The following is a 49,347-nucleotide window of genomic DNA, read 5'->3' as shown; positions in this document are numbered from 1 at the left end:
AAGCTCCGCTGCAGCACCACCCGCATCACCGACCTGGTCAAGGCCGTACTCGCCCTTCACCTGGCCACGTCAAGCTGAGGTTGGAAAAGCCTCAATGTGCGGCTGTGCTGCTGCACTGCCGGGGCGGGCGCTTCGGTTGCGGCGATCGGCAACCAGGAGCAGCCCAAGACCGAGGGCGACCCAAGCGGCGAGGATGAGGGCCGGGCCTGTTGCGTCGGCTCCGTCGAAGAAGGCATTGGCGCGCAGCAGGCTGCCGGAGGCGCCCGGCGGTAGGAGCTGGCCGAGAGTGGACCAGCCGGAGGGGAGCCAGTAGGGGCCAGTGCTGAGGCCGGACAGGGGGTTGCCCAGGAGCAGCATAACTGCGGCTCCGGCGCCAAGCCCGGTGAAACCCATGAGTGCTTCCAACCCCATGAATGTCATGGACAGGGCGGCCATACCGAGGCTCAGCCCGAGGGCGGTGAGCCAATAGTCACCGGCCAGTGATCCAGTCCCGTACTGCAGAGTCTCGGTGACGGCCGCTCCGGCGAGCAGAGAGAAGAGTGTGACGCCGGCTACGCGTGTGCGCATGCCGGCGCGGCCGGGGAAGAGGCGGGTGAGGATAACGGCGGGGAAGATCCCGCTGAAGATCAGCGGCAGACCAGCGGTAGCGAACCCAGCTCCGCGGGGGTCGTCCTCGGGGTAGGGCACAAGGTCGTGGACGGTGGCCGACATCTGATGCTGGGCGGCGGCAGCGTTGCCCAGAGCCGTCAGGGCATTGGTGGCTATCGGTGCTCCGGCGGTGGCCGTGTAGATGTCGATGCCGTCGGCGCCGAGAGCCAGACCGCCTACGACCTGTCGCTCCTTGACTGCGGAAGTGAGAGCGGCGGTGTCGTGGTAGACGGTGACGTCCCACTCGGCCCCTTGCAGCTTCTCTTTCAGAGCCTGGGTAGCGGCCTTGGGTCCGGTCGCGCCAACCGGGATGTGGTGGGGTCCGCTGTTGATGCTGGGCAGGGCGAAGGCGCAAAGCATCAGGATGACCACGCCGGTCAGGCCGAGCAGGACGCTCGCCATTTTCCGTGCTGTCCCCGGCTGGGACGCCGAGGAAGTGGGTTGATCAGACATGAAGGGAGGGCTCTCTTTACGGCCTGCCCGCTGCCTGTCTGGCACAGAAAAGCGCGGGCAGGGGGGAGATGGATGTGCGTCTGAAGCCGGCCGAGGCGACGGCCCTGGACTCGACTGCGTGGTACACGATTACAGGTTATACTTATCCGTATGTCAAACCTAGATGGTGTCGCATACCAAGCAGTCCCCGAGGGCGTGGTGCAAGCCGCGCTGCGCGTGTCGCGTAGGCGCGGCGTCCCGGTCGCCGACGTCCCCATCATCGCGGTCGCCGAGGAGGCCGGACTTTCCCGGAGCACCCTGATGCGGCGCCTCGGGGGTTCCCGCCGTGCCCTGGATGAGGCGGTGCGCGCTGCGGGCGTCGATCCCGGAGGACAGAAGTCGGTTCGTGAGCGTGCAGTGGAGGCCGCAGCCGGCCTCATCAGCGAGCACGGGCTCGTCGCAGTCACCTTGGAACGGGTGGCCGACGACGCGCAGTGCTCCGTGCACAGCCTGTATGCGGTGTTCGGCGGCCGGGACGGCCTGCTGCGTGCCGTCTACGAGCGCTACAGCCCGATCCTGGACGTCGAAGCTGTTCTCGCGGTCCCGCGCGAGGCCCTGCCGGAGACGGTCCGGGCGATCTACCGTCTCTTGGTCGACGCTCTGAGCCGCGAACCGCGGGTCCTGCCCGCCATGCTCGCCGACGTCCTGTCCCGCCCCGACGACCCGGCCGTCCAATCCATCTACCAGCACGCCTTCTCCCGCATCATCGAGGGCGTCGGGCAGTGGCTCACCAGCGAGGTCGCCGCCGGCCGCATCCGCGACTTTCACCCATTGCTTCTCGTCCAGCAAATGATCGGCCCCCTACTCGCCTACTTCGTTATGCGACCTGCTGCGGCCCACCTGTCCGGGGCGGCTCTGCCTACGTCCGCGGAGGCGGTCGAGGTCTTCGCGCAGAACTTCCTGAAGGCCGTAGCCCGCTCCTCGGCCTCCGGAACGACCTGATGCGGTCTGTCGTGCCCACGACATCCCGGTAGGTCGGGCACGCATGCACCGTCGGTCCTCGTTGTTCTCGACGGCGTCCAGGCCCGGGTGAGCCGTGCGCAGGTCCCGCCCGCGGGTCGTTTCCGCCGCCGGGCCACGAAGCAACTGACGCCGCAGTCCCGCGACGCAGCAGGCCGGATCACGACGGAGAGCCGCGCCGCGCCCGGTACCTGCCGCGGGGACAGGGAAGAAGATCCGCATGTCGGCGTACAAGTGAACGTGCACCACTTCGTACGGAGGAATGTGCACCGTTTTCGGTGCGGTGATGGGGTGTTGGCCGTGAGTCTGCTGCTGTCGGTTCGGGGTGGCAGGGAGGCGGCTGACGGTGGTCTTGGATCCACATCGGTGGCTGGAGTTGAGGCGGTTTCGTCCGCTGTACGAGTCCGGTGCGATGAGCCTGAGGGAGATCGCGAAGGAGACGGGGCTGAACCGGCGGACGGTCGGCAAGTACCTCAAAGACCCCGCTTCGGTCGCGCCGCCGCAGAGAGAAGCAGCAGGCCAGCGGCCGCGGCGCGTGGTGGACGAGGTCGCGCCGCTGATCGACGCGATGCTCAGGGCCGAGATCCTGCTCAAGGGAAGGGTGATCCATGAGCGCCTGGTCCAGGAGTACGGGGTCGGCATCAACTACCAGCGGGTGAAGCTCTATCTGCAGGAGGCCCGGCCCCGGATCGCGGAGGAACTGGGCATCGGCCCGGGTGAGCTGGCGGGTCTGCACCGGCGGTTCGAGGTCGTTCCGGGTGCTCAGGCCCAGGTGGACTGGGGCGATGAGGGCAAGATCCTCGCCCATGTCGGCATCCCGAAGGTCTACTCGTTCCACATGACGCTGTCGTACTCGCGTGATCCGTTCTGCTGCTTCACCACCAGCCAGGACCTGGCGGCGTTCTTCGACTGCCACCGTCAGGCGTTCGCGCACTTCGGCGGGGTTCCGATGAGCAGCGTCTACGACCGCACCAAGACGGTCGTGCGCCGGCACGTCGCTCCAGGTGAGGCGGTTCCGCTGCACCCGGAGGCGGTCGCCTTCGCCGGGCACTACGACTTCGACATCGACGTGCTGGCCGCCTACCGCCCGCAGGGCAAGGGGCGGGTCGAGCGGCAGGTGAACATCGTCCGCGACCATGTGCTGGCCGGCCGGGCCTTCTCCTCCGTCGAGGAACTGGACGCCGCGTTCATGGCCTGGGTTCCATTGCGGCGGGCGAAGGTCCACGGCACTCATGGCGAAGTCATCGGACACCGGGCCGTGCGTGATCATATGGCCCTCCGCCCGCTGCCTGCGGCCCCCTATGTGGTCGCCCAGCGGCATCTGCGGCACGTCGGCAAGGACTGCCTGGTCGCCTTCGATGCGAACCTCTACTCGGTGCCCGCCCGCAGGGTCCGCCCTCGTCAACTGGTCGAGATCCGGGCCACGAAGTCCCAGATCACGCTGCACTCCACCGTCCCTGACGCCAGCGGGCAGACGCTGCTGGCCGTCCACCCTCGGGCGGTTGGCCGCGGCGCCCGCATCGTGGATGAGAGGCACTGGGACGGCCTTCCCACCGGCGCCGGCCGTCGGGTCACCACCGGCGACGACGCTCTGTCTCCACCTCGACGCAGCAGCCGGCCGGGCCGGCCGGAGACCGGACCGCTGCAGGCTCTGCTGAACCGGTCCGTCGCCGCCCACGTCGAGGTCGGCCGCCGTCCGCTGTCGGTCTATGACCAACTGACCGGCACCCGTCCCTCGGCAGATCGGCTCGACACCGCCGAAGCGGTCCCGGTGCTCGTCGATGAACGCTACGAGCGCGTGTGTGGCCGGTCGAGCTCGGCCGCGAAGAAAGACGCAGCCGCCTTCAGGATCTCGTTGGCGCGCTTCAGCTCGGCGTTCTCCTTCTTCAGCCGCTTCAGCTCGGCCGACTCCTCGCTCGTGGTACCCGGCCGGGTACCGGCGTCGATCTGGTCCTGCCGCACCCACTTGCGCAGCGTCTCGGTCGTGCCGATCCCGAGCTTGGACGCGACCGCTTTCATCGCGGCCCACTCGGTGTCGTAGTCGGGCCGCACCTCGGCGACCATCCGCACCGCACGACGGCGCAGCTCAAGCGGGTACTGGGAAGGACGTGCCATGACTCGATCCTCTCAAATGATCGAGTCCCTACCGAACCCGGAACGGTTCAGGCCCGTCAGCGGGCGAGGAAGGCCCACACCCGTAACGATGACTGAACTCGGGTGCATCAAAAGCCACTTACCTCCGTAGTCGTCAATGTAACGCACCACGTCAGCTCATCTGGCGGTGGCAATAACCCTTTGGCCTGCCGCCCCGGCCTGGGTCGGCACCGGCAGTGGTTTCCGCACTAGCGCCGACTTGCCGGCTATGCGACCAGGACTTGGCCACCACAGCCACGGCCGACTGCATGACCAACATCGGACTGAGCCGCACCCGTATCGTCAGCGCAGGTATACGCTCGTGCTCAGGTATTTCAGGCCCGAGTCAACCAGCAGGGTGGCGACTCTAGCCGTCGGCCCAAGACGCTGCCCAACCCGAATTGCCGCAAGGACATTTGCCCCCGACGACGTTCCCGCGAACAGGCCCTCCTCCCGGGCCAGGCGCCTGGCCATGTCCTCGGCATCCGCGGTCGGTACGGAAACGATCTCGTCCGGGAGCGTAGGGTCCCACATCGGAGGCCTGTAGCCGATACCTATGCCCTCAATGAGGTGAGCGCCCGGTTGTCCACCGGACAGCACCGCGGACTCTGCCGGTTCCACTGCGATGACCCGAAGGCCCGGGTGGTGGCGCTTGAGGGCGCTCGCCGCCCCGCGCAGTGAGGCCGCTGTGCCGATCGACTGGACGAAGGCGTCGACTCGTCCACCCGTCTGCACCCAGATTTCTTCGCCCATCGAGTGGTAGCCGACGATGCTGTCGGTGTTGTTGAGCTGGTCGGTCCAGTAGGTGCCTGGTTGTCGGCTAAACTCTTTCGCCTTCTCAATCATGCCTTCGATGAGGGCCTTCGTGATCAGACCACCCTCGCTCGGGATGAGGGTCAGTTCCGCACCAAACGCTGCCATCTGGATCAGTTTGTCGTTGCTGAACGCGTCCGAGGTGACGATCCGCAGACGGTACCCCTTGGCCGCGCAGACCAAAGCGAGTGACGCACCTGTGCTGCCGCCCGTGTACTCCACAACGGTGCCACCCGGCCGCAGCCGGCCGTCGCCTTCGGCTCTCGCGATCATTGACTGCGCCATGCGGTCCTTCATACTGCCTGTTGGATTATGCCCTTCGACCTTGACGAAGACTTCCGCGCACCCGGATGGGACGACCCGGTGCAATTTCACCAGCGGCGTATGTCCGATTGCCCCCAGTATGCTAAGTTCTGCGCCCATGATCGAGTCGGTCCCCTCGGTGTCTTTGCTCACGCTCTCGATCGTCGGTCGCGGACCCTGAACCACGCTAGTTCAACTCTTGAACCGCGATATCAGTCGCCCCCTGCGTACGATGCACCAGTGAGGGGATACGGGCAGTTCTGCGCGGTGGCACGGGCTCTAGAGGCCGTGGGCGAGCGTTGGACCCTGCTGATCGTCCGGGAACTACTGCTCGGCGCGTCATCCTTCTCCGATATTCGCCGCGGGCTGCCCCGCATCCCACGAGCAACTTTGGCTGCGCGACTACGCGCACTGCGCGCCATCGGCGTCATCGACGATGGCTACCGGCTCACGCAGATCGGCGCCGCGCTGGCCCCGGTGGTGCGAGAGCTGGCCCGGTGGGCTGTTGCCACCGACAGCGCTGCCCTGACTGCGGACGATCTCGACACATCCGCACTGACCTGGGACATTCAGCGTCGGATCGACACGAGTGCGCTACCTGAGCGCTCGGTCGTGCTCGCGCTTGAGTTCAGCGACCGCACCGCGCCCAATCGCAACTTCTGGCTGCATCTGTCACGCACGAACATCAACCTATGCCGCCAAGACACCGGGACACCGGTGGACATCTGGCTCACCGCACCAACCGAGGCGGTTACCAGATGGTGGCTTGGTCACATGTCCTGGGCACAACTGCTGCAGGATCATGAGGTACAAGTGCACGGCGACCGATCCCTCCAGTGCCAGATGCACCGCTGGTTCCAGAGGTACCTCTTTACCCCGGGAAACCTCGGGACGGCAGGATCGCAGCCGACAGACGTACCTTGAGATGACCTCTGGTGACTGCTGTGAAGCCGTCACTCCCGCCGCCACGTCGCTCGCCGCCACCGGTCTGATCGCTACCGCGCCCAGCGCGTCGGCCGCCGACCAGCGCATCAACCATCAGACTGTCACGGTAGCCCCCGGCGACACCAGCGTTGTCACCGCGAGTTGCCCGTACGATGCCCCCTATTCCGTGAAGGTCGGGTCGTCGGCCAGCTCGGCACGCACGACGAGCGTGTTCACGAACAGCCCGATGAGGTTCTCCACCTCAGGCCTGCTCCGGCCCGCCACCGGCGTGCCGATGCCGAAGTCCCGCTGCCCGCTCCACTGCCCCAGCAGCACCTGGAACGCCGCCAGCAGCGTCATGTACAGCGTCGCCCCGTGCTCCCGCCCGAGCCGCTCAAGCCCCGCGACCAGCTCCGGCTCCAGGCTGAACGCGTACGTCGCGCCCGACCACGTGTGAACGGGTCAGCGATTTCCCCCACTTCTGAGGCTTCGTGGTCACGGAATTGGCCAGGGTCGCGGTCACGAGTCCCCAAGGGGAAGTTGACCACGGTGGAGGCCTGGAATGCCTCAGATCAGGTGGTGTGACCTGCGAGTGATCGTTCCATCCGAATCGTTCAGGTTCCCCTTGGGCATCCCCGAGCCGGGTTGAGGGTCCTGACCATCTCGGAGTCGTCACCGTCCCTCGACCGACAGGCCGAGAGGTCGACGGACACTCTGGATGGCAAGAGGAACGTTCACCGTGGTCGATATCGTCGAGATCTACGTCCACTGGTACGCGGGCCGGTCGAAGAACCAGCTCGCGGCCTCGTTGGGGGTGGACCGCAAGACCATCAGGAAGTATCTGGCGCCGGCGGAGGCGTCCGGGATGGCCCCAGGTGGGCCGCCGATGAGCGAGGCGGACTGGGTAAAGCTGATCAAGAGCTGGTTCCCAGAGCTGGCCCGGCGTCGACTGAACCAGGTCACGTGGGCGGAGATCGAGCCGCACCGCGACCTGGTCAAGGGGCTGCTGGAGACGACCACAGTCACCACGATCCATCAACGCCTGAGAGATGAGGGGAAGTTGGCGGTGTCGTTGTCGACGTTCCGCCGGTGGGTGACCGAGAACCTCCCGGACGAGTCGGCCCGGTCGAAGGTGACGGTGCTGCGGGACGACGTCGAGCCAGGCTCGGAGGCCCAGATCGACTACGGCTTCCTGGGGCAGTGGGTCAACCCGTCGACCGGCAAGCGGCACCGGATCTGGGCGTTCGTGATGGTGCTGCCCTGCTCGCGGCACATGTTCGTCCGCCCGGTGGTGCACATGGACCAGAACGCCTGGACTCAGTCCCACGTCGAAGCGTTCCGGTTCTTCGGCGGTGTCCCGCGGCGGTTGGTGCCGGACAATCTGCGCACGGCGGTGGACCGGCCGGACCTCTACGACCCGAAGATCAACACGTCGTATGCCGAGCTCGCGACCTACTACGGCGCCTTGGTCGACCCGGCCCGGGCGGCGAAGCCGAAGGACAAACCGCGGGTCGAGCGGCCGATGCCGTATGTCCGTGACTCGTTCTGGAGCGGGCGGGAGTTCACCTCGGTCGAGCAGATGCAGGCCGAGGCCCTGACGTGGTCGGCCAGCACCGCCGGCCGCAGACAGTGCCGCCCGCTGGGCGGCGTCGGCTGAGTACACCCGCAGCGCCTTCACGTGGCGCGATGGGAAACTGACCCTGGCGAAAATGGCCGAGCTGCTGGACATCCGCTGGTCGCGTCCGCTGCCCGAGGGTGCGGTACCGACCACGGCGACCGTGTCCCGTGACGCGGCGGGACGCTGGTTCGTGTCCCTGCTGTGCGAGGAGAGCGTTGCCCCGGCCCCCGCCACCACGGCGGCGGTCGGCATCGACGCCGGGATCACCTCCCTGGTGGCCCTGTCCACCGGGGAAAAGGTCGCCAACCCGAAGCACGAGCGGCGCGACCGTGCCCGGCTGGCACGCGCGCAGCGGGAGCTGTCGCGGAAGGCGAAGGGCTCGGCGAACCGGGAGAGGGCCCGGCGTCGCGTGGCCAAGGTCCACGCGCGGATCGCCGACCGGCGCCGTGACTTTCTCCACAAGCTGTCGACTCGTCTCGTCCGTGAGAACCAAACGGTCGTGATCGAGGACCTCACCGTCCGCAACCTGCTGAAGAACGGCCAGCTCGCACGCGCCATCAGTGACGCGTCGTGGACGGATCTGCGCTCCGTGCTGGAGTACAAGTGCGCCTGGTACGGGCGCGAACTCGTCGTGATCGACCGCTGGTTCCCCAGCTCGAAGCTGTGCGGGGCGTGCGGCACGGTCCGCGGGAAGCTGCCGCTGAACGTCCGCGAGTGGACGTGTGATTGCGGCACGGTGCATGACCGCGACGTGAACGCGGCACGCAACATCCTGGCCGCCGGGCTGGCGGCGTCCGCCTGCGGAGACGGTGTAAGACCTCAACGGGAGTCCTCCCGGACCGGGCGGTCGTCGATGAAACAGGAACCCCAGCGGGTGACCGCTGGAATCCCCCGCCTTCAGGCGGGGGAAGAAGTCAAGGCCGGTTCTTGACCTTCTGGGCGGAGGACAGGAGGGACGGGGCGACCGGGGCGCCGTGCCCCAGGACGCCGTGATCGTATGCCGTCTCCGCGTGCACCGTAAGGTCCAGGCCGGTGTGCTCCTGCTCCTCGCTCGCGCGGAAGCCCGTGGTGACGTCGATCAGCTTGCCGAGGCCGTACGTGACGCCGAAGGCGTACGCCGCGACGACCGCCACGGCCACCAGTTGCCTGCCGAGCTGGGCGAGCCCGCCGCCGTAGAGCAGGCCCTCGGCGCCGCCGGTCATCGCCTTCTCCGCGAAGACGCCGATGAGCAGGGTGCCGATGACACCGCCGACCAGATGGACACCGACGACGTCCAGGGAGTCGTCGTAGTTCAGCTTGAACTTCCAGCTCACCGCGTACGAGCAGACGGCGCCCGCGGCCAGGCCCACGACCAGCGCGCCGAGCAGCGAGACGGCCCCGCAGGACGGCGTGACGGCGACCAGGCCGGCGACCGCGCCGGACGCCGCGCCCAGCGTCGTCGGGTGGCCGTCGCGCCTCTGCTCGACGAAGAGCCAGCCGAGCAGGCCGGTGCAGCCGGCGGCGAGGGTGTTGAGGAAGGCGGCGGCCGCGAGGCCGTTGGCGCCGAGGGCCGAGCCGGCGTTGAACCCGAACCAGCCGAACCACAGCAGGCCCGCGCCCAGCATGACCATGGGCAGGTTGTGCGGGCGCATGGCGTCCTTCTTGAAGCCCAGCCGCGGACCGAGGACCAGGCACAGGGCCAGCCCGGAGGCGCCGGAGGCGATCTCGACCGGCAGGCCGCCCGCGAAGTCGAGCGCGCCGAGGTCGTGCAGGATCCAGCCGTCGGGGCCCCACACCCAGTGGGCGACCGGAACGTATACCAGCAGCGTCCACACGGGCACGAAGACCAGCCACGCCCCGAACTTCGCCCGGTCCGCGATCGCGCCGCTGATCAGGGCAGCCGTGACGATCGCGAAGGTGAGCTGGAAGGCGGCGAAGAGCAGGGTGGGGACGGTTCCGTGGACGCTGTCCGGCCCGAGGTCCGCCATCCCGGCGTGCCGCAGTCCGCCGATCAGTCCGCCGCCGGCGTCGTCGCCGAAGGCGAGGGAGTATCCGGCGACGAGCCACACCACCGTGACGAGGGCGATCGACACGAAGCTCATCATCAGCATGTTCAGGACGCTCTTCGTGCGGACCATGCCGCCGTAGAAGAGGGCCAGGCCCGGGGTCATCAGCAGCACGAGGGCGGTGGCGGCGAGCAGCCAGGCGGTGTCGCCGGTGTCTGTGTGCGCGGCGGCGAGGGTCACGGTCGTCTCCAACGGTGCGGGGGCTCGTCCGAGGGTCACCGCAGTGCGTTTCCGGATGTGTACGGATGTGTTTCCGTGGCGTTTCGTTGCGTCGGGGTTACCGGGATCTCACGGTGCGGGGGCCGGGCGGGCGGCGGTGCGGCGGGGCGTTGTGGATCAGGGAGAATGGGCCGCATGAGCGTTCGCAGCCAGTCATCCGAGCCGTCGGAAATGCCGGAGGCCGTCCACCGGGCCGGCTTCGCCTGTTTCGTCGGCCGCCCCAACGCGGGCAAGTCCACCCTCACGAACGCTCTGGTCGGGCAGAAGGTGGCGATCACCTCGAACCGGCCGCAGACGACGCGGCACACGGTGCGCGGGATCGTGCACCGGGAGGACGCCCAGCTGATCCTGGTCGACACCCCCGGCCTGCACAAGCCGCGGACGCTGCTGGGCGAGCGCCTGAACGACGTGGTGCGCACCACCTGGGCCGAGGTGGACGTGATCGGCTTCTGCCTGCCGGCCGACCAGAAGATCGGTCCCGGCGACCGGTTCATCGCCAAGGAACTGGCCGGCATCCGCAAGACGCCGAAGGTCGCGATCGTCACCAAGACCGACCTGGTCGACTCCAAGGCCCTCGCCGAGCAGCTGATCGCGATCGACCAGCTCGGCAAGGAGCTGGGGTTCGAGTGGGCGGAGATCGTGCCGGTGTCGGCGGTCGGGGACAAGCAGGTGAGCCTGCTGGCGGACCTGCTGATCCCGCTGCTGCCCGAGGGCCCGGCGCTCTACCCGGAGGGCGACCTCACGGACGAGCCCGAGCAGGTGATGGTGGCGGAGCTGATCCGGGAGGCGGCCCTGGAGGGCGTCCGTGACGAGCTGCCGCACTCCATCGCGGTGGTCGTGGAGGAGATGCTGCCCCGCGAGGACCGCCCCGCCGACAAGCCCCTCCTGGACATCCACGCCAACCTTTTCATCGAACGCCCCAGCCAGAAGGGCATCGTCATCGGCCCCAAGGGCAAGCGCCTGAAAGAGGTCGGCATCAAGAGCCGCAAGCAGATCGAGGCCCTGCTCGGCACCCCGGTCTTCCTGGACCTGCACGTGAAGGTCGCCAAGGACTGGCAGCGCGACCCGAAGCAACTGCGCCGACTGGGTTTCTGAGCCCGGGGACAGCCGGGGGCGAATGGCGGCGTGCCCTGCGCGCCCCCCGCCCGCACGCGTTGCGCGGCCGCGCGGACCCGTGCCGAGCGCTCGTGGTGCGGCCGGCTGGGGTTGTTCGGCCGCGCGGCCGAACGCGCCGAGAGGCTCGCCGCCGAGCCTGGTGGCGGGAGTGGGTGACTGCGCGGTCCCGTTCCGGCCGGCCGGCCGGCCTGTCGGCGTGCGGCGTGCCGCTGCCGGGTGCGTGTTGCGCGGTCGCGTGGGCCCGTGTCGGGCGCTCGTGGTGCGGCCGTCGGTGCGGTCGGCTGGGGGTTGTTCGGTTGCGCGGCCGCGGTGCCTGGAGGCTGGCCGCCGAGCCTGGTGGCGGGAGTGCGTGACCGCGCGGTCCCGTTCCGGCAGGGCCGTCGGCGGCTGCCGGAGCCGCTTCTCGGGCGTGCGGCGTGCCGTCGCCCGGTGCGCGTTGCGCGGACGCAGCGGTCCCTTGCCGAGCGCTCGTGGTGCGGCCGCCGGTGTGGCCGGTTCGGGGTCGTCCGGCCACGCGGCCGCGGTGTGCGGAGGATCGCCGCCGAGTCCGGTGGCCGGAGTGCGGGACCGCGCGGTCCCGCTCCGGCAGGCCTGCCGGCGGGCCCGGGTCCGTGTCGCGCGCTCGTGGTGCGGCTGCCGGGTGCGGTGGCCGGTGTGCGGCGGTCACTCCGCGGCGGTCACTCCACGCCGCGGATCCGGCCTACGAGGACCGCGCCCGCCAGTCCGATTGCCGCCGCCACCAGGTACAGCACCCGGTAGCCGCCGAGGTGTGTCACGATCGGGGCGGCGAGGGCGGGGGCGGCGACCTGGGGGAGGGCGTTGGCGACGTTGATGACGCCGAGGTCCTTGCCGCGGTCAAGGGCGGTCGGCAGCACGTCCGTCATGAGCGCGAAGTCGACGGAGGTGAAGACGCCGAAGCCGACCCCCAGCAGGGCCGCGGCGGCGATCGCGCCCGGCCAGGTCTGCCAGCCCGCCAGCGCGGCCGTCGCCACCGCCATCAGCACGCCGGACCAGACCACGAAGGGCTTGCGCCGGCCCACCCGGTCCGACCAGACCCCGCCGACGACGACCGTGGCGAGCAGCGTCAGGCCGTTCACCGCGGTCAGGATCAGCACGCCCTCGTCCGGATCGGGGCGGTGCAGCCGGTCGCGCAGGTAATACAGCAGGTAGAGCAGGACGAGCGCGTTGCTGAGGTTGATCAGGAAGCGGGTCAGCCAGGCCCAGCCCAGGTCGGGGTGGCGGCGCGGGCTCAGCCAGAAACCGGCCAGGAAGCCGCGCCACGACCACGCCGGCCGGTCGGCCGGCGCCAGCCGCAGGTCCGGGTGGCGCAGGACGTACGGCGCCACGCCCACCAGCGTGAACACCGCGCACGCCGCGTACCCGGCCGCCACGCCCCCGGCGGCCGTCGCGAGCCCCGTGCCGCCGACCACGCCCAGGATCTGCGCCGCGCCCAGCCAGCCGCCCACCGAGCCCCGCTGCCGTCTGGGGACCCGGTCCGGGACCGCCGCGGTCACCGCGGCGAAGGCGGCGTTCAGCGTCAGCTGCACCAGGCACCAGCCCACCGTCATCGTCGCCACGCCGCCCGCGCCCGGGAGCAGCAGCAGCGACAGCGCGCCGCCCGCCGCGCCGGCCACGATCCACGGCGTACGGCGGCCGAAGCGGGCCGTCGTGCGGTCCGACAGCGCGCCGAAGAGCGGGTTGGCGACCAGGGACACCAGCGCGCCGGCTCCCGTCACCCACGCCAGCATCGTCTCCTTGGACATGCCGGAGCCGGGCGCGAAGTCCTTCGCCTGGGAGGCCAGCAGGATCTGCAGCGGGCCGTACCAGCCCACCCAGATCGCGCCGTTGGCGAGCGAGAGCGCCGCGACCCAGCGGCGGCCGACCTTCTCGACGGGTTCGGCCAGCGCCTCCGCGGGCCCGGCGGGCCGCACCGGCCGGGTCCCGGTCATCTCTGCGCCCGCAGCACGTCCCGGAACCAGGCGTAGGAGGCCTTCGGCGTCCGTTCGAGCGTCGCGAAGTCGACGTGCACCAGGCCGAACCGGCGCGCGTACCCCTCCGCCCACTCGAAGTTGTCGAGCAGCGACCACACGAAGTAGCCGCGTACGTCCACCCCCGCCTCCAGCGCCCGGTGCAGCGCGCGGATGTGGCCGTCCAGGTAGGCGATGCGGTCCTGGTCGTCGAGGCCCTCGTAGGAGCAGCCGTTCTCGGTGATCACGACCGGCGGCAGGCGGTCGCCGTAGCGCTCGCGGAAGCCGGTCAGCAGCTCCGTCAGCCCCTCCGGGACCACCGGCCAGCCGAAGTCGGTGACCGGTACCCCTTCGATCTGCCGCACGGAGAAGGGCAGTTCGGCCGGGATCGGCACCCCGCCGAACTCGCCGTCGGCGCCCTGCGGGGCGCCCACCCGGGTCGGCGCGTAGTAGTTGACGCCGTACCAGTCCAGCGGCTCGGAGATGACCTTCAGGTCCGACTCCAGGTCGGCCGACGGCATCAGCTCGCCGATGCCGTCCGGGTAGCGGCCGAGCAGCAGCGGGTCGGCGAACAGGCGGCCCAGCAGCAGGTCGTAGAAGTCCGCCGCCTCCACGTCGGCCGGCTCGGCGGACGCCGGCCAGGTCGGCCCGTGCGAGTTGGCGATCCCGATGTCCCCGGCGCCGGCCGCGCGCAGCGCCCGTACCGCCAGGCCGTGGGCCAGCAGTTGGTGGTGGGCCACCGGGAGGGCGTCGAACAGCAGCCGCTTGCCCGGCGCGTGGACGCCGAGCGCGTGGCCGAGCAGGGTGTGCTCGGCGGGCTCGTTGAGGGTGATCCACTTGTGCACCCGGTCGCCCAGCCGCTCGGCGACCACGGTCACGTACTCGGCGAAGCGCGACGCGGTGTCCCGTTCCAGCCAGTCCAGCGCGGCCGGCAGGTCCCAGTGGAACAGGGTCGGGACCGGCCGTACGCCCGCCGCGCACAGCTCGTCGACGAGACGGTCGTAGAAGTCCAGGCCGCCGGGGGAGTTCACCCGCGGCCAGGAGACGGAGAAGCGGTACGCGTCCACGCCCAGGCCGGCCAGCAGGGCCACGTCCTCGCCGTGGCGGTGGTAGTGGTCGCAGGCGACCGCCGCGGTCGAGCCGTCCTTCACCCGCCCCGGCTCGGCCGTGAACGCGTCCCACACGGACGGTTCGCGCTCGTCGGCCGCGCCCTCGATCTGGTGGGCCGAGGTCGACACGCCCCACAGGAAGCCTGCCGGGAACTGGGGTATCTGGTCCGTCGCCATGCGCGGATCATCGCTACCGCCGGTAACGGAAGTCAACGGGCGAGCGTGAACGACGAGTTACGCACCCTCCTTCAGCACCCGGGAGACCAGCTTGCGCTGCTCGTCGGTCAGCCGCGGGTCGGAGGCGTACACCGTCGTGCCGTCCACCGTGATCTGGTAGTTGAAGCCGTCCGGGACGCCGACCGGAGGCGTGTGCCGGCCGGCCGCGAGCGCCTGTTCGGCCAGCGACTGCCAGTCGCCCGCGTCCGGCCGGCCCGAGGTGTCCACCTCGGCGTACCGCTCGATGCCCGCGAACCCGCCGGTGCGCCTCACCTGAATACGCATGGGTCCCTGTCTAGTACGGAACTACGCGGCGCGCACCCCGACCTGCTCCCAGCTCTTCTGCACCGCCCGCAGTTCCTCGCCCTGCCCGTAGCGCTCCCTGGCCGCCTCGGCGGTGAGCGTGGCGAAGTCCGCGAACAGCGCGTCCTGCTTCAGCTCGCCGCCGGTCAGCACGTCGTACCAGATCTGTCCGGCCCGCTCCCAGGCGTGGCCGCCGAGGGCGGAGGCGACCAGGTAGAAGGCGTGGTTGGGGATGCCGGAGTTGATGTGGACGCCGCCGTTGTCCCGGCCGGTGCGCACGTAGCCGGCCATCGTCGCCGGCTGCGGGTCCTTGCCGAGGACGTCGTCGTCGTACGCGGTGCCCGGCTCCTTCATCGAGCGCAGCGCGCTGCCGGTCACGCGGGGGGCGAGCAGCCCGGCGCCGATGAGCCAGTCGGCCTCGGCGGCGGTCTGGCCCAGCGAGTACTGCTTGATCAGCGAGCCGAAGACGTCCGACAGCGACTCGTTGAGGGCGCCGGGCTGGCCGAAGTAGGTGAGGTTGGCCGTGTGCTGGGTGACGCCGTGGGTGAGCTCGTGGCCGATGACGTCGACCGGGATGGTGAAGTCGAGGAAGACCTCCCCGTCCCCGTCGCCGAACACCATCTGCTCGCCGTTCCAGAAGGCGTTGTCGTAGTCGCGGTCGAAGTGGACCGTCGCGTCGAGCGGGAGTCCGTCGCCGTCGATCGACCGGCGGCCGAACGCCTTCAGGTACATCTCGAAGGTGGCGCCGAGACCCGCGTAGGCGCGGTTGACGGTGGCGTCCGTGCCGGGCTCCTCGCCCTCGCCGCGGACCTTGTGGCCGGGCAGGTCCGTGCCGTGCCGGGCGTCGTAGATCGTGCGGTGCGGCGTGTCCGGCGCGGCCTCGGCGGGCGGGGCGACGGCCGGGGCGCCGATGACGGTGGTCAGCCGACGGTGGGTGCGCTCGTAGGCGTCGCGTTCCAGGGTCCTGCGGGCGGGACGCGCGAGCGCCGGGTCCTCGTGCCGGGCCAGCCGGTCGAGGACGTGCGGCGGTACGACGGTGCAGAAGACGGGCTCGAAGCCCCCGTTGGTCTTCGTCATGCCCGGCACCCTTGCACTCGGTGACCTTGCTGTCACCAGTAGCCACCATGATTGGTGAAATATCGGGACAGTCGGCCGCACGCTCCGTGACAGAGTGGTATAGGGCACTTTTTGTCCCGGTTGTCGCGCGAGTCCCGCATACTGATACGGCGCCCCGCATCCGAAGGGGCTCGGCTAGCATGCGGAGCATCATGCGTTTCGGGCTGCTTCTTCTTAGCTGCCGCGGCGAGGGCCTGTAGTCCAGGTCGACTCCCTCCCCGCGGAGCTTCGCGTTGCGTCGTCGGCCGTCCTTCCGGACATCCTGAGGAGCCCCGCAAACATGGCGAACCGCCAGCAGCCCAGCACCATGCCGATCCACAAGTACGGCCGCTACGAGCAGGTGGACATCCCCGACCGCACCTGGCCCGACCAGCGGATCACCGCAGCCCCCCGCTGGCTCTCCACCGACCTGCGTGACGGCAACCAGGCCCTGATCGACCCGATGTCGCCCGAGCGCAAGCGCCGGATGTTCGACCAGCTGGTCAAGATGGGCTACAAGGAGATCGAGGTCGGCTTCCCCGCCTCCGGCCAGACCGACTTCGACTTCGTGCGCTCGATCATCGAGGAAGAGGGCGCGATCCCCGACGACGTCACCATCTCCGTGCTGACCCAGGCCCGCGAGGACCTGATCGAGCGGACCGTGGAGTCCCTGAAGGGCGCCAAGCACGCCACCGTCCACCTGTACAACGCCACCGCGCCCGTCTTCCGCCGCGTGGTCTTCCGCGGCTCCAAGGACGACATCAAGCAGATCGCCGTCGACGGCACCCGCCTGGTGATGGAGTACGCCGAGAAGCTGCTGGGCCCGGAGACCGACTTCGGCTACCAGTACAGCCCGGAGATCTTCACCGACACCGAGCTGGACTTCGCGCTGGAGGTCTGCGAGGCGGTCATGGACGTCTGGCAGCCCGGCCCGGGCCGCGAGATCATCCTCAACCTGCCCGCCACCGTGGAGCGTTCGACGCCGTCCACGCACGCGGACCGCTTCGAGTGGATGCACCGCAACCTGTCGCGGCGCGAGTACGTCTGCCTGTCCGTCCACCCGCACAACGACCGCGGCACCGCCGTCGCCGCCGCCGAGCTGGCCGTCATGGCCGGCGCCGACCGCGTCGAGGGCTGCCTGTTCGGCCAGGGCGAGCGCACCGGCAACGTCGACCTGGTCACCCTGGGCATGAACCTGTTCTCGCAGGGCGTCGACCCGCAGATCGACTTCTCCGACATCGACGAGATCCGCCGTACGTGGGAGTACTGCAACCAGATGGAGGTCCACCCGCGCCACCCGTACGTGGGCGACCTGGTCTACACGTCCTTCTCCGGCTCCCACCAGGACGCCATCAAGAAGGGCTTCGACGCCATGGAGGCCGACGCGAAGGCCAAGGGCGTCACCGTCGACGACATCGAGTGGGCGGTGCCCTACCTGCCCATCGACCCCAAGGACGTCGGCCGCTCCTACGAGGCCGTCATCCGCGTCAACTCGCAGTCCGGCAAGGGCGGTATCTCCTACGTCCTGAAGAACGACCACAAGCTGGACCTGCCGCGCCGGATGCAGATCGAGTTCTCGAAGATCATCCAGGCGAAGACGGACGCCGAGGGCGGCGAGATCACGCCGAAGGAGATCTGGGCGGTCTTCCAGGACGAGTACCTGCCCAACCCCGACAACCCCTGGGGCCGCATCCAGGTGCGGACCGGCCAGTCGACCACCGACACCGACGGCGTGGACACCCTCACCGTCGAGGCCACCGTCGACGGCCAGGACACCGTCCTGACCGGTTCCGGCAACGGTCCGATCTCCGCCTTCTTCGACGCCCTGCAGTCCATCGGCATCGACGTACGCCTGCTGGACTACCAGGAGCACACGATGAGCGAGGGCGCCTCCGCGCAGGCCGCCTCGTACATCGAGTGCGCGATCGACGACAAGGTGCTGTGGGGCATCGGCATCGACGCGAACACGACGCGTGCGTCGCTGAAGGCGGTCGTCTCCGCCGTCAACCGCGCGGCCCGCTGACCCCCGCTGACCGGGCATTTCGGGGCCCCGGCCGCCGCATACGGCGGCCGGGGCCCCGTCGCGTGTCGGCCATCCGCCCGTGCAGGTCACGGAAAGGTCTCGTCCAAGGTGCTGACTGAGCCTGCCCGATGTGGCTAACATCACGGAGGCGCGGCAATGTTGCCGTGGGGTTACGGAGGTGCGACGTGCTGCCAGGACGGGGACGAAACGGCCGTGCCGCCAGGCCTGCCCGCATCCTGGGCAGCCGTACCGCGTGGACACCCGTGTCGGACGGCGAGTTCTTCTGCCCCGGCTGCGGAGGCGACCGCAACTACCAGCGCCTCACCGGCCGCCGCCGCCTCACCCTGCTCGGCGTCCCGGTCGTGCCGCGCGGCGAGACCGCGCCGGTCGTCGAGTGCGCCGCCTGCCGCCGCCACTTCGGCACCGACGTCCTCGACCACCCCACCACCGTCCGCTTCTCCGCGATGCTCCGCGACGCCGTCCACACCGTCGCCCTGGCGGTGCTGTCCGCGGGCGGCACCTCCTCCCGTACGGCCCTGGAGGCGGCGGCGGGCGCCGTCCGCGCGGCCGGCTTCGACGACTGCACCGAGGAGCAGCTGGCCGCGCTGGTCGAGGCGCTGGCCGCCGACACCGGGCGGGTGCACGGCCCGTCCTGCGGGGCCGGCCTCGCCATAGAACTGCACGAGGCCCTCGACCCGCTCGCCCCGCACCTCGCCCCCGTCGGCCGCGAGTCGGTCCTGCTGCAGGGCGCCCGGATCGCCCTCGCCGACGGCCCCTACACGCCCGCCGAACGCGACGTGCTCGCCACCGTCGGCGCGGCCCTGACCATCTGCGCCGACGACGTCAGCCGCCTGCTGGAAGCGGCCCGCACGCCGTCCTGACACGCGCCCCCGGGTACGACCCGGACGTCGCCGGGGTGCCCCGTCTCGGATCCGTGGGTATCCCGGCCGCATCATGGGCAAGCCGGGGGCGCGGGACCGGGCGCAACTGGTGATCGTGGCGTACGAGTCGGGACTGGTCACCCCGGGGACGACGGGGACGACGTGGCGGACGGCCGGCGGGCGGGGCTCACAGCAGCCCGGCCGCGGCGAGGTGCTCGCCGACCCGTTCCACCTCCCGCGGCGACAGCGGCACCTGGGGTTCCGCCGTCGCCGGGCAGTCGATGATCCCGCGCAGGTGCAGCGCCGCCTTGAACGCGCCCAGCGCCGCCGAACCGGCGCCCATCCGGGCGGGATCCCCGGCCCGTACGATGCCGAACAGGGCGCACAGCCGCTCCTGTTCGAGCCGGGCCCGCTCCCGGTCGCCGGAGCGGCACAGGCGGTCGAGGCGGACGTAGCCGTGCGGGTCGACGTTGGCGAGGCCGGGCACGGCTCCGTCGGCGCCGAGCGCGAGCGCCGAGTCCACGATCAGCTCCGAGCCGGTGAGCACGCTGAAGCCGGCGATCCCGGGATCGCCGCGGACGCCGGTGACGACCTCGCGGAAGGCGGCCAGGTCGCCGCTGGAGTCCTTCAGCCCGGCGAGCGTGCCGTCGGCGGCCAGCTCCAGGACCAGTTCGGCGGGCAGCTTGGTGTGGACGGCGACCGGGATGTCGTAGGCGACGACCGGGACCGGGGACGCGGCGGCGGCCAGGCGGTAGTGACGGGCGATCTCGGCCGGGTGGGTGCGCGCGTAGAAGGGCGCGGTCACGACCACCGCGTCCGCGCCCGCCGCCGTCACCGCCGCGACGTGGTCCAGCACCCTCGGCGTCGTCATGTCGATCGCCCCGGCCAGCACCGGCACCTGCCCGCCCACGTGCGCCACCACCGACGCCACCACCAGGGCGCGCTGCCGGTCGGTCAGGTACGCCGCCTCCGACGACGAGCCCAGCACGAACAGCGCGTGCACGCCGCCCTCCACCAGGTGGTCGACCAGCCTGAGCAGCGAGGGAACGTCCACCTCGCGCTCCGTTGTCAGGGGCGTGCACACGGGCGGGACGACTCCGGTGAGCGGGGCGGGGAAGGTCATGCGCACTCCTTGCTCGCTGTGACGCACGGGGGCCGCGCGTCGGCTGGTCCTGCGTTCCAGCATGACGGCAGCGTGCGGAACCGTACGCTGGCCCGGTGACGGAGACCTGGCAGCCCGCGGACCCCGGTGTGCTGCGGCTGCCGTCGGGACGGCTGGTGCGGGGGCGGGGACTGCGGCGCCCCCTGGTACCGGGGACGCCCACGCCCTCGTACGCCCTCCACCTGCTCGGCCGGCGGCCCGCGTCCGTCCCCTGGGAGTCCCGCTGGGTGCGGTGGCCCGACTTCCGGCTGCCCGCCGACCGCGCGGACGCCCGCGCCGCGCTCACCGAGGCCTGGGAGCGGGCCGCCGGCGAGCGCGTCGAGATCGCCTGCGGCGGGGGCCGCGGCCGCACCGGCACCGCGCTGGCCTGCCTGGCGGTCCTGGACGGCGTACCGGCCGCGGAGGCGGTGGACTTCGTCCGCCGCCACTACGACCGCCGCGCGGTGGAGACGCCGTGGCAGAAGCGGTACGTCCTGCGGTTCGGGGTCGACAGGGCTTAGACGAGGATCTGGGCCAGCACGGTCGCCGTCTCGGCGATCAGCGCGTGGTCCCACTCCGCGTCCCGGTCCGGTTTCGTCAGCTGGACGGCCAGCACCACCGGTGCGCCGTCCGGGGTCCAGGCGATGCCCGCGTCGTTGTCGGCGCCGTAGGAACCCGCGCCGGTCTTGTCGGCGACCGTCCAGGAGGCCGGAAGTCCCGCGCGGAGGCGGTTGCCGCCGGTCGTGTTGTTCAGCAGCCAGTGGGTGAGCAGGGCCCGGTCGGGAGCGTTCAGCGCGTCGCCGAGCACCAGCCGGGCGTAGGTGCGGCCGATCGCGCGCGGGCTGGTGGTGTCGGTGCGGCGCCAGGGCTCCGCCGAGTTCAGCTCCGTCTCCCAGCGGTCGAGGCGGGTCACCGGGTCGCCGAGGGAGCGGGCGAAGCGGGTGATCGCGGTGGGGCCGCCCAGCTCGCGCAGGAGCAGGTTGCCCGCGGTGTTGTCGCTGAACCGGATCGCGGCGTCGGCCAGCTCGGCGACCGTCATGCCCTCGGCCAGGTGCTCCCGGGTCAGGTCGGAGCCGTCCACCAGGTCGGCTTCGGTGTAGTGGATCCGGCGGGCGAGGACCTCGCCGTGGCGGTCCAGGTCGCGCAGGACGGCCGCCGCGGCCAGGGTCTTGAACAGGGAGCAGACGGGGAAGAGCTCGTCGGCGCGGTGGCCGACGGTGCGTCCCGTGCGGACGTTGCGCGCGAACACCCCCAGCCGGGCGCCGTGTCGCCGCTCCAGCTCGCGCAGACGGTCGGTGGCGCTGGTGGTGGCGGCGTGGGCGGGCGCGCCGGCGAGCAGGCCGGCCGCGCCGGCACTACCGGCCGCGAGCAGGGCGCGCCGGGTCATCGGGGAGCGGTGCGAGCTCAAGACCGTGCTTCTCCTTCGCTCGATACGGGTCTGCCGTCTCACCTTGACCGACGCCCGGACACCGTCCCCCGGTTGCTCCGTCACCGGGCCGGACGCGCGCACCGCGTCCGGCCCGGCGTGCTCGTCAGAGCAGCTTCTTGCCCCGCAGCCGCGCCTTGACCGCCTCGCGTCCGTTGCCGAGCACCAGGCGGCGGACGACCGGGTCCGCGTCCGTGGCCGCCCAGCGGACCATGCGCAGCAGCGTCTTGGGGCGCGGGTTGAGGAAGCGGATGTCCCGTTCGGCGAAGCCGAAGTGCTTCGGCACGAAGTCGGCGGCCTGGAGCCGTTCGTAGAGGAAGTCGGCCGCGTCCGGCGCGCTCACCACCCCCGCCTCGACCGCCTCGCACTGCCTGACCATCGCGTCGTACAGGCCGGCGAAACCCTCGTGGTCGGGCCAGTACAGGCCCGGGTGGGGCACGTCCTCCAGGTCCGTGAAGTGGCTGTCGCGGCCGTCCTTGCGGTACGCGGTCAGGGCGGTCTGCATGCGGTAGACGCCCGCGTTGGCGCCCCACGCCCAGATCCGGAAGACGGCGCTCCACAGGTCGTAGTCGCACCAGGAGATGAAGGCCGAGTTGACGAGGGAGTCGTTGTAGTCGAACAGGCCCTGCTGCAGGCGGTCGACCGGGGCGAAGCGCTCGCCGGAGAAGTCGTCGTCCTTCACCGCCTTCAGCAGCCGCCACGCCAGCAGGTTCAGCGCCTCGGTGGTGTTGGACAGGCCCCGGGAGAACAGCGGGTCGATGAAGCCGGCCGCGTGCGAGAGCAGGAACCAGCGGTCACCGGCGGTCTGCTTGGAGGAGTACTGCAGGCGGCCCGTGGACGTCCACTCGCGGACCGGCTTCATGCCCTCGAACTGGCGGACGATGTCCGGGTACGGCGCGGCCAGCCGACGGAAGTCCTCCTCCGGCGTCACGCCCTCCGGTTTCGGATAGCGGCGCGGGTCGACGGTCATGCCGACGCTGCACAGCGGGTTCTTCGACCACTTGTTGTTGTCGAAGCCGATCACCCACGCCCAGCCCCGCTCGAACATGTGGTGGACGGTGCCCTCGTACCACGGCACGGGCGGCTGCTGGCTCGCGGGAACGTGCTCGAAGAGGCGGTCGGTGGGGGTCAGGTCGACCACGTGGTTCCACACCGAGCGGGAGTGGTGCTTGAACCGGCAGGGATCCTCCCGCAGGCCGAACTTTTCGGCGACCGGCGAGCGGAACCCGCTCGCGTCGACCAGGTAGCGGGCCCGGTACGAGCCGTCCCGGCCGGCCAGCGTGACTCCCGAGCCGTCGAAGTCGATGTCGGTGACGAAGAAGTTCTGCCGGATCTTGCACCCGTACTTCACCGCGACCTGGAAGAGGTAGGAGTCGGTGTCCTGCCGGAACAGGTGCGCCGCCTCGTGCAGGAGCTGCGGCGGGGTGTTGAACTCGTTGACCTCGCGCGGGTTCTGCGGCGCCCCCTCGTGGTGCAGCAGGAACCCGAAGTGCCGCTTGACGCCGAAGCGGGGCCCGATGGCGCGCGTGGTGTCCGTGAACGACGCCAGGTGCGCGATCTCCGGTACGTCGTAGCGCTCGGCGAGCGTGCGCATCGACACCAGCGTGAACGGGATGGTCGACTCGCCGATCGCGAACCGGGGATGCGAACCGGCGTCCAACAGGAGCGTTTTCGCGCCGTTGCGGGCCAGGATCGCCCCCAGGATCGAGCCGGCGACCCCCGACCCGAGGATCGCGACGTCGAACGTCTCCTTCTCCAGCTCTAACGTGCTGCCCTGCGACTCCATCAGGACCTGACCAGGGGACGCGCCGCTTCAGCGGGGTGTGGCACGGCTTCTTCGGGCTGCTCTGATGCCGACCGGGAGCGAGGATCTGCACTGTTCACCTGTGCCGCCTCTCTGCCGCATTAGACATGCGGCGCTTGTATAGTGATTGCGTGGCCGTGACCAGGAAGGTCCGCCGATTCTCCGGCGGCGTGTATGACCTCGGACTCCGCATCGTGTGGTGCCCGAAGTACCGCCGTCCGGTCCTCGGTGGTCGGGTCGCGGAACGGCTGGAGGAATTGATCCGGCAGAAGGCCGACGAACGCGGCTGGGAGATCATCGCCCTTGAGGTGATGCCCGACCACGTCCGACTCTTTGTGAAGCACGACCCGAAGTCATCAGCCTCGTACGTGGCCAACCAGTTCAAGGGCTTCACTTCCCGCCTCCTGCGCGAGGAGTTCCCGCACCTGAAGTCGCGGATGCCCACGCTGTGGTCGTCGTCGTACTTCGCGGCATCGGTCGGTGCCGTGTCGGCGGCGACGATTGAGAGGTACATCAACACCCAGTGGGAGCACCCGCGGAAGAAGGGGGCTGGTTCGTGATCCGCGCGTACAAGTTCCTCCTTCGCCCCACCAAGGGTCAGGCGGCAGCGCTCACCGACATGCTGCGAGACCACTGCTCCCTGTACAACGGGGCCTTGCAGGAACGTCGGGACGCCTACCGGCACGCCTCGAAGACGAGCATCAAGTACGGTGACCAGTCCGCACAGCTCAAGGAGATCCGCGCATGCGACTCCGAGCGGCAGGGCCGCTGGTCGTTCAGCTCGCAGCAGGCCACTCTGCGACGCCTCGACAAGGCATTCCAGGCGTTCTTCCGCCGGGTCAGGGCCGGACAGACGCCGGGCTACCCGCGCTTCAAGGGCGTCGGGCACTTCGACACCGTCACTTTCCCGAAGGACGGCGACGGCTGCCGCTGGGACTCCACCCCCCACGACCGTCAGACGCGCGTCCGCCTCCAAGGCGTCGGGCACATCCGCGTGCACCAGCACCGGCCCGTACAGGGCCGCGTCAAGACGATCAGTGTGAAGCGTGAGGGAACCCGCTGGTACGTAGTCCTCTCCTGCGACCGGGTTCCCGCCGAGCCGCTGCCGCCCACCGGGGCGATCGTCGGCATCGACATGGGCGTCGCCCACTTCCTGACTACCTCGGAGGGCGCACACGTCGCCAACCCGCGCTTTCTCCAGGCGATGGCCGCCGAACTCGCCGAAGCGCAGCGGCACCTCGCGACGTTCCCCAAGCGGACCCGGCAGCGCACCAAGCGCCATCGCGCGGCGGCCCGGAAGGTCGCCAGGCTGTACGCCAGGATTCGCAGGCAGCGCGCCGACTTCCACCACAAGGCCGCCCGCACGCTTGTCGCCGACCACGACGTGATCGCGCACGAGCAGCTGAACACGGCGGGCATGACCAAAAGCCCTGCCCCCAAGGCCGACCCCGGGCGGCCCGGCAACTTCCTGGCGAACGGTGCCGCCGCGAAGGCCGGGCTCAACCGCAGCATCCTTGAAGCGGGTTGGGCGCAGTTCCTCGGAATCCTGGCGAACAAGGCTGAGAGCGCCGGTCGCCTCGTGATCCCGGTGGACGCGCGCAACACCTCCCGCACATGCCCCGAGTGCGGGCATACCGCGAAGGAGAACCGCCTCACCCAAGCGGAGTTCCGGTGCACGGCGTGCGGGTACACCGCAAACGCGGACCACGTCGGCGCGACGAACGTCCTCAACAGGGCCGGGCCGGCCCTCTGTGACGTGGCTTAGCCACCGACACGGGAAGCCCGCGCGTTTACGCATGGGCGGAGTCACGTGCTGTCTCCTTGTCGTCGTCGACGGCCGGCGAACCGCTCCCGGACGAGTCCGCCCATGGCCGACTTCAAGAGCGCGGCGGTCTCCTCGGGTGCCTCGGTACGCACCCAGCGGGCGGCCCGCAGCAGGCGTGCCGGGGTGTTGTGGAAGAAGCGGTCGGTGGGATCGGCGAGCCCCAGCGAGGGCGGCACGTAGTCGGCCGCGCGGAGGGCGGCGAAGAGGTGCTCCGCCGCGTCCCGCGGGGTGCGTGCGCCCCGCTCGACCTCCTCGCACAGCGTGCGGGCGAGCGGGCCGAGCGAGTCGAAGTGGTCGGCGCCCGCCGAGGGCGCACCCGGGCGCCGGCCCGGCTCCAGGGTGCGGAAGACCGTGTCGTCCCCCGTCCTGCCGAACGCGGCGCAGGCGTCCTCCACCGCGAGCGCGCCGAGCACGGTGCCGAGCGTCCACACCCGGACGACGGCGTTGAACAGGCCGTGGTCGCGGAACGCGACGAAGGACGCGTACGCGAGGTCGTCCTGCGCGGCGAGCAGCCGCCGCTGGAGGTCCGCCACGTGCCGGAAGCGCGCGGTGGACCAGTCGCCGTCGCGCGCGGCGTCGATCAGCGGCCGGGCGAGGCTGCTGACGACCTCCAGGCCGTACGCCGGACCCCGCGCGTACAGCGGGTCGAAGGATCCGGCGGCGTGCGCGGCGAGGCAGTAGCGGTCGCCGACCGGATGCCGGCGGGAGTACTGCGACCGCCGGCCGGTGGACGTCCAGGGGCCCGCCGCGACGGCCTGCCCGAACTGCGCGCCGATGTCCGGGAACCGGCGCAGGACCGCACGCAGCTCCTCCTCGGCCGGCCGGCCCTCGGCGAACGGGTGCCTGCGCGCGTCCAGGGTGAGCGCGACGGCGCACGGCGAACCCGGCGAGCTGCGGCGCTGGTTGCCGAACGGCACGACGCGCAGCCAGCCGCCGTCGAAGACGTGGTGCAGGGTGCCCTCGTGCCAGGGGCTGGGCTGGCCGTGCAGCCGCCCGGCCGGGGTCTCGTCGTACGGCAGCACGCCGGTCATGAGGGTGGACAGGGTGCGCGACCGGTGCCGCGGCGCCGGCGGGTCCTCCCGCAGCCCCAGCTCCCGTGCGAGCGGCGAGCCGCGGCCGTCGGCGTCGACCACGTACCGCACCTCGCACGTGGTGCCGTCGGCGGTGCGCAGCCACGCTCCCGCCTCCGGGTCGATCCGCACCTTCTCGACGCGGGCTCCGGGGCCGGTGCGCACGTCGGCGCCGTGGTGCCGTGCCACATCGAGCAGATAGCCGTCGGTGTCCTCGCGCCACAGGTGCGGCGGATCGGCGACGACCTTGGGGTTGACGACCTGGTACACCTCGCCGGGGTGCTGGCGCAGGCCCTCGCGGTGCAGGACGAAACCCATGTTCCGCATGACCCCGCAGCGGGGCGAGACGTCCCGCTCGACGCCCTTCAGCGTCGCGAGCGCCTCCAGCTCGGGCACGTCGTAGCGCCGGGCCACGACCCGCAGCAGCGCGGAGGCGTACGGCACGACGGTCTCCCCGACGGCGATGTCCGGCCCGGCGCCCTGCCCGGCGCCCGGCGCGAGGAGCACCGTCCGCACGCCGGACCGGGCCAGCACGGCCGCGAGCAGGGGGCCGGTGAAGCCCCCGCCGATCACGCCGACGTCGTACACCGCACCGTTCGCGCCACTGGTCGCCATCGCGGGCCTCACTGCCGGTCGGACACCAAATGCACTGTGCGTTGAATTCTACATACGCTGAGTTAAATGGGGAAGGGAGGAGCGCGGGCCGTCGCGCGGCCGGCGTAGGCGAGAATGGACGCATGAGTCTGTTCCGCGACGACGGCATCGTGCTGCGCACCCAGAAGCTGGGTGAGGCGGACCGCATCATCACGCTGCTGACGCGCGGACACGGGCGGGTGCGCGCCGTCGCCCGCGGAGTGCGGCGCACGAAGTCGAAGTTCGGAGCCCGGCTGGAACCCTTCTCCCACGTCGACGTGCAGTTCTTCGCGCGCGGGAGCGAGCTGGTCGGCCGCGGGCTGCCGCTGTGCACGCAGAGCGAGACCATCGCCCCCTACGGCGGCGGCATCGTGACGGACTACGCCCGCTACACCGCCGGCACCGCCATGCTGGAGACCGCCGAGCGCTTCACCGACCACGAGGGCGAGCCGGCCGTGCAGCAGTACCTGCTGCTCGTCGGCGCGCTGCGCACCCTCGCCCGGGCCGAGCACGCCCCGCACCTGGTGCTCGACGCGTTCCTCCTGCGCTCCCTCGCCGTCAACGGCTACGCCCCCAGCTTCAGCGACTGCGCGAAGTGCGGGATGCCCGGTCCGAACCGGTTCTTCTCGGTGGCCTCCGGCGGCTCGGTCTGCGCCGACTGCCGGGTGCCGGGCAGCGTCGTGCCCTCGCCGCGGACCCTGGAACTGCTCGGCGCGCTGCTTACGGGAGACTGGGAGACCGCGGACGCGGCCGAGGCACGGTACGTCCGGGAGGGCGGCGGGCTGGTGTCCGCCTACCTGCACTGGCACCTGGAGCGCGGGCTGCGCTCGCTCAGGTACGTAGAGAAAAGCTAGCGGGAAAAGCCAGAGGGAGACGAGAAGCACATGGTCGTACGCGGGATCCTGGGACGCCGGCGCAGCGAGTACAGGGCGCCGGAACCGCACCCGTCCGGCGCCCGCCCGCCGAAGCTCCCGGGCGAGCTGGTCCCGAACCATGTGGCGATCGTCATGGACGGGAACGGCCGCTGGGCGAAGGAGCGCGGCCTGCCGCGCACCGAGGGCCACAAGGTCGGCGCCGAGCAGGTCCTCGACGTGCTCCAGGGCGCGATCGAGATCGGCGTCGGCAACATCTCCCTCTACGCCTTCTCCACGGAGAACTGGAAGCGCTCGCCCGAAGAGGTCCGCTTCCTGATGAACTTCAACCGCGACTTCATCCGCAAGTCCCGCGACCAGCTCGACGCACTCGGCGTCCGGGTGCGCTGGGCGGGCCGGATGCCCCGGCTGTGGAAGTCGGTCGCCAAGGAGCTCCAGGTCGCCCAGGAGCAGACCAAGGACAACGACCTGCTCACCCTGTACTTCTGCATGAACTACGGCGGCCGGGCCGAGATCACCGACGCGGTGCAGGCGATCGCCGAGGAGGTCAGGGCCGGCCGGCTCGACCCGTCGAAGATCACCGAGAAGGTCATCCAGAAGTACATGTACTACGCCGACATGCCGGACGTGGACATGTTCCTGCGGCCCAGCGGCGAGCAGCGCACCTCCAACTACCTGATCTGGCAGAGCGCTTACGCCGAGATGGTCTTCCAGGACGTCCTGTGGCCCGACTTCGACCGCCGTGACCTGTGGCGGGCGTGCCTCGAATTCGCCTCCCGCGACCGGCGGTTCGGCGGGGCCATCCCCAACGAGGAGCTGCTGGCCATGGAGGGCCGCACGGGGGAGAAACCGTCGGGCGTCTGACGGCCACCCGCGTTTCACGAGGGCCGTCGAGGATGCGGGCCGTCGAGGACGCGGAAGATCCGTCCCCGGCCCCCGTAAGTGCTTCGACCGGAGCTGACCGGCACCGCTACGCTCCGCCCCATGGTCATGGACATGGGGCGGGACGCCGGTCAGGGTGTGGTCGAGCTGGCGTACCAGCCGGTCGCGGGGGATTTCCTGGGGGCGCTGCGGGAACGCGAGCGGTTGCGGCGGCGGGTGTGGGTGCGGCGCTGGGCCGTCGGTGTCGTGGCGGCCGCTTTCGTGCTGAACGCCTCACTCTCGGTGGCGGGGAGCGAGAAACCCGACTGGTTCCTGCTGATCTGTATGCCCTTGGGCGCGGCTCTGCTGCTCTGCATGCCCCGGGTCCGGGCCCGCGCCTTCCTCAAGCTCGCCGTCCGCAACGGCACGTATCGCGCGACCGTGGCGGACGCCGGGCTGACGATGGCCACCGACAACAGCACGACATCGGTCGACTGGGCGGCGCAGCCCCGCTACCGGGAGACCGAAGACGCCTTCATCACCTACAGCGACGACAAGAACGCCTCCTGCTTCACCGTGCTGCCCAAGCGCGGCCTCCCGGATCCCGCCGACGCCGACCGGCTGCGCGCGATCCTCGACCGGCACCTGACGCGCGGGTAGCTCAGCGGCCCTCAGCGGCCCCGGCGCAGTCCGCGCAGGTGCCGAAGATCTCGACGGTGTGGGCGACGTTGACGTACCCGTGCTCGGCGGCGATCGCCTCGGCCCACTTCTCCACCGCCGGGCCCTCCACCTCCACCGCCTTGCCGCAGGCCCGGCAGACGAGATGGTGGTGGTGCTCGCCGGTGGAGCAGCGGCGGTAGACGGACTCGCCGTCGGAGGTGCGCAGGACGTCGACCTCGCCCGCGTCGGCGAGGGACTGCAGCGTGCGGTACACCGTGGTGAGGCCGACCGAGTCACCCTTGTGCTTGAGCATGTCGTGCAGTTCCTGCGCGCTGCGGAACTCGTCGACCTCGTCGAGGGCTGCCGCCACCGCGGCGCGCTGCCGGGTGGCGCGGCCCTTCACGGGCGGTCCAGCGGTCGTCACCGGTTGCCTCCTTCACACTGCCTGCCGGCCATTGTGCCAGCCCCGCCCGGGACGCGGTCAGACGCCGACCTCGTCGGCGGCCGCCCGGGTGGCCGGGACCGCGCACTCGGCGGGGTCCCCGGCGGGCTGCGCGGCGGCCGCCGCGCGGGCGCGTCGGCGGGCCAGCGGGGCGGCCAGCGCGGTCAGCGCGACGAACGCCGCGATGGTCAGCAGCACGATCGTCGCGCCGGGCGGCACGTCCTGGTAGTACGAGGTGACGGTGCCGCCGATCGTCACGGTCACCCCGATGGCTACGGCGATCGCGAAGGTCGCCGCGAAGCTGCGGCTGAGCTGCTGGGCCGCCGCCACCGGGACCACCATCAGGGCCGACACCAGCAGCAGGCCCACCACGCGCATCGCGACGGTCACCGTCACCGCCGCGGTGACCGCGGTGAGCAGGTTCAGGGCGCGCACCGGCAGGCCCGTGACCCGCGCGAACTCCTCGTCCTGGCTGACCGCGAACAACTGGCGGCGCAGTCCGACGGTGACCAGCACCACGAACCCGGCCAGCAGGCAGATCGCGGTGACGTCCGACTCCGACACCGTGGACAGGGAGCCGAAGAGGTACGAGGTGAGGTTGGCGTTGGACCCGGTCGGGGCGAGGTTGATGAACATCACGCCGCCGGCCATGCCGCCGTAGAAGAGCATCGCCAGGGCGATGTCCCCGCGGGTGCGGCCGTACCAGCGGATCAGCTCCATCAGCACCGCGCCCAGCACCGAGACCAGCGTCGCCATCCACACCGGCGAGGCGTTCAGCAGGAAGCCGAGGCCGACGCCGGTCATCGCCACGTGGCCGATGCCGTCGCCCATCAGGGCCTGGCGGCGCTGCACGAGGTAGATGCCGATGGCGGGGGCGGTGATGCCGACCAGGACGGCGGCGAGCAGCGCCCGCTGCATGAAGGCGTAGTTCAGGAGGTCCATCAGCTCAGCAGTCCCGTGCGGATCGGTTCGGTGCCCGCGGGCGCGTGCGGGTGGACGTGGTCGTGGCCGGGCAGGGCATGCTGGCCTACGGCCTTCGGGGGCGGGCCGTCGTGCAGGACGCAGCCGTCGCGCAGCACGACCGCCCGGTCGATCAGGGGCTCCAGGGGGCCCAGCTCGTGCAGCACCAGCAGGACCGTGGCCCCGGCGGCGACCTGCTCCCGCAGTGTGCGGGCCAGCACCTCCTGGCTGGCCAGGTCGACGCCCGCCATCGGCTCGTCCATGATCAGCAGCTCGGGTTCGGCGGCGAGCGCGCGGGCGATCAGCACCCGCTGGTGCTGGCCGCCGGACAGGGCGTTCACCGAGTCCTTCGCCCGGTCCGCCATGCCGACCAGCTCCAGCGCCCGGCGCACGGCCGCGTGGTCGGCCCCCCGCAGCACCCCGAAGCGGGCCCGGGACAGCCGGCCCGAGGTGACCACCTCGGTCACCGTCGACGGCACCCCGCCCGCGGCCGTGGTGCGCTGCGGCACGTACCCGACGCGGGCCCAGTCGCGGAACCGGCGCCGCGGGACGCCGAACAGTTCGACCTCGCCCGCGCTGACCGGGACCTGCCCGATGACGCTGCGCACCGCGGTCGACTTGCCGGAGCCGTTCGCGCCGAGCAGCGCGACGACCTCGCCGCGGCCCACCGTGAGGTCGATGCCGCGCAGGACGGGGCGCGCGCCCAGCTCGGCGCGTACCCCGCGCAGGGATATGACGGGCTCCCGTGTGCTGTCCATGACGCCCTCCATGCGGATCACTCGCTTCCCAGGGCCGTCTGCAGCGCCTTGAGGTTCGCCTTCATGACCGAGATGTAGTCCTTGCCGCGGGAGGTGGACGTGATGCCCTCCACCGGGTCGAGCACGTCGGTCTTCAGGCCCGCGTCCTCGGCGACGGTCTTCGCGGTCCTGTCGCTGACGAGCGTCTCGTAGAAGACGGTGGTGACGCCGTCGGCCTCGGCCATCTTCTCGAGTTCCCTCACCCTGCCCGCGCTCGGCTCGGACTCGGGGTCGAGGCCGTTGATGGCCTCCTCGGTCAGGCCGTAGCGCTCGGCGAGGTAGCCGAAGGCGGCGTGGGTGGTGATGAAGACCTTCGACTTCGTGTCCGCCAGGCCGTCCTTGAACGCGGTGTCGAGCGCCGCCAGCTTCCCGACCAGGGCGGCGGTGTTCCTGCGGTAGTCGGCGGCGTGGTCGGGGTCGGCCTTCTCGAAGGCCTTGCCGACGCCCTCGGCGACCTCGGCGTAGCGCACCGGGTCGAGCCAGATGTGCGGGTCCTTGCCGGCCGCCTCCTCGTCGTGCGAGCCGTCGTGCGCGGCGGCGTGGCCGCCGACCTCGTTGCCGTGTTCCTCGAGCGTGGTCAGCGAGGCGGCGTCGATCTTGGTCTTGACCTCGGACTGGGCCACCGCGTCGTCGACGGAGGGCTGGAGGTTCTTGAGGTAGAGCACCGCGTCGGACTCCTGGAGCTGCGCGGTCTGCCGGGCGCTGATCTCCAGGTCGTGCGGCTCCTGGCCGGGCTGGGTCAGGGTGGTGACGTTGACGTGGCCGCCGCCGATCCGCTCCGCGAGGAAGGCCATCGGGTAGAACGACGCGACGACGTCGAACTTGTCGGTGTTGCCCGCGGCCGCGCTGCCGGAGCAGGCGGAGAGGGAGGCGAGAGCCAGGGCCGTGACCACGGTCGTCGCCACCGCGGGTATGAGGGGTCGTCGGGCGTTCATGACAGTCATTTTCAACGAAGATGGAAACCGTTGTCAACAACGGGTCGGGTCGGTCGAGGGGGACGGCCCAATTTGGTTGAGGGGGACACCCCGCCGGTACCCTGAAGCATTCGCTGGAAGCATCTCGCTTCGTCGCCCGTCGTCGTAATGAAGAGAGCACCGTGGCCGCCGACAAGATCGACACCATCGTCAGCCTGAGCAAGCGCCGTGGCTTCGTATTCCCCTGTAGTGAGATCTACGGCGGCCAGCGTGCCGCCTGGGACTACGGACCGCTGGGTGTCGAGCTCAAGGAGAACCTCAAGCGCCAGTGGTGGCGCTACATGGTGACGTCGCGCGAGGACGTGGTCGGTATCGACTCGTCCGTCATCCTGGCCTCCGAGGTCTGGGTGGCCTCCGGTCACGTCGCCACCTTCACCGACCCGCTCACCGAGTGCACCTCCTGTCACAAGCGGTTCCGCGCGGACCACTTGGAGGAGGCCTACGAGGCCAAGCACGGCCGCCTGCCGGAGAACGGCCTGGCGGACGTCAACTGCCCCAACTGCGGCAACAAGGGCCAGTTCACCGAGCCCAAGCAGTTCTCGGGCCTGCTCTCCACCCACCTCGGCCCCACACAGGACTCCGGCTCCATCGCCTACCTGCGCCCCGAGACCGCCCAGGGCATCTTCACCAACTTCGCCCAGGTGCAGACCACTTCGCGCCGCAAGCCGCCGTTCGGCATCGCCCAGATGGGCAAGTCCTTCCGCAACGAGATCACGCCGGGCAACTTCATCTTCCGCACCCGCGAGTTCGAGCAGATGGAGATGGAGTTCTTCGTCAAGCCGGGCGAGGACGAGAAGTGGCAGGAATACTGGATGGAGCAGCGCTGGAACTGGTACACCGGCCTGGGTCTCCGTGAGGAGAACATGCGCTGGTACGAGCACCCCAAGGAGAAGCTCTCCCACTACTCCAAGCGCACCGCCGACATCGAGTACCGCTTCCAGTTCGGCGGCAGCGAGTGGGGCGAGCTGGAGGGCGTCGCCAACCGCACCGACTACGACCTCGGCGCGCACTCCAAGGCCTCCGGCCAGGACCTGTCCTACTTCGACCAGGAGGCTGGCGAGCGCTGGACGCCGTACGTCATCGAGCCCGCGGCCGGTGTCGGCCGCGCGATGCTGGCGTTCCTGCTCGATGCCTACGTCGAGGACGAGGCGCCCAACGCCAAGGGCAAGCTGGAGAAGCGCACCGTGCTGCGCCTCGACCACCGCCTCGCCCCGGTCAAGGTCGCGGTCCTGCCGCTGTCCCGCAACCCGGAGCTGTCGCCCAAGGCCAAGGGCCTGGCCCAGGCGCTGCGGCAGAACTGGAACATCGAGTTCGACGACGCGGGCGCCATCGGCCGCCGCTACCGCCGCCAGGACGAGATCGGCACCCCGTACTGCGTGACGGTCGACTTCGACACCCTCGAGGACAACGCCGTGACGGTGCGCGAGCGCGACTCGATGAAGCAGGAGCGCGTGTCGCTGGACCAGATCGAGGGCTACCTGGCGGGCCGCCTGCTGGGCTGCTAGCGGCCCCCGGCTCCCGCGTACGCACGAGGCCGGCCCCGACGGAATCCCCGTCGGGGCCGGCCTCGTGCTGTGCGGTGCTGTGCGGTGCGGTGCGTTGCTGTGCGGTGGGGTGCCGCCGCCGGCCGGCGCCCACGACGGGCTCACCCGATCGTGCGCGGCAGCCGCAGGCTCAGCAGCCCGGTCAGGGCCACCCCGGCCAGTTGCACCAGCAGCGTCGTCACCAGGGCGTCCCGCATGCCCAGGTGCGGGAGCGCGTCCTCGCGGAGCCCCGCGTCCTCGGCGCGGTACCGGACCGGGCGCACGCCGACACCGTGCCGAGTGGCTGTCCACCGTCTGCGCCCGCAGGGGCCGGTCCGGGAAGCGGAGGCCGGCGTGCTCCGGCCGGCAGTGACACCGGGCGGTGCTCCGGCCGGCAGTGACACCGGGCGCTGAGGGGCGGGCTCACGCGGCGGGTCGGCGCGTGAGGGGTCGGCTTACGCGGCGGGTCGGCGCGTGAGGGGTCGGCTCACGCGGCGGGTCGGCCGGTGAGCGGCCGGTTCACGCGCCGACCCGGGCCGCCTCGCGTACCTCGGCCGACTCCAGCCGCTCCGCCGTGCGCTCCGCGGTCCGCCGGGCCCAGCGGCCGCTCGTCAGGGCGCCCAGGACGAGCACCGCGGCGCCGCAGGCCGTGAGGATCCACCAGCCGGGGCGGGCCGCCCGGACGAACACCTCCCGGTACGGCGACGAGCCCACCCCGGAGGCCAGCACCGCGCCGACCACCGCGACGCCCAGCGTCTGGCCGAGCTGCCGGCTCGTGGAGGCCACCGCGGCGGCGACGCCCGCCTGGGCGCGCGGCATGCCCGAGACGGCCGTGTTGGTGATCGGCGCGTTCACGAGGCCGAAGCCGATGCCGAACAGGACGTACCCGAGGAACAGGGTGACGTCCGACGTCTCCGCCTCGAACGCCGCGAACAGCACCCCGCTCGCGGTGATCGTGACCCCGGCGGCCAGCAGGGACGGGCGCGGGCCGCGGCTGCCGACCAGCCGTCCGGACAGGGGCGCGCACAGGAAGCAGGGGATCGCCATCGGCAGCATCCACAGACCCGCGTGCAGGGCGTCGTAGCCGCGCACGTTCTGCAGGTACAGCGTCGACAGGAACAGGAAGCCGCCCAGCGCGGCGAACGCGCTGACCGCGATCACGGTGGCGCCGCTGAACGGTGCCGAGCGGAAGAACCGCAGGTCGATGAGTGGTTCGGCGCGACGGGGCTCGTACAGCAGCAGGCCCAGCAGCGCGGCGAGCGCCACCGCGGCGAACGGCAGGACGGAGGCCGCGCCGGAGGCCGGCACCTCGATGATCGCGTACGTCAGCGAGCCGAACAGGGCGATGACGAGCACCTGGCCGACCGGGTCCGGACGGCGGGCCCTGGGGGCGCGGGACTCCGGGACGAACCGCAGGGTCAGCAGCAGGGCCGCCAGGCCCACCGGCAGGTTGACCCAGAAGATGGAGCGCCAGCCGACCGAGTCCACCAGCAGCCCGCCGGCCAGCGGACCCGCGGCCATCGACAGGCCGACCACCCCGCCCCACACGCCTATCGCGCGGGCGCGCTCACGCGGGTCCGTGAAGGTGTTGGTGATGATCGACATGGCGACCGGGTTGAGCATCGAGCCGCCCACCGCCTGGAGCATGCGGAAGGCGACCAGCGCCTGGAGGTTCGGGGCGAGGGAACACAGCAGCGAGCCGAGCGTGAAGACCGCCAGGCCGGACATGAAGACCCGCTTGCGGCCGATCCGGTCGGCCGTGGAGCCCGCGAGCATCAGCAGCGCGGCCAGCACCAGCGTGTACGCGTCGACGGCCCACTGCAGGCCCGCCGTGCTCGCGTCCAGTTCGCGCTGCATCGAGGGCAGGGCGACGTTCAGGGCGGTCACGTCGAGGCTCACGATCAGCAGGCTCATGCAGCAGATCGCGAGGACCAGGAAGCGTCGGCGATGGCTGAGCTCGGGCATGCGGTCATCGTACGACGATGTCGATAGTGCGTCTAACTAATGGTCTGTGCATGGTCGTTTCCCGGCCAGTCACGGGCAGCGCCCGCGGTACGGGACAATGGGGGAATGCCCACGCCCACCACGCCCCTGCAGATCGGCCCGCACAGCGTCCAGCCGCCCGTCGTCCTCGCCCCCATGGCCGGGATCACCAACGCGCCCTTCCGCACCCTGTGCCGGGAGTTCAGCGGTGGCAAGGGCCTGTTCGTGAGCGAGATGATCACCACCCGGGCGCTGGTCGAGCGCAACGAGAAGACCATGCAGCTGGTCCGCTTCGACGCGAGCGAGACGCCCCGCTCGATCCAGCTGTACGGCGTCGACCCGGCGACCGTCGGCAAGGCCGTCCGCATGATCGCGGAAGAGGACCTCGCCGACCACATCGACCTCAACTTCGGCTGCCCGGTGCCGAAGGTGACCAGGAAGGGCGGCGGCTCGGCCCTCCCGTACAAGCGCAACCTGCTGCGCGCGATCCTGCGCGAGGCGGTGTCGGGCGCCGGGGACCTCCCGGTGACGATGAAGATGCGCAAGGGCATCGACGACGACCACCTCACCTACCTCGACGCCGGCCGGATCGCCGTCGAGGAGGGCGTCACCGCCATCGCCCTGCACGGCCGCACCGCCGCCCAGCACTACGGCGGCACCGCCGACTGGGACGCCATCGCCCGCCTGAAGGAGCACGTCCCGGAGATCCCGGTGCTCGGCAACGGCGACATCTGGTCGGCCGAGGACGCCGTGCGGATGGTGCGGGAGACCGGCTGCGACGGAGTCGTCGTCGGGCGCGGCTGCCTGGGCCGCCCGTGGCTGTTCTCCGACCTGGTGGCGGCCTTCGAGGGCCGCGACGACGACATCGCCCGGCCCGCCCTGCGCGAGGTCGCCGATGTCATGGTCCGGCACGCCGCCCTCCTCGGCGCATGGCTCGGCGACGCCTCGCGGGGCGTGATCGACTTCCGCAAGCACGTGGCCTGGTACCTGAAGGGCTTCGCGGTCGGCAGTGAGATGCGCAAGCGCCTCGCCGTCACCTCCTCCCTGGAGGAGCTCCGCGCCGGCCTCGACGAACTGGACCTCGACCAGCCCTGGCCGGCCGGTGCCGACGGCCCCCGCGGCCGCACCTCCGGCAACAACCGGGTGGTCCTGCCGGACGGCTGGCTGAAGGACCCGTACGACTGCGCGGGCGTCGGCGAGGACGCCGAACTGGACACGTCGGGCGGCTGACCCGCCCCTTCGACGGCGCCCGGCATCCGGCGTCCGGCGTCCGGCGCCTGGCGCCTCCGGCCGTGACGCCCCGCCCCCCGCCGCGATGCCCCGGCGGGGAGCCCTCATCCCTTCTTCGGGTGCGGAGTGGATCCGTACGCCGTCAGGAAGCGGTCGCGGAAGGAGCTCATCTTCCACACCGGGGCGTCGTGGGCCGGGCGCAGGCCGTCCGTCCAGCCCCAGGAGCTGATCCTGTCGAGGACCTTCGGGTCCTTGGCGACGATCGAGACCGGCACGTCACGGCTGGCGTGGTCGCCGCTGACGCGGGCGATCGGCTGGTGGTCGCCGAGGAAGACCAGGACGGTGTCGTCGTCGCCGTAGCGCTCCAGCCACTCGGTGAGCGCGGTCACCGAGTACTGGATGGACTTGCCGTACTCCGCGCGGGACTTGGCCGGGCTGGTGATGATGTCCGACGGCTTCTTGCCGGCCTTCTGGATCGCGTCGAAGACCGACCCGTCACCGAGTTCGTCCCAGCCGACCATCTTCGGGACCGGCGCCCAGGGCTGGTGGCTGGAGGTGAGGATGATCTCCGACATCAGCGGCTTGTCGCGCTTCCTGCCGTGCTCCAGGCGCTGGAAGGCTTCCAGGGCGTACTGGTCGGGCATCGTCGACCAGCTGAACTTCGGGCCCCGGTAGCCGAGCTGGAAGGCGTTGCGCACCTTGTCCAGGCCGTAGAACTTCGCCTCCGGCCAGCCCTTCTGCACGCCCGGCATGATGCCGACCGTGTCCCAGGCGCCCGTCTTCTTGAACGCCTTGGTGAGGCTCAGGTGGTCGCTGGCCATGACCGTGCGGTAGCGCTGCTGGTTGTCGATCCACAGGCCCGACAGGGTCGTCGAGTGCCCCAGCCAGCTGCTGCCGCCGTACGTCGCCGACGTCAGCCAGCCGCTCCTGGCGTGGAAGCCGGCCTTCGCGAGGGCCGCGGTGCGCGCGTCGAGCGTCCGGTCGACACCGGGCGCCATGATCGGGTCCTCGATCGCGCTGCGGCCGTAGCTCTCGATGAACGTGAAGATCATGTCCTTGCCGCGCAGGTCGGGCACCAGCTGGCTGCCCGGCGTGTTGCCGAAGGTGTCGCTCCTGGCCTCCTTGCCGAAGGCGGCCTCGTCCCGCAGGGTGTCCCGCACCCGGCGCACCTGGATCCGCAGGGCCGCGGCGGTGCGGTCGGAGGCGACCGGCATGCCCATGAGCTCCAGTCCCAGACCGGAGCACAGCACCCACACGACGGCGGCCAGCAGCGTCGCCCTGGTCGCCGTCCGCCGGTTGCGGTCCAGCAGGTTGCCGAGCCGGACCGTCGCCAGGGCCATGAGACCGAGTACGAGCAGGACCAGGACGACGACGCCGACGGCCGCGCCGGCCGCCACGGCGCCGCCCATCGCATCCCGGACGTACGACCGCGCGTCGTCCAGCAGCTCCCAGTCCAGGACCGGGTTGAAGCCGCGGCCGAGATAGTCGGTGAACCCCATGTCCAGCAGGTTCAGGATCGTCATCGCGCCCAGCGCCAGCCCGGCCAGCGCCGCCACCGCCTGCCGCGGCCGGCGGCGCGGCAGCGCCAGCAGCACGGCCGCCCCGATGATCGCCTCCACCGGGATCCGGGTGAACCGGTTCGGCCGCAGCGCGGCCGACGTGTTCGGCAACAGCAGCGCCCCGAGCACCAGGGCCGCGGCCAGGGCGGTGACGGTCCGGCGGGCGGCGCGCACGGCCCTCGGATGGCGGTCGCGCAGGGCGGCCAGCCGGGCGCGCAGGGCGTTCCGCGCGGGGGCCGCCGGCTCCGGCGCGCTCGCGGTCCCGGCCCCGGGCGACGGCTCCCCGCTCACGGGGTCGGTCGTGTCCGGCAGTTGACGAAGGCGCGTGAAGACAGGCACCCGAAGGTCCTTCCGTGCGAGGCCCGTGGCGGAGGGCGGACCGCACCGGGGAGGCTCGGGGCCCGCCGTCCTCCCGTACGGCCGACCGCGGACGCCTGTTCACAGTCCCGGGCAAACACCCGGCAAACGGCTGGTCAACGCCACCACGGACGGGCTCCGCGCGGGGCGTCCGGCCGCCGTCGGCCGTGCTGCCCGCACGCACACGTGCGGGCAGGACACCGCCTCCGCGTGGGCGCCCCGCCCGTACCCGGCGAGCACCTCCGGCACCCGGTCCCGGTCGCCGCCGCCTGGCCCGGCGCGGGGCGCCTGCACGCCACCGGTGCCTTACCCGCGCAGATACACACGCGGACAAGGCACCGGCTCCCCGCAGGCGCGGCACGCGTACCCGACAAGCACGTCGGACGGCCGGCGCCTGCGCGGCGCGCAGCCCCGCGCGCGGCGTCTGCGCGCCGCCGACCGGGGCTCGCGCACGCGGGTGTGCGAGTGGGGCGCCGGCTCCCATGGGTGCGGCGCCTGTACCCCGCGAGCCGCTGGGCGGGGCCGGTGCCTGCTCGCCGCGCAGCTCCGTGCGGGGCGTCTGTGCGCTGCCGACCGGGGCTCGCGCATGCAGGCGTGCGGGTGGGGCGCCGGGTCCGCGTGGGGGTGGCGCCCGTGCCCGGGGGGTGCCTCCGGCGGGTGGTGCCGGTCGCCGTCGTTGCGCGCCCCGCGCGGAGCGCCTACGCGCCGCCGACTGCTGTCAGGAGGGCGAGTGGTGCCGCTGCCGAGCGTGATTCGCGTACGCACGCGTGCTGGTAGGGAACCGGCTCCGGGTGGGTGTCCCGTCCGTAGCCGGCGAGCACCTCCGGCAGCCGGTGTCCGGTCGCCGTCGCGGCGTCCACCAGGGCGTGCGCCACCGTGCGGGCCTCGTCGTGCAGGCCGTAGCGGGCCAGCCCCAGCGTGAGCAGCGCGTTGTCGTGCGGCCACACCGAACCCCGGTGGTACGACAGCGGGTGGTACGCCGGCTGCCCCGCCGCCAGCGTGCGCACTCCCCAGCCGGAGAAGAAGTCCGGCTCCAGCAGCCGCCGGCCCACCTGCTCGCCGTACTCCTTGTCCAGCAGGCCCGACCACAGCAGATGCCCGGCGTCCGAGGCCAGCGCGTCCACCTGGCGGCCCTCGCCGTCCAGGGCCAGGGCGGGGAAGGAGTGCTCCCGCATCCAGAAGTCCCGCTGGAAGCGGTCGCGCAGATCGGCCGCCGCCTGCTCCAGCAGCGCCGCGTACACCTCGTCGTCCCACACCGTCCGCGCCACCTGCGCGGTGCGGCGCAGCGCGTCGTAGGCGTACCCCTGGGCCCCCGCCGCCGTCACCGGGCCGGTGGCGCGGGTGCCGTCGGCCGAGCAGATGGCGCCGGGGGAGTCCTTCCAGTTCTGGTTGGCGAGGCCGCCCCGGTCGGAGCGGTAGACCAGGTAGCCGCGCGAGGTGAGTCCGCCGTGGTCGAGCATCCAGCCCACCGCCGCGCGGGCGTGCGGCTCCAGCCGGCGGGCCAGGGCCGTGTCGCCGGTCTGCTCGACGTACGCGCCGAGCAGCACCAGGAACAGCGGCGTCGCGTCCACGGAGCCGTAGTACCGCCCGTAGGGCACCTGCCCGAAGTGCGCCAGCTCGCCGTGGCGCACCTCGTGCACGATCTTGCCGGGCTGGGCCACCGAGACCGCGCCGGTCTCCCTCGCCTGCGTGGCGGCCAGCGCGAGCAGCGTGGCGGCGGCCGGCTGCGGGCGGTACGGCAGTGCGAAGAGGGAGGTGAGCAGGGCGTCCCGGCCCAGCAGGGTCAGGAACCAGGGGGCGCCGGCCGCCGGGACGCGCAGTTCCTCGCCGTCCGGTCCGGTCGCCGGGACCTGCAGCGAGGCCAGGTCGGCCAGGCCCCGCGCGCAGGCCGCGGCCAGCTCGGGCCAGCCGGTCGGGAAGGCGACGCCCTCCACGAACTCGCCCTCCAGCTCCAGCAGCCGCTCGGTGGCGGCGGCGGGGGAGGCGGGCACCCACGGCTCGCTCGTCGCCCCGTGCGGGCGCGCCGCCACCCGCAGCGCCAGCTCCACCGTGCCGTGCGGCGGCAGCTCCAGCGTCCACACCAGGCGGCGGGCGCCCGTGCCCGTCTCCTCCACGCCGTCCGGGGCGGGCTCGGCCGTCACGGTCGTGCACGACTGCCACTCGCCGCGCCGGTAGCCGAACTCCACCCCGTCGTCGAGCACCCGGCGGTGGCGCACGGCGCCGGTCTTGGCGTAGGTGCGGTGGTCCGAGCGCAGCTCGAACTGGTCGGTGAAGTCGGCGTCCACGGTGACCGCGAGGCGGACGGTCGTCGCCACCGGACGGTTGCCGGTCACCCGCACCGACTCGACGAACGCGCCGTCGCCGACGGCCTGCTCCCGGAAGATCGTGTACGCGGGCGGCTCCTGGCGCCCGCCGCGCGGGACGAGGACGCAGCGCGCCGTGTCCCCGTCCGCGACCGGCGTGAGCGCCTCCGGCACCGCGCCGTCGACCGTCAGCTGCCAGCGGCTGAGGTGCCGGGCGTCGCGCACGAACAACCCGTCCGGGGAGCCGGCTCCCCGGACGACACCGCTGATGTCCCCGCCGTCGCCCACGGCCGCGAAGGTCCCGCCGTGCACGAGCAGATGGTGCCGGTCCGTCATCCCCGGTCGCCTCCCCTTACTCCCTGATCACTCATCTCGAACGTGCGGGCGCCCGTGGCGGACACGGCGTGTCCGGGGCGCGAGTGGAGCAGATCCAGCGTGAGGGCGGCGGTCCAGCTGAAGCCGCTCGTCCCGCACGCCTCGCCGGTGTACGGGTCGACGTACTCCGCGAAGCCGGTGGCGCCGGCCAGGTCGAGCACCGCGGCACACAGCGCGTCGGCCCGCTCCCGCTCGCCGTGCGTGCGCAGCCCGCGCTCCAGCAGCCAGCCGGTGTTGAACCAGGCCGGCCCCCGCCAGTAGCGGTGCGGGTCGAACGCCTCGCCGAGCAGGTCGTAGCTGGGGACCAGGCGGGTGGCGGTGCCGAGCCCGAAGTGCTCGCCGCCGGCCGTGCGCACCAGGGCGGCGGCGACCTCGCGGGGCAGGGTGGGCAGCAGCAGCGGGATCAGGCCGGACACGCTCCGCTCGGGGATCCGCTCGCCGCTCACCACGTCCCGGCAGAAGAACATGCCCTCCGCCGGGTCCCACAGCCGGTCCACGAGGACCGACGTCAGCCGCTGTGCGCGCGCGTGCCGGGCCGTGCCGGTGGCCCCCAGCTCCCGCGCGATCCGGGCCAGCGCGTGCTCGGAGGCGATGAGCAGGGCGTTGAAGCACGGGTCCTCGACGGCGAAGCCCGTCCCCGCCCCGCCGCCTCTCGAACGGTCCGCCCCCGTGGCCCCGGTGAGCCCCGGGACCACTGTGGCCCCCGTGGCCCCGCTGACCGCCAGGTCGGCGTACCCCCGGTCCCGGTAGTCGGCCGCCAGCCGCACGTAGCGCCCGTAGTCCAGGTCCGTCGGCCGGTCCTCGGGCGAGCCGTGGGCGAGGTCGGCGCGGCGGAAGGAGCGGGCCGGGGCGGGCGTGACCCGGCTCAGCGGCGCGTCCCAGCAGGGGCTGTTGTCCATCCCCTGTTCCCAGGGGTGCACGACGGACGCCAGCCCGCCTCCGCCCAGGTCCCGCCGGTGCATCAGGTAGCGGTGCCAGGCGGCCAGCCGTGGGTACACCCGGGCCAGGAAGCCGCGGGCCCGGGACAGGCCCGGATCGGCGCGGTGCACCAGCCAGGCCGCCAGCGCGTGCACCGGTGGCTGCACGATGCCGGAGGTCTGTACGGTGCGCGGGGCGCCCGCAGCGCGCCCCGCGGTCGAGGAGCGCCAGAAGTCGGGGCTCGGGAAGTACGCGTCGAGCGGGACGGAGGGATTGAAGACGATGTGCGGGATGCGTCCGTCGCCCCACTGGGCGTCCAGCAGCGTCTCCAGTTCCGTCTGGGCCCGTAACGGCGACAGGTGCCTGAGGCCGATGGCGATGAACGCCGAGTCCCACGACCACTGGTGCGGGTACAGGCCGCGGGAGGGCACCGTCGAGCTGCCCCTCCAGTTGTCCTCCAGCACGCGCGCCGCCCTGCGGTGCAGCGCGTCCGCGGCCGGAGAGGTCGGCGGAGAGGCCGGAGAAGCCACCGGAGAGGCCGCGGATGCCGTCGGGGAAGCCGTCGGTGTTGCCGTCGGGGGCGGATCGTATGCGAAGGCTCGCTCGGTGACGCGGGCGGTGAGTTGGGCGGTGCGATCCACTCGGGGCTCCCCGAAAGACATACGGCCGGCCGGTTCGGTCATGGGTACCGTAGGGTTACGTCTATTTAACACGCAAAACTCAATATGTAATGCAGGCTTGAGAAACACAAGGGGGTGCGCATGACGGGACGAGGACAGGGAGGACAGGCTCGCGCCGGTGATCTGCTCGAACTGGTGCGCAGCGGGCGGGCCACCACGCGCGGCGCGCTCCAGCAGGCCACCGGACTGTCCCGGGCCACCGTCGGCCAGCGCCTGGACCGCCTCTTCCGCGCGGGCTGGCTGCGCGAGGGCGCCGGCGGCCCGGTCGACTCGCCGCTGGGCGGCCGCCCCTCCATCACCCTGGAGTTCGACGACGAGCACGCCGTCGTCCTCGCCGCCGACCTCGACACCCGGCACGCCCGCGCCGCCGTCCTGTCGCTGGCCGGCGAGATCCTCGCCGAGCAGACGGGCGCGCAGTCCGTCGAGGACGGCCCGGACGCCGTGCTGGGCGAACTCGGCGGCTGGTTCGCCGACCTGCTGGAGAAGGCCGGCCGGCGTGCCGGGGACGTCTGCGGCATCGGGCTCGCGGTGCCCGGGCCCGTCGACAGCGAGACCGGCCGGGTGGTGCAGCCGCCGATGATGCCGGGCTGGGACGGCTACGACATAACCGGCCGCCTGGCCAGGGCGTTCACCGAACACACCGGCGCCCCGGCGGTCCCCGTCCTGGTCGACAACGACGCCAACCTCATGGCGTACGGCGAACAGCGCGCCGGATACCCCGACTGCTCGGCGTTCGTGCTGGTCAAGGTGTCGACCGGGATCGGCGCCGGGGTCGTCGTCGGCGGCTCCGTCTACCGCGGCGTCGACGGGGGCGCCGGCGACATCGGGCACATCCGGGTGGGCACGGAGGCGCTGTGCCGCTGCGGTTCCTACGGTTGCCTCGCCGCCGTCGCCAGCGGCTGGGCGGTGGCGCGGCGGCTGGCGGAGGCCGGTGTGCCGGCCGAGTCCGGCTCGGACGTGCGCGACCTGCTGGCGGCCGGGCACCCGGACGTGGTCGGCTTCGCGCGGGAGGCCGGACGGCGGGTCGGGGACGTGCTGGCGACCGTGGTGACGCTGCTCAATCCCGGGGTGCTGATGATCGCCGGGGATCTGGCCGGAACCCCCTTCCTCACCGGTGTGCGCGAACTGCTCTACCAGCGGGCGCTGCCGCGCTCCACCGCTCATCTGGACGTCGTCACCTCGCGGCTGGGCGAGCGGGCGGCGCTGGTGGGGGCCGGTGCGCTGGTCGTGGAGCACCTGTACGCGCCGGAGGCGGTGGAGGAGCGGCTGCGGGCACTCGGGGTGTGATCTTCCGCGAGATGTGTGACGGTGTGACGTACGGGCGCGTGACGCGCGTGTTTCCGTTCCAGGACGCGTCCGCATGGTGAAACCGGACCCTCTGCGGGAGCGTGATTCTCGCCACCCTTGATAAGGGTTGTGCTCAGATGAGCGGATCTTGCACGACTGCACTTTTCCAAGGGGTGGCACTCAGTGCCATCACTTGATCGTTCATCGATCGAAATCAGGCGTGCTGTAAGCCGCTCAGATGAGCACTCGGGATGCCTCTACGGGGGTTGATGTGTTCAAGAAGTGAAAACACTCGCCCGTTGTCGCTTGCCAAGCTTTGACTTTCGATCCGCTGGCAGCCGACTGGTTACGGGCGCATGACGCGCAAGTGGACGTACCCATGGGCCTTCGATCTGGGTATGTTCCTCGCCGTCAGGGCAGCCACCGCGTCCTCGAGGAGTCGAGACCCGTGTCGGAAAACAAAGAACCCCACGTAGCCGCGCAGGCCAACAGCGTTGAGGGCGTGAAGTTCGTTTACGACTTCACCGAGGGCAACAAGGACCTCAAGGACCTCCTCGGCGGCAAGGGCGCCAACCTCGCCGAGATGACCAACCTCGGCCTCCCGGTCCCGCCCGGCTTCACCATCACCACCGAGGCCTGCAAGGTCTACCTCGACAGCGGCGAGGAACCGGCGGCACTGCGTGACGAGGTGAGTGCGCACCTCTCCGCCCTCGAGGAGAAGATGGGCAAGAAGCTGGGGCAGGCCGACAACCCCCTCCTCGTGTCGGTCCGCTCCGGGGCGAAGTTCTCCATGCCGGGCATGATGGACACCGTCCTGAACATCGGCCTGTCCGACAAGTCGGTCCAGGGTCTGGCCAAGCAGGCCGGTGACGAGCGGTTCGCCTGGGACTCCTACCGGCGGCTGATCCAGATGTTCGGCAAGACCGTCCTCGGCGTCGACGGCGACCTCTTCGAGGACGCGCTCGACAAGGCCAAGGCGGCCAAGCAGGTCACGGTCGACACCGAGCTGGAGTCCGCCGACCTCAAGAAGCTGGTCACCACCTTCAAGAAGATCGTCAAGAAGGAGGCCGGCCGGGACTTCCCGCAGGACCCGCGCGAGCAGATGGACCTCGCCATCAAGGCGGTCTTCGACTCCTGGAACGGCGACCGCGCCAGGCTCTACCGCCGTCAGGAGCGCATCCCGCACGACCTGGGCACCGCGGTCAACGTCTGCTCGATGGTCTTCGGCAACCTCGGCCCCGACTCCGGCACCGGCGTCGCCTTCACCCGCGACCCCGCCTCCGGCCACCAGGGCGTCTACGGCGACTACCTGCAGAACGCGCAGGGCGAGGACGTGGTCGCGGGCATCCGCAACACCGTCCCGCTCGCGGAGCTGGAGCGGATCGACAAGAAGTCGTACGACCAGCTCATGCGGATCATGGAGACCCTGGAGAACCACTACAAGGATCTCTGCGACATCGAGTTCACCATCGAGCGCGGCCAGCTGTGGATGCTGCAGACCCGCGTCGGCAAGCGCACCGCCGGCGCCGCCTTCCGCATCGCCACCCAGCTGGTCGACCAGGGCCTGATCGACGAGACCGAGGCGCTGCAGCGCGTCAACGGCGCCCAGCTCGCGCAGCTGATGTTCCCGCGCTTCGACGAGCACGCCAAGACCGAGCAGGTCGGCCGGGGCATCGCGGCCTCGCCGGGCGCCGCGGTCGGCAAGGCGGTCTTCGACTCGTACACCGCCGTGAAGTGGTCGCGCTCGGGCGAGAAGGTCATCCTGGTCCGCCGCGAGACCAACCCCGACGACCTCGACGGCATGATCGCGGCCGAGGGCATCCTCACCTCCCGCGGCGGCAAGACCTCGCACGCGGCCGTGGTCGCCCGCGGCATGGGCAAGACCTGTGTGTGCGGCGCCGAGGAGCTCGAGGTCGACACCAAGCGGCGCCGGATGACCGTCCCCGGCGGGCACGTGGTGGAGGAGGGCGACCTCATCTCCATCGACGGCTCCACCGGCAAGGTCTACCTCGGCGAGGTCCCGGTCGTGCCCTCGCCGGTCGTGGAGTACTTCGAAGGCCGCATGCACGCCGGCGCCGACGACGCCGACGAACTCGTCGAGGCCGTGCACCGGATCATGGCGTTCGCCGACCGCAAGCGCCGCCTGCGGGTGCGCGCCAACGCCGACAACGCCGAGGACGCGCTGCGCGCGCGGCGGTTCGGCGCCCAGGGCATCGGCCTGTGCCGCACCGAGCACATGTTCCTCGGCGACCGGCGCGAGCTGGTGGAGCGGCTGATCCTGGCCGACACCGACGCCGAGCGCGAGGAGTCGCTGAAGCAGCTGCTGCCGCTGCAGAAGCAGGACTTCGTCGAGCTGTTCGAGGCGATGGACGGCCTGCCCGTCACCATCCGCCTGCTCGACCCGCCGCTGCACGAGTTCCTGCCCGACATCACCGAGCTGTCGGTGCGCGTCGCCCTCGCCGAGTCCCGCAAGGACCCGCACGAGAACGACCTGCGCCTGCTCCAGGCGGTGCACCGGCTGCACGAGCAGAACCCGATGCTGGGCCTGCGCGGCGTGCGCCTCGGCCTGGTCATCCCGGGCCTGTTCACGATGCAGGTCCGCGCCATCGCCGAGGCCGCGGCCGAGCGCAAGAACGCCAAGGGCGACCCGCGCGCGGAGATCATGATCCCGCTCGTCGGCACGGTCCAGGAGCTGGAGATCGTCCGCGAGGAGGCCGACCAGGTCATCGCCGAGGTGCAGGAGGCCACCGGCACCGAGCTGAAGCTGGCGATCGGCACGATGATCGAGCTGCCGCGCGCCGCGCTGACCGCCGGCCAGATCGCCGAGGCCGCGGAGTTCTTCTCCTTCGGCACCAACGACCTCACCCAGACGGTGTGGGGCTTCTCCCGGGACGACGTGGAGGCCTCGTTCTTCACGGCCTACCTGGAGAAGGGCATCTTCGGGGTGTCGCCGTTCGAGACGATCGACAAGGACGGCGTCGGCTCCCTGGTGCGGGCCGCCGCGAAGGCCGGCCGGGAGACCCGCCCGGACCTGAAGCTCGGCGTGTGCGGCGAGCACGGCGGTGACCCGGAGTCGGTCCACTTCTTCCACGAGGTGGGTCTGGACTACGTCTCCTGCTCGCCGTTCCGCATCCCCGTGGCCCGACTGGAGGCCGGTCGCGCGGCCACCCAGTCGGAGGGCAGCGACCACCGCTGACCCGGGGGCCGGCCCCCTCACCGGCCCCCCAACGGCTCCGGAGCCGTCCCCGGTCCCCGACCAAACCGATCGGGGGCGGCTCCGGTGCTCACCAGAAGGGGCGGCACCCTTGTGCGGGGGTGCCGCCCCTTTCCGTACGTCGGAGAAACGTCGGAGACACCGGGCCCGTGCGCCGGAGGCCCGCACCCGAGCCCGCGCCCGAGCCCGCGCCCGAGCCCGCGCCCGAGCCCGCACCCGAGCCCGCACCCGAGCCCGTCCAGAGTCCGTCCCGAGCCCGTCCGAGGGAGACTGCCGATGCCCGACTGGAACGCGAGCGCCGTCCCTGACCAGAGCGGCCGGACCGCCGTCGTCACCGGCGCCAACAGCGGGCTCGGCTACGTCACCGCCCGGGAGCTGGCGCGCCGGGGCGCCCGCGTGGTGCTGGCCTGCCGCAGCGAGGCACGCGGTGCCGCGGCGGCCGGCCGGATCGCCGGCGAGGTGCCGGGCGCGGCGGTCGAGTGCGCCCGGCTGGACCTGGCCGACCTGCGCTCCGTCCGGGAGTTCGCGGACGGCTTCCGCCACGGGCGGCTCGACCTGCTGGTCAACAACGCCGGGGTGATGGCGCTGCCGTACGGGACGACCGCCGACGGGTTCGAGACCCAGTTCGGCGTCAACCACCTGGGGCACTTCGCGCTCACCGGACTGCTCGCGCCCGTCCTGCTCGCCACGCCCGGCGCCCGCGTGGTGACCGTCTCCAGCCTGATGCACGCGCTCGCCAACATCGACCTCCGCGACCTCAACAGCGAGCGCCGCTACCACCGCTGGCTCGCCTACGCCCGCTCCAAGACCGCCAACCTGCTCTTCACGCACGAGCTCGCGCGCCGGTTCGCGGCGCACGACGCGGACGTGGTGGCGGCCGCCGCCCACCCCGGATACGCGGCCACCAACCTCCAGGCCGCCGGTCCGCGGATGGCGGGACGACGGACGGCCGAGCGGCTCGTCACGCTCGGCAACCGGCTCTTCGCGCAGCCGGCCGAGGCGGGCGCCCTGCCCGTCCTGTACGCCGCCACCGCCCCCGGCGTGCGCCCCGATTCCTTCACCGGCCCGTCCTTCGCGATGTGGCGCGGCGCGCCCGCACCCTCCTGGCGGGCGCCGTGGACCGTCGACGACGCGATGGGCGAGCGGCTGTGGGCCGCCTCCGAGCGGCTGACCGGGGTGTCGTACGCCTGACGGTCCGCGCCGGCCGGCGGGTGCGCCGGGTCCGGGTCGGCCGGGAAGGCCGGAGCTTTGCCCTGGAAACCGGGGAAGCCCATATTTTCTCCAGGCTTTGCCATACTCGTGGATTCGGCTGCATGTGACCGGCGTCACATGTAATTTCCTGGACAGTCGAGCGGATACCCCGATTCGATAGAGCCAGCGAGGCCGAAAACCTCGGTCGCGCAACTACGGGGGAATTACCCGAATCTTGTCGTTGGCAATGGCGCTGAACAAGAGTTAGGGGCGTGTCAGTGATCCTGACGTGCGCGAAAAGAACTGAGCCGTTTCCAACTTGGCTGAGCGGCTGACCAGTTGGCGTGGGGGTGATGTTCCGGAAGAGGTGAAGCTCCTGGTAGATGGGTTGTCGACC

Annotated in this window: 36 protein-coding genes and 6 pseudogenes; 20 read left to right on the top strand and 22 right to left on the bottom strand. The window is 71.4% G+C overall.

Features of this window, described 5'->3' with window-relative positions:
* Nucleotides 1-69 precede the first annotated feature (69 nt).
* Entirely contained in the window at nt 70-1,050 is a 981-nt protein-coding gene (locus ACH4ZX_RS37605; RefSeq protein WP_398282962.1) for a hypothetical protein, read from the bottom strand.
* 201 nt (nt 1,051-1,251) lie between these two features.
* Between ACH4ZX_RS37605 and ACH4ZX_RS37600 the strand changes: the two genes are divergently transcribed.
* Nucleotides 1,252-2,082, top strand: coding sequence for a TetR/AcrR family transcriptional regulator (locus ACH4ZX_RS37600; RefSeq protein WP_398282960.1), 831 nt, complete (start codon nt 1,252-1,254; stop codon nt 2,080-2,082).
* A 364-nt stretch (nt 2,083-2,446) separates the two neighbouring features.
* Nucleotides 2,447-3,835: pseudogene (gene istA, locus ACH4ZX_RS37595) on the top strand (IS21 family transposase); the annotation flags it as partial.
* Between the two features lie 3 nt (nt 3,836-3,838).
* On the opposite strand, the pseudogene ACH4ZX_RS37590 reads toward istA (ACH4ZX_RS37595), so the two are convergent.
* Nucleotides 3,839-4,215, bottom strand: a pseudogene (locus ACH4ZX_RS37590) (transposase); the annotation flags it as partial.
* A gap of 321 nt (nt 4,216-4,536) precedes the next feature.
* Nucleotides 4,537-5,502, bottom strand: coding sequence for a PLP-dependent cysteine synthase family protein (locus ACH4ZX_RS37585; protein ID WP_398282958.1), 966 nt, complete (start codon nt 5,500-5,502; stop codon nt 4,537-4,539).
* 135 nt (nt 5,503-5,637) lie between these two features.
* Here ACH4ZX_RS37585 and ACH4ZX_RS37580 point away from each other — a divergent pair, with 135 nt between their 5' ends.
* Nucleotides 5,638-6,273 carry a winged helix-turn-helix transcriptional regulator gene (locus ACH4ZX_RS37580; RefSeq protein ID WP_398282956.1) on the top strand — a complete coding sequence of 212 codons (636 nt, stop codon included), beginning with the start codon at nt 5,638-5,640 and terminating at the stop codon, nt 6,271-6,273.
* 180 nt (nt 6,274-6,453) lie between these two features.
* Here ACH4ZX_RS37580 and ACH4ZX_RS37575 read toward each other — a convergent pair.
* A pseudogene (locus ACH4ZX_RS37575) lies at nt 6,454-6,720 on the bottom strand (condensation domain-containing protein); the annotation flags it as partial.
* A gap of 292 nt (nt 6,721-7,012) precedes the next feature.
* Between ACH4ZX_RS37575 and istA (ACH4ZX_RS37570) the strand changes: the two are divergent.
* Nucleotides 7,013-7,921: pseudogene (istA, locus tag ACH4ZX_RS37570) on the top strand (IS21 family transposase); the annotation flags it as partial.
* Nucleotides 7,920-8,822, top strand: a pseudogene (locus ACH4ZX_RS37565) (RNA-guided endonuclease InsQ/TnpB family protein); the annotation flags it as partial. The pseudogenes istA (ACH4ZX_RS37570) and ACH4ZX_RS37565, both read left to right, overlap by 2 nt.
* Here ACH4ZX_RS37565 and ACH4ZX_RS37560 read toward each other — a convergent pair.
* The gene (locus ACH4ZX_RS37560; protein WP_398282954.1) at nt 8,806-10,116 is read right to left on the bottom strand and encodes an ammonium transporter; all 1,311 of its coding nucleotides are present in this window, start codon (nt 10,114-10,116) and stop codon (nt 8,806-8,808) included. The pseudogene ACH4ZX_RS37565 and the gene ACH4ZX_RS37560 overlap by 17 nt on opposite strands.
* Nucleotides 10,117-10,290: 174 nt before the next feature.
* Between ACH4ZX_RS37560 and era the strand changes: the two genes are divergently transcribed.
* Nucleotides 10,291-11,250, top strand: coding sequence for a GTPase Era (era, locus tag ACH4ZX_RS37555; protein ID WP_360746030.1), 960 nt, complete (start codon nt 10,291-10,293; stop codon nt 11,248-11,250).
* Nucleotides 11,251-11,948: 698 nt separating this feature from the next.
* Here the strand turns inward: era and ACH4ZX_RS37550 are convergent.
* The 4 genes from ACH4ZX_RS37550 to ACH4ZX_RS37535 are packed head-to-tail and all read right to left on the bottom strand — an operon-like array spanning nt 11,949 to nt 15,943.
* A complete protein-coding gene (locus ACH4ZX_RS37550; protein WP_398282951.1) occupies nt 11,949-13,220 on the bottom strand; it encodes an MFS transporter in 1,272 nt (423 codons plus the stop codon).
* A complete protein-coding gene (locus tag ACH4ZX_RS37545) occupies nt 13,217-14,524 on the bottom strand; it encodes a GH1 family beta-glucosidase (RefSeq protein WP_398282949.1) in 1,308 nt (435 codons plus the stop codon). Before ACH4ZX_RS37545 ends, ACH4ZX_RS37550 begins: the two co-directional genes overlap by 4 nt.
* A 57-nt stretch (nt 14,525-14,581) precedes the next feature.
* A complete protein-coding gene (locus ACH4ZX_RS37540; protein WP_360746039.1) occupies nt 14,582-14,848 on the bottom strand; it encodes a protealysin inhibitor emfourin in 267 nt (88 codons plus the stop codon).
* A 21-nt stretch (nt 14,849-14,869) separates the two neighbouring features.
* On the bottom strand, nt 14,870-15,943 hold the full coding sequence (locus ACH4ZX_RS37535) for a M4 family metallopeptidase (protein WP_398282946.1): 1,074 nt from the start codon (nt 15,941-15,943) through the stop codon (nt 14,870-14,872).
* Nucleotides 15,944-16,262: 319 nt separating this feature from the next.
* On the opposite strand from ACH4ZX_RS37535, the gene leuA reads away from it, so the two are divergent.
* The 3 genes and pseudogenes from leuA to ACH4ZX_RS37520 all read left to right on the top strand — a co-directional run.
* Nucleotides 16,263-17,984 carry a 2-isopropylmalate synthase gene (gene leuA / locus ACH4ZX_RS37530; protein ID WP_398282944.1) on the top strand — a complete coding sequence of 574 codons (1,722 nt, stop codon included), beginning with the start codon at nt 16,263-16,265 and terminating at the stop codon, nt 17,982-17,984.
* A gap of 185 nt (nt 17,985-18,169) precedes the next feature.
* Nucleotides 18,170-18,865 carry a TerB family tellurite resistance protein gene (locus ACH4ZX_RS37525; RefSeq protein WP_360746048.1) on the top strand — a complete coding sequence of 232 codons (696 nt, stop codon included), beginning with the start codon at nt 18,170-18,172 and terminating at the stop codon, nt 18,863-18,865.
* A gap of 64 nt (nt 18,866-18,929) precedes the next feature.
* A pseudogene (locus ACH4ZX_RS37520) lies at nt 18,930-19,016 on the top strand (DNA-binding response regulator); the annotation flags it as partial.
* Nucleotides 19,017-19,052: 36 nt separating this feature from the next.
* On the opposite strand, the gene ACH4ZX_RS37515 reads toward ACH4ZX_RS37520, so the two are convergent.
* Entirely contained in the window at nt 19,053-19,988 is a 936-nt protein-coding gene (locus ACH4ZX_RS37515) for a dihydrodipicolinate synthase family protein (protein ID WP_398282942.1), read from the bottom strand.
* Between the two features lie 95 nt (nt 19,989-20,083).
* On the opposite strand from ACH4ZX_RS37515, the gene ACH4ZX_RS37510 reads away from it, so the two are divergent.
* Nucleotides 20,084-20,527 carry a protein phosphatase gene (locus ACH4ZX_RS37510; RefSeq protein WP_398282940.1) on the top strand — a complete coding sequence of 148 codons (444 nt, stop codon included), beginning with the start codon at nt 20,084-20,086 and terminating at the stop codon, nt 20,525-20,527.
* Here the strand turns inward: ACH4ZX_RS37510 and bla are convergent.
* Nucleotides 20,524-21,393 (bottom strand): class A beta-lactamase, encoded by an 870-nt coding sequence (gene bla, locus ACH4ZX_RS37505; protein ID WP_398282964.1) that lies wholly within the window; start codon nt 21,391-21,393, stop codon nt 20,524-20,526. The two genes, ACH4ZX_RS37510 and bla, sit on opposite strands and share 4 nt — an antisense overlap.
* Before the next feature lie 145 nt (nt 21,394-21,538).
* The gene (locus ACH4ZX_RS37500; protein ID WP_398282938.1) at nt 21,539-23,218 is read right to left on the bottom strand and encodes an NAD(P)/FAD-dependent oxidoreductase; all 1,680 of its coding nucleotides are present in this window, start codon (nt 23,216-23,218) and stop codon (nt 21,539-21,541) included.
* 149 nt (nt 23,219-23,367) lie between these two features.
* Here ACH4ZX_RS37500 and tnpA point away from each other — a divergent pair, with 149 nt between their 5' ends.
* Both tnpA and ACH4ZX_RS37490 read left to right on the top strand, forming a co-directional pair.
* On the top strand, nt 23,368-23,796 hold the full coding sequence (tnpA, locus tag ACH4ZX_RS37495) for an IS200/IS605 family transposase (RefSeq protein ID WP_398282936.1): 429 nt from the start codon (nt 23,368-23,370) through the stop codon (nt 23,794-23,796).
* Nucleotides 23,793-25,001, top strand: a complete 1,209-nt coding sequence (locus ACH4ZX_RS37490; RefSeq protein ID WP_398282934.1) for an RNA-guided endonuclease InsQ/TnpB family protein — start codon at nt 23,793-23,795, stop codon at nt 24,999-25,001. The genes tnpA and ACH4ZX_RS37490 overlap by 4 nt, the downstream gene beginning before the upstream one ends.
* A 41-nt stretch (nt 25,002-25,042) precedes the next feature.
* Here the strand turns inward: ACH4ZX_RS37490 and ACH4ZX_RS37485 are convergent, their stop codons facing one another.
* Nucleotides 25,043-26,746, bottom strand: a complete 1,704-nt coding sequence (locus ACH4ZX_RS37485) for an NAD(P)/FAD-dependent oxidoreductase (protein ID WP_398282932.1) — start codon at nt 26,744-26,746, stop codon at nt 25,043-25,045.
* 122 nt (nt 26,747-26,868) lie between these two features.
* Here ACH4ZX_RS37485 and recO point away from each other — a divergent pair, with 122 nt between their 5' ends.
* The 3 genes from recO to ACH4ZX_RS37470 all read left to right on the top strand — a co-directional run bounded on the left by recO (nt 26,869) and on the right by ACH4ZX_RS37470 (nt 29,157).
* Nucleotides 26,869-27,618 (top strand): DNA repair protein RecO, encoded by a 750-nt coding sequence (recO, locus tag ACH4ZX_RS37480; protein WP_398282930.1) that lies wholly within the window; start codon nt 26,869-26,871, stop codon nt 27,616-27,618.
* 30 nt (nt 27,619-27,648) lie between these two features.
* Nucleotides 27,649-28,500, top strand: coding sequence for an isoprenyl transferase (locus tag ACH4ZX_RS37475; RefSeq protein ID WP_398282928.1), 852 nt, complete (start codon nt 27,649-27,651; stop codon nt 28,498-28,500).
* 120 nt (nt 28,501-28,620) lie between these two features.
* Nucleotides 28,621-29,157, top strand: coding sequence for a YcxB family protein (locus tag ACH4ZX_RS37470; protein WP_398282926.1), 537 nt, complete (start codon nt 28,621-28,623; stop codon nt 29,155-29,157).
* Nucleotide 29,158: 1 nt separating this feature from the next.
* Here ACH4ZX_RS37470 and ACH4ZX_RS37465 read toward each other — a convergent pair whose 3' ends face one another.
* Genes ACH4ZX_RS37465 through ACH4ZX_RS37450 form a run of 4 tightly spaced genes read right to left on the bottom strand, consistent with a single transcriptional unit; the run spans nt 29,159 to nt 32,291 of the window.
* Complete coding sequence (locus ACH4ZX_RS37465; RefSeq protein WP_360746100.1) at nt 29,159-29,581, bottom strand: transcriptional repressor; 423 nt, start codon at nt 29,579-29,581, stop codon at nt 29,159-29,161.
* A 57-nt stretch (nt 29,582-29,638) separates the two neighbouring features.
* Nucleotides 29,639-30,541 carry a metal ABC transporter permease gene (locus ACH4ZX_RS37460; protein WP_398282924.1) on the bottom strand — a complete coding sequence of 301 codons (903 nt, stop codon included), beginning with the start codon at nt 30,539-30,541 and terminating at the stop codon, nt 29,639-29,641.
* Nucleotides 30,541-31,317 carry a metal ABC transporter ATP-binding protein gene (locus ACH4ZX_RS37455; RefSeq protein WP_398282922.1) on the bottom strand — a complete coding sequence of 259 codons (777 nt, stop codon included), beginning with the start codon at nt 31,315-31,317 and terminating at the stop codon, nt 30,541-30,543. Before ACH4ZX_RS37455 ends, ACH4ZX_RS37460 begins: the two co-directional genes overlap by 1 nt.
* Before the next feature lie 17 nt (nt 31,318-31,334).
* Nucleotides 31,335-32,291, bottom strand: coding sequence for a metal ABC transporter substrate-binding protein (locus ACH4ZX_RS37450; RefSeq protein WP_398282920.1), 957 nt, complete (start codon nt 32,289-32,291; stop codon nt 31,335-31,337).
* 161 nt (nt 32,292-32,452) lie between these two features.
* On the opposite strand from ACH4ZX_RS37450, the gene ACH4ZX_RS37445 reads away from it, so the two are divergent.
* Entirely contained in the window at nt 32,453-33,835 is a 1,383-nt protein-coding gene (locus ACH4ZX_RS37445; RefSeq protein WP_398282918.1) for a glycine--tRNA ligase, read from the top strand.
* Between the two features lie 140 nt (nt 33,836-33,975).
* Here the strand turns inward: ACH4ZX_RS37445 and ACH4ZX_RS37440 are convergent, their stop codons facing one another.
* Together ACH4ZX_RS37440 and ACH4ZX_RS37435 are read right to left on the bottom strand one after the other, a co-directional pair.
* A complete protein-coding gene (locus tag ACH4ZX_RS37440) occupies nt 33,976-34,137 on the bottom strand; it encodes a hypothetical protein (protein WP_398282966.1) in 162 nt (53 codons plus the stop codon).
* Nucleotides 34,138-34,372: 235 nt separating this feature from the next.
* The gene (locus ACH4ZX_RS37435) at nt 34,373-35,818 is read right to left on the bottom strand and encodes an MFS transporter (protein ID WP_398282916.1); all 1,446 of its coding nucleotides are present in this window, start codon (nt 35,816-35,818) and stop codon (nt 34,373-34,375) included.
* 105 nt (nt 35,819-35,923) lie between these two features.
* Between ACH4ZX_RS37435 and dusB the strand changes: the two genes are divergently transcribed.
* Nucleotides 35,924-37,066: a tRNA dihydrouridine synthase DusB gene (gene dusB / locus ACH4ZX_RS37430; protein WP_398282914.1), complete on the top strand. Its 1,143-nt coding sequence runs from the start codon at nt 35,924-35,926 to the stop codon at nt 37,064-37,066.
* Between the two features lie 104 nt (nt 37,067-37,170).
* Here the strand turns inward: dusB and ACH4ZX_RS37425 are convergent, their stop codons facing one another.
* The 3 genes from ACH4ZX_RS37425 to ACH4ZX_RS37415 all read right to left on the bottom strand — a co-directional run bounded on the left by ACH4ZX_RS37425 (nt 37,171) and on the right by ACH4ZX_RS37415 (nt 43,219).
* Entirely contained in the window at nt 37,171-38,964 is a 1,794-nt protein-coding gene (locus tag ACH4ZX_RS37425; RefSeq protein WP_398282912.1) for a CDP-alcohol phosphatidyltransferase, read from the bottom strand.
* A 716-nt stretch (nt 38,965-39,680) separates the two neighbouring features.
* Nucleotides 39,681-41,621 carry a glycogen debranching N-terminal domain-containing protein gene (locus ACH4ZX_RS37420; protein ID WP_398282910.1) on the bottom strand — a complete coding sequence of 647 codons (1,941 nt, stop codon included), beginning with the start codon at nt 41,619-41,621 and terminating at the stop codon, nt 39,681-39,683.
* Nucleotides 41,618-43,219: an MGH1-like glycoside hydrolase domain-containing protein gene (locus ACH4ZX_RS37415; protein ID WP_398282908.1), complete on the bottom strand. Its 1,602-nt coding sequence runs from the start codon at nt 43,217-43,219 to the stop codon at nt 41,618-41,620. The genes ACH4ZX_RS37420 and ACH4ZX_RS37415 overlap by 4 nt, the downstream gene beginning before the upstream one ends.
* A 120-nt stretch (nt 43,220-43,339) precedes the next feature.
* Here ACH4ZX_RS37415 and ACH4ZX_RS37410 point away from each other — a divergent pair, with 120 nt between their 5' ends.
* The 3 genes from ACH4ZX_RS37410 (at nt 43,340) to ACH4ZX_RS37400 (ending at nt 48,950) form a co-directional block, all read left to right on the top strand.
* On the top strand, nt 43,340-44,545 hold the full coding sequence (locus ACH4ZX_RS37410; RefSeq protein ID WP_398282906.1) for an ROK family protein: 1,206 nt from the start codon (nt 43,340-43,342) through the stop codon (nt 44,543-44,545).
* Between the two features lie 448 nt (nt 44,546-44,993).
* Nucleotides 44,994-47,741 carry a pyruvate, phosphate dikinase gene (gene ppdK, locus ACH4ZX_RS37405; protein WP_398282904.1) on the top strand — a complete coding sequence of 916 codons (2,748 nt, stop codon included), beginning with the start codon at nt 44,994-44,996 and terminating at the stop codon, nt 47,739-47,741.
* Between the two features lie 294 nt (nt 47,742-48,035).
* Nucleotides 48,036-48,950, top strand: coding sequence for an oxidoreductase (locus ACH4ZX_RS37400; RefSeq protein ID WP_398282902.1), 915 nt, complete (start codon nt 48,036-48,038; stop codon nt 48,948-48,950).
* The last annotated feature ends 397 nt before the right edge of the window (nt 48,951-49,347 follow it).

This window comes from Streptomyces sp. NPDC020490, from assembly GCF_044335305.1.
GTDB lineage: Bacteria > Actinomycetota > Actinomycetes > Streptomycetales > Streptomycetaceae > Streptomyces.
The sequence above is the reverse complement of the archived record's forward strand: the minus strand, read 5'-3'. Positions and strand labels throughout refer to the sequence as shown.

Bases quoted from the DNA above. Each gene is read 5' to 3' on its own strand.
- ACH4ZX_RS37535 (WP_398282946.1), bottom strand. From the start codon at position 15,943: ATGACGAAGACCAACGGGGGCTTCGAGCCCGTCTTCTGCACCGTCGTA.
- ACH4ZX_RS37410 (WP_398282906.1), top strand. From the start codon at position 43,340: ATGACGGGACGAGGACAGGGAGGACAGGCTCGCGCCGGTGATCTGCTC.
- ACH4ZX_RS37450 (WP_398282920.1), bottom strand. From the start codon at position 32,291: ATGAACGCCCGACGACCCCTCATACCCGCGGTGGCGACGACCGTGGTC.
- ACH4ZX_RS37435 (WP_398282916.1), bottom strand. From the start codon at position 35,818: ATGCCCGAGCTCAGCCATCGCCGACGCTTCCTGGTCCTCGCGATCTGC.
- ACH4ZX_RS37420 (WP_398282910.1), bottom strand. From the start codon at position 41,621: ATGACGGACCGGCACCATCTGCTCGTGCACGGCGGGACCTTCGCGGCC.
- recO (WP_398282930.1), top strand. From the start codon at position 26,869: ATGAGTCTGTTCCGCGACGACGGCATCGTGCTGCGCACCCAGAAGCTG.
- ACH4ZX_RS37515 (WP_398282942.1), bottom strand. From the start codon at position 19,988: ATGACCTTCCCCGCCCCGCTCACCGGAGTCGTCCCGCCCGTGTGCACG.
- ACH4ZX_RS37460 (WP_398282924.1), bottom strand. From the start codon at position 30,541: ATGGACCTCCTGAACTACGCCTTCATGCAGCGGGCGCTGCTCGCCGCC.
- ACH4ZX_RS37485 (WP_398282932.1), bottom strand. From the start codon at position 26,746: ATGGCGACCAGTGGCGCGAACGGTGCGGTGTACGACGTCGGCGTGATC.
- ACH4ZX_RS37470 (WP_398282926.1), top strand. From the start codon at position 28,621: ATGGTCATGGACATGGGGCGGGACGCCGGTCAGGGTGTGGTCGAGCTG.
- ACH4ZX_RS37540 (WP_360746039.1), bottom strand. From the start codon at position 14,848: ATGCGTATTCAGGTGAGGCGCACCGGCGGGTTCGCGGGCATCGAGCGG.
- ACH4ZX_RS37500 (WP_398282938.1), bottom strand. From the start codon at position 23,218: ATGGAGTCGCAGGGCAGCACGTTAGAGCTGGAGAAGGAGACGTTCGAC.
- ACH4ZX_RS37550 (WP_398282951.1), bottom strand. From the start codon at position 13,220: ATGACCGGGACCCGGCCGGTGCGGCCCGCCGGGCCCGCGGAGGCGCTG.
- era (WP_360746030.1), top strand. From the start codon at position 10,291: ATGAGCGTTCGCAGCCAGTCATCCGAGCCGTCGGAAATGCCGGAGGCC.
- ACH4ZX_RS37600 (WP_398282960.1), top strand. From the start codon at position 1,252: ATGTCAAACCTAGATGGTGTCGCATACCAAGCAGTCCCCGAGGGCGTG.
- dusB (WP_398282914.1), top strand. From the start codon at position 35,924: ATGCCCACGCCCACCACGCCCCTGCAGATCGGCCCGCACAGCGTCCAG.
- ACH4ZX_RS37455 (WP_398282922.1), bottom strand. From the start codon at position 31,317: ATGGACAGCACACGGGAGCCCGTCATATCCCTGCGCGGGGTACGCGCC.
- ACH4ZX_RS37545 (WP_398282949.1), bottom strand. From the start codon at position 14,524: ATGGCGACGGACCAGATACCCCAGTTCCCGGCAGGCTTCCTGTGGGGC.
- leuA (WP_398282944.1), top strand. From the start codon at position 16,263: ATGGCGAACCGCCAGCAGCCCAGCACCATGCCGATCCACAAGTACGGC.
- bla (WP_398282964.1), bottom strand. From the start codon at position 21,393: ATGACCCGGCGCGCCCTGCTCGCGGCCGGTAGTGCCGGCGCGGCCGGC.
- ACH4ZX_RS37400 (WP_398282902.1), top strand. From the start codon at position 48,036: ATGCCCGACTGGAACGCGAGCGCCGTCCCTGACCAGAGCGGCCGGACC.
- ACH4ZX_RS37605 (WP_398282962.1), bottom strand. From the start codon at position 1,050: ATGGCGAGCGTCCTGCTCGGCCTGACCGGCGTGGTCATCCTGATGCTT.
- ACH4ZX_RS37475 (WP_398282928.1), top strand. From the start codon at position 27,649: ATGGTCGTACGCGGGATCCTGGGACGCCGGCGCAGCGAGTACAGGGCG.